The following is a 57,671-nucleotide window of genomic DNA, read 5'->3' on the forward strand; positions in this document are numbered from 1 at the left end:
GAAATATGCATCCTTACCATAATTCGCAAGTGATACCGCCACATTTGCTTCTCCTCCACCATAAACAGCTCCAAACTCTTTTGATTGTATAAATCTATCGTACCCTACTGGCGCAAGTCTAAGCATTATCTCACCAAAAGTTATAAATTTTCCCATATTATTTCCTCCTATAGTGTTAGTGACAACCAAGGTGCCACCACATTTATTTATTTTTGTTTATATCTAAGTCTAATACTACTATTCTCTTGCTTTCTTAACCGCTTCTACAAATTTTGCAGCAGTTTCTGTCACTAATTCATAATCTCCAGTTTTTGCACCCTTTGTTAAATCTCCACCAGTTCCCACAGCTACGGCACCAGCCTTAATCCAATCTTTAACATTATCAAGGGATACTCCACCTGTTGGCATAAAGTTAGCTTGTGGTAGAGGTCCTTTAAAGGAACTAATAATTGATGGTCCAAAAGCATTTCCTGGGAAAACCTTTATGATCTCAACGCCGAGTTCTAGGGCTTCTACTGCTTCTTTTACTGTCATTACACCTGGCATTACCGCTATTCTGTATCTATTACATAATTTTACTGTTTCTGCGTTTAAACTAGGGCTTACTATGTATTTTGCTCCAGCTAATATACAAGCTCTTGCTGTTTCTGGATCAAGTACAGTTCCAGCCCCAATGAGCATATCTTCATCGTCTTTATATATTTCAGTTAATTCTTTGATTATATCTACCGCACCTGGTACTGTCATTGTTATTTCTAAAGCTTTTATTCCACCTTTTTTAACTGCTTCTACAATTTTAATGCCTTCTTCTTTTGAAGTTGCCCTTATAACTGCTACTAGGCCTGCGTCACTTATTTTTTTAATCATTTCTAATCTTTTCATTATTTACACCTCTTATATTATATTTTAATGTTTTTTCACGCTTTAAAAATGCTTGCTATAGATTTCATATCACTAAGAAACATCCCACTGAGCTTTAATTAAATCTATTGTATGCATAACTTCAATAGATTCATTCCAGGTCATTTTATCACTTTCTAATTTACCACCCTTAATGCAATTCATAACTTCTTGAATTTCAAATTCATAGCCATTGCATTTATGGGGTATACTCACTTCTTCTTCTTTTTCATCACAATATAACACAGCACTTTCACATTTCCAGTATTGCAGAAGTTCAATCCTTCCCTTAGTTCCCATGATATGTGCAACTCCTGATGTTGCAGCATTTAGTGAACAGCAAAAGGCAGCAACTTTACCATCTGAAAATCCAAGATTAACAGTAGTTTGGACATCTACACCAGTTTCACCAATATGTGCAATACTTTTAACCTTGCTTGGAACTGTATCAAATAAGAAATGGCACAGTGATAATGGGTATACTCCTATATCTAAAAGGGCACCTCCACCTAATTTGGGGTTTAGTTTGATTCCATCAGGGCTTAAATATCTGCTAATTCCAAAATCTCCTTGGAACATTCGTACTTCCCCAATTAATCCATCATTAATCCATGCATTAACACTTTCATAAATAGGTAGAAACCTAGTCCACATAGCTTCCATAAAAAACATCTTATTATCTCTTGCAGCTTTTATAACTTCTCTTGTTTGCTCTTCATTCATAGCTACAGGTTTTTCGCAAAGCACTGCCTTGCCATTCTTTAAAAACAATATGCATATTTCCTTATGAAATACATTTGGCACTGCCACATATACTGCATCTATATTCTTATCCTTTGAGAGTTCTTCATAACTACCGTAACATTTATCTTTTGAAACACCATATTCTTCTCCAAAACCTTCTGATTTTTCCTTTGAACGTGATGCTATTGCTACAAGTTCTCCATCTTGAAGTATTTTTAAAGCATCTGCAAATTTATGGGCCATGTTACCTGCTCCTATAATACCCCATTTAATTTTACGCATTTTTACACCTCATAAACTTTTATATTTTAACGACGAAGAACTGCCAAAACGTATTTCAGCAGTTCTCATCGCTGACTTTCGTCAAGTATACAACTGGAATTTTACTCTTTTCTAGGGATTAAGAGTTACAGTATTTTTTTAAAGTTAAACGAATGGCACCTTTTCCAGCAGTTAATTCTTTAAAGTGTGCTTCAACTTTTTCGCCTAGACCAACTTCATATAAATCAACACCAAAAATAGATTTATTTGATAAAATTTTAATTAAAGTCTCATGAACATCAAAATCTTTATCAAGCTTAACATCAGCTAATATAGGAGTTAATGATGAAAGCATAGGATCTGGACTTAGCTCAAATGAATTTCCTTCATCATCTATACCCATTAAATAACGACACCATCCTGCTAAAGCAAGAGGTATAAATGTTAAGTCCTTAACGTTCAAGTCATCACTTTCAGCGTAAGCTTTTATTGTCTCACCGAAACGTATAGCTAGTTTTTGTGAAGTATCACAAGCAATTCTTTGTGGTGTATCAGGCATAAATGGATTTGGTAGACGAACCTTCATTACCTCATCTATAAACTCCTTAGGTGATATAATCCCTGGGTTTACAACCACCGGTAATCCTTCAATATACCCTATTTTTTCTATTAATGTTACAAGCTCTTTATCCTTCATTTCATCTGATATTTTAGTGTAAGACAATAAACATCCATAAATAGCTAATGCTGTATGAAGAGGGTTTAAACAAGTACAAACTTTCATTTTTTCTACTTTATCTACGGTTTCCTTGTCTGTATAAAGGATACCACCACGATCTAGTGGAAGACGGCCATTTTTAAAATTATCTTCAATAACTAAATATTGAGGTTCCTCGGCATTAACAAAAGCTGCAATAAATGTGTTTTTTGAAGTCATAATTAATTCTGTATCTTCAAATCCAACTTCCTTTAACATATTTATAACAGACTCCGCAGGTCTTGGTGTAATTTTATCTATCATAGACCAAGGATAAGATATCTCCTCTGTTACATAAGTTAGAAATTCAGCTTCTACTAATTTATTCTCTGTCCATTGTTTTGCAAACGTAGTAATAGCATTTTCCAGTTTTGTACCGTTATGAGAACAGTTATCCATACTCACCAATGTTAACGGTAATCTGCCATGTTTAAATCTTTTATAACATAATGCTACTAATTTACCAATATAGCTTGTTACTGCAGAGGGTCCGTTATTAAAATCATTGGCTACATCTTTTAAAACTTCATTATTTCCATTAACTAAACTATATCCTTTTTCTGTAATTGTAAAAGAAACCATCTTCAGTGACTTGCTTTCAAAGATTTCTTTTAATCTATTCCAGTCACCTAAATTAGTTGTATCTACACATAGTGACTCTGCAATACTGCCTATTACTTTTTTTTCTAAGCTTCCATCAGCTTTTAAAGTTACTAAAACATTTAGGTCGTCAAATTTTTTATACCCTTTTTCAATTATCTCGTAATCGTATCCTTCAGCAACTATTATCCCTGTATTTAATATCCCTTTATTTAAAAGGTCCTGGCAAACAGCTGCTGGGAAAGCACGAAATATGTTTCCTGCTCCGAAATGTACCCACTGCGGATTTTCTTTAGTATCTTTAATCATTTTGTTTCGGTCAAATTTAGGTAATTCAAAACCCTGTTCTTCCCAAAGCTTTCTATTATTTAATTCTTCTTGTCTTAGTTTCAAGTCATTTGCCTCCTTTACTTTAATTTCTCCTACTATTTTGTTTTGCTCCCTTTTTCGATTGCTTCAATTAACCCATTTAGGTAAGTAGCTCCTAGTGCACGATCGTATAATCCGTATCCTGGCATTGCAACCTCATCCCAAATAGCACGACCATGATCAGGACGTACTGGTCCATCAAAGGAAACTTCATGGAGTGCTTTCATTATTTCATACATATCTAATGAACCATCCGTTGATAAATGAGCTGCTTCGTCAAATTTACCTGGTGCATGATGAATTAAATTACGTACATGTGCAAAATGGATTCTTCCCTTTGCGCTACGGATTATATCACAAATATCGTTACTCGGATTTGAACCTAATGAGCCTGTACATAGTGTAATTCCATTAAATTCTGCATCTACTGCTTTTAGGAGTTTTAATATATTTTTTTTATTATTTATAATTCTTGGAAGATCAAATACAGGCCATGCAGGATCATCTGGATGAATTGCCATCATAATATTGTGTTTTTCACAAACTGGACGGATTTTATTTAAAAAGTATACAAGATTGTCGAATAATTTTTCTTCATTAACATCTTCGTATTTCTCAAATAATTCTTTTACGTATTCTAATCTTTCTGGCTCCCAACCTGGCATTACAAATCCATTACTATTTTTATCAATTTCTTCAAACATTGTTTGAGGATCAATTTTATCTATTAAATCTTGATCATAGGATAGAACAGTAGATCCATCTGTTCGCATTTTTGCTAGGTCTGAACGAGTCCAGTCAAATACAGGCATAAAGTTATAACAAACCATATTAATACCGGCTTTACCTAAATTTTCTAAGGTTTCTATATAATTCTCAATATACTGTTCTCTTTCAGGCAATCCTATTTTAATAGAATCGTGAATGTTTACACTTTCTATTCCTTCTATTTTGAGTCCACTAGCTTCAACCTCTTCTTTTAATTTTAAAATATTCTCTAAAGGCCATGCTTTTCCTGCAGGAATATCATAGAGTGTTGTAATAACACCTGTAACCCCTGGAATTTGTCTTATTTGCTTTAGTGTAACTGAGTCGTGCTTGCTACCGAACCATCTTAATGTCATGTTCATAAACTTGTCCTCCTATATTTTTATTTTTGTTTTTATTTATAACCCATTAATGTAGGTAACCACATGGAAACCTTTGGTACGTAAGTTGTAAGCAATAATACAATAAAAATGCCTACATAATATGGTATTAACTTTAGCATTACATTTTCAATTGTGGTTTTCGCAACCTTAACACCAACAAAGAGTATGTTTCCTACTGGTGGTGTAATTGTGCCTATACATAAGTTAAATGTAATCATTATACCAAACTGAATTGCTGACATTCCAAAGCCTAAACAAATTGGTAAAAAAATAGGTGTAAAAATAAGTATTGCAGGAGTAATATCCATGAAAGTTCCTACAAACAATAACACCAAGTTAATAATTAATAAGATTATTATTTTATTGCTACTAAGGGATAATAATGCGGCTGAAATTGCACCAGGAATTCCAGTGAATGCCATAACCCATGCCATAACACTTGATATACCAATCAAAAATACTATGATACCTGTCATTTCGGCACTTTCTTTATAAATAACATATAAATCTTTAATTTTTATTGTTTTATAAAAGAATAAAGATAATATTAAACTATAAGCAACGGCTACCACTGAGCCTTCCGTAGCTGTAAATACGCCTGTGATAATTCCACCGATAACAATTAAAATTAATAATAAGCTTGGGATGGCTTCAACAGATGTTTTTAATGCTTGCTTTAGAGTAACGCGTTCTTGGCTACGGTATCCTTTTTTCTTTGCTATAAAGTAAGCAACTACCATGCAGCTAAGACCCCATAGAATTCCTGGAATATAACCTGCCATGAATAGTGCTGCCACAGAAGTTCCACCACTTACAAGCGAAAATGTTATTAATACATTGCTTGGAGGTATTAGGAGTCCTGTTGGTGCAGTTGCTATATTTACAGTTGCCATATAATCACGGTCATAACCATCTTTTTCTGCAATAGGTCCTATAATAGAACCCATAGCTGATGCTGCTGCAACACCTGAGCCTGAAATGGCTCCGAACATCATATTTGCAACTGCATTTGTATGTGCCATTGCACCGGGTATTCTACCTGATAAGATTTTTGCAAAGTTTATTAAACGGATAGCTATTCCACCTTTATTCATAATATTACCTGCTAGAATAAAGAATGGTATTGCTATTAATGTAAATACAGATATTCCTGAAAAGGTTCTTTGTGCCGCTGTCAAAACCGCAGCGTCAAAATTTAGTACTGGTAATATAGCTAGTAATGAAGATATGCCTAATGCAATTGAAATTGGAATGCCTCCAAGCAATAAAACTATTAAAACTATTGCTATTATTAGTCCTGATGTTAATGCTATGCCCATTTATTTGCCTCCTCTTTTATTTAGATTTCTCTGTTTTAAATTGTGAAATCAACTCATTTATATTAAGGACATTAAAAATAATTATTAAAACTCCGCTTATAGGTACTATAACGTAGATATAGGACATAGGTACTCCTAGTGAAGCAGTAACCTGTAGAGATGTAAGTTTTGTAATTTGCATTCCGCCATAAACAAGTACTAAAGCAGAAAATATTAAAATCAATCCTTCGGAAATAATTGTTAAAAATACACTTGCTTTTCCCTTGAATAAATTCGCAACAAATTCCATTCTCATGTGTTCACGTTTTCCAAAAACTAGTGCAGCCGATAATAATGCCATCCATGTAAATGAAAATGTTAACAGTTCTTCTGAAATTGTACTAGGAGAATTAAACACATATCTTGTTATAATCTGATATAATCCTATAATTGTTATAAAAATAAAGAGTGAAATACATATTACTTCCAGTGCTTTAGTTAACTTTATTTTAAGACTTCCCATGTTATTTCTTCTCCTTTACTTGTATATTTATTTCTTGAATTTTATCATATATAGGTTTTAATTTCTCATTCTTTGCTAATAACTCTTTTTGTAATGGAAGTACCTTTTGTTTAAATAATTCTACATCAGGGTGTATAAACTCTACTCCCATGGACTTTGCCTGTTCAACTGCAACTGCTGTTTTAGCACCCCATTCTGAACGTTCAACCCTATTACACTCCTCTGCTGCTTCATCAAATATCACTCTATCTTCGGGTGATAAGCTATTTAAAAATTTAAGATTCCCTATCAATAAGTCAGGGACCATCTGATGTTGATTGTATGTATAAAACTTAGCAATTTCTCCGTGTTTGTTGTTAGTCAATGCTAATTCATTATTTTCAGCGCCATTGATTACTCCTGATTGTATAGCTGTATATACTTCACCAAAGCTCATAGGTGCTGCTGCTGCTCCAAATAATTGCATCATTCTTACATTTGCAGGACTTTGCTGAACACGGATTTTTTTACCTTTCAAATCATCAGGGGTTCTGATAGGTGTTGTAGCATAGAAATTTCTTGTACCCGCATCAAACCATGTAACTGCCTCAAAACCAGCTGCTTCTGTAGACTTAAATATACTACTCATTAATTCTTTATTTTCCATTACCTTATAATAACCGTTTACACTGTCAAATAAATAAGGCATACTAAATATTTGATAAACCTTATCAAAGGTTTCTAGATTACCAGTACTTGCAACTGCGAAATCAATTGCTCCTGTTTGAACCAGTTCTATTGCTTTTACAGAAGGACCTAGTAATTCATTAGGAAAAATCTGGACATCATATTTATTACCTAATTTAGACTCTATATGTTTTTCAAATGCTAGAAGTCCTATATGGTCGGGATGATCTTGTGATTGTGAATGAGATATACGAATAATTCGTTTTCCATCAGTAACACTGCTGCACCCAATTAAACCAAAAGCTAAAGTTGAAGATAACAGTAATGCAATAGTTTTTTTCATTGATTTTAACATGTTTTTTCCTCCTTTGTTGCCTCATATAATTTTATTAAGTAATTAGAAAGTGATTATTTTCTAATTACTTTCCACTGATAATCCCTGTTAACGTTGTCATTTAATTATATTCTCCACCCAAGTTATTTTATTTAACACACATAATTATATAAATTTTAGGTAGGCAGTTACTGTTAACGTGAACAATTACTCGCAAACTTAGTGGAAATTATGTTATCCTTGCCACTGAGTCTCTCTCAACAAGTTCCGTATTAATATATATTTTTTCTCCACAAATTTTATCATTTTTTCCTTCAACACAATTATTATCTATAATATGCAAAAGTTTTTCTGCACCTTTTCTACTTACTTCAATAATAGGTCTTCTTACAGTAGTTAAAGCAGGCGTTAGGTACGCACCTATCTGGTTACCATCAAACCCCATAATGGAAATGTCCACAGGAACATTGAGTCCTGCCTCGAATGTAGCTTTCATTGCCCCTACAGCCATTTCATCATTTGAACAAAACACCGCTGTTGGAACCTTCTTCAAACTCAATAACTTTTTCATGGCAATGTATCCACTTCCAATAGTATAATCACCTTCAACCATATATTCACTTTCCACTTGTAGTTTGTTTTCAATTAATGCATGTAAAAATCCATTTTTTCTCTCAACAGTAGAATTAAATCCCGTTTTACCTTCTATTATGGCTATATGTTTATGTCGATTTTGAATCAGATATGATACAGCTTCATAAGCTCCTTTTTTATCTGATGATAATATATTAACTAGTGAACTCTCATCTATATCTCTGTTTAATACAACTAATGGTATCTTCTTCTCCAGTAAATAGTATATAAAGGAATTATCACTATCACTTTGGCTCATCAATATAATACCATCAAAACTTCTCTTATTAATGAATGTAAAATTTTTGTAATCATCAATTCCCCTAACTACCAGATTATAACTTTCATTTATGACACTATTTACACCACTTACAGTTTCAAAAAAGAACCTTGATGATGTTACTTCACTTATAGTAGTAAAAAACAATCCTATGTTATAAGATCTATTTAATACCAAGCTTTTTGCATTATAATTTGGTACATAATTAAGGTCCTTTGCTATTGCCATTATTTTAGCTTTTGTCTCTACATTTATAAAAGGACTGTCATTAAGTGCTCTTGAAACCGTAGTATGTGAAACCTTTGCAATTTTAGCTATATCTTTTATTGTTACTTCCATTTTTAACACCCCTATGTCACTAGTAAATACTTATATAATACCATAACTGAAACCACTTAACTAACACATTTAGCATTTTGCACTTAATGATCAGTAATCTTACTTAGTGATTTTCTATTATTTAAAACATTCCTAGTGAACAATTGTGTAAAATACTATTGTTTACGTTAACAATCAATTCCAAAATATGTTTTCGCATTATTATAACATATGCCTTGAACAATACTTCCTAGAAGTTCCATATCCTCAGGTACTTCGCCATTATCAACCCATTTTCCTATTAAATTACATAATATTCTTCTAAAGTATTCATGCCTTGTATACGATAAGAAACTTCTTGAATCCGTTAGCATTCCTACGAAACGACTTAAAAGTCCAGTACTAGCTAAGGTTTTCATTTGTTCTATCATACCTTCCTTACTATCTAAGAACCACCAAGCTGCCCCAAATTGTATCTTTCCTGGAACTTCAGTGCCTTGAAAGTTTCCAAGCATAGTACTAAGTATATAATTATCTTTAGGATTTAAAGTATATAGTATAGTTTTTGGAAGAAAATTATCCACTTCTAATGAATCTAATAGTCTTGAAACAGAATTAGCCATGCACTCATCGTTAATCGAATCAAATCCAGTATCTGGCCCTAATTGTTTTAACATTTTTGTGTTATTATTTCTTAGTGCTGCAAGATGTAGTTGCATTGTCCATTTAAGCTCTGAGTATAATCTGCCTAAGAATTGTAATGTATATGTCATATATTTGCTTTCTTCGTCCTGGCTTACAGTTTGTCCTTTTAATGCCTTTGAAAATATATCAGCTACTTCTTCTTTAGAAGCTTCCATATGTATTAGGCTATCTAAGCCATGATCTGAAATTCTACAACCCACTTCGTTAAAGAATCTCACTCTTGATTCTAGAGCATTTAGGAATTCATCGTAATTTTTTATATCCTTTTTATAGACTTGTTCAAGCTTTTCAACCCAGGGAATAAAAGTATCTTTATTTATTTGAAGTCCTTTATCAGGTCTCAAAGCTGGTAAAACCTTTACACCGAATTCTGTGTCTGCCTTAAGCTTAATATGATATTCAAGTGAATCTATGGGATCGTCTGTTGTACACAATGCTTTAACATGCGACTTAGTAATTAAATCTCTTGCTCCAAAGCCGTCTCCCTTAAGTAATTCATTTACCTTTTCCCAAATAGCTGGAGCAGTCTTTTCATTCAAAACTTCATATATTCCGAAAAATCTTTGAAGTTCTAAGTGTGTCCAATGATAAAGAGGATTACCTATAGTCATAGGCATTGTTCTTGCCCATGCCATAAATTTTTCATAATCACTAGCGTTCCCAGTAATGTATTTTTCGTCTATACCATTACTTCTCATAGCTCTCCATTTATAATGATCTCCATATAACCATGCTTCAGTTATATTCTTAAATCTTTTGTTTTCAAAGATTTCTTTTGGATTTAGATGACAATGGTAATCAATAATAGGCATATCTTTTGCATAATTGTTATATAGATTTATAGCTGTGTCGTTAGATAATAAAAAATTATCATCCATGAATTTTCTCATGCTCTCACCCTTCTTTTATTGAATTATGGATTATTGTTCACGTTAACAATTACATCAACTTGTTTTATATTATAGACTAAAATATTATATAATGCAATAGTGAAATCGTTAACTTTTATACGTATATTACTTCCTAAATTAATATTAAAGAATTATGCTAAACCTTCTATACCTTTTCTATTTTGCTAAACACACTTAAAACTACACAAACTATCATCAAAATAATAGCAAATACAATAGCAGTCATTCCAGCCAGAATCCCAAAAGCATCTGATAGTGCGCCGGTTATAATTGGCATCATGATAGCTCCAAGTCCACTTACCATAAGTAATACGCCCATTGACATCGGATAAGTTTTAATAGTGTTACCAATAGTTGAAATTGTTGTAGGATAAATACCTGCCATAGAAAGTCCCAGGCCCATTATAGCTATTGTAATAACAGTTAAATTTTGTGACGATAGTAATAACAAGTAAAAACCTGCGGTTCCAATACTTGTTGTAAGTAGCAATGCTTTTTTCGATACTTTATCTCCTAAAAAGGCACAGGTTAATCTACCAACAAGAATGACTGCCCATAATAGTGACGCAAGCTTCTGCGCATATTCTATGGTCATGATCCTTGAATCTATAAAATATTTAACCATCCATCCGTTAATAGTTGCTTCTGCGCACAAATAGAAAAATAAAATTCCGGCGCTAATCAAGAAATTCCTATTTTTCAAGAATTCATAGGATATTTTTACTTTTTCTTTCTTTTTTGTAGCATCATCTATTTTCATTTTCGAAAAAAGAAAAATAGAAATAATTGCTAGAACAATAATAACACCAGCAGCTATTTTCCAGCCCTTGTCCCCACCTATATTTGTAGATAGTATCACTAAAAATGGAGCAATTAAAGCACCAATAGCAAAAATACTATGTAAAAAATTAAGAGCTGCGGGACTGCTGTTTGACACCTCATTTACAATAGTGTTGTTAAAATTAGAGATGCTTCCCCTACTTAATCCTGTAAATAAAAATCCTAAAATAAGTAATACTGGGTTACCGGTTAAAACCATAATTGAAAATCCCATAACAACAAAGCTACATAAAAACATTATGGCTTTTTTTCTTCCTAAATAAAGCGGCAACACACCTGCAATAAACCCTGCTATCAAGTTACCTGCTTGATGCGCAGAGAGCAATGCCCCACTCATTGTATTGTTTAGCCCATATTCATTACTGATTATCGGTAAAAGTGAACCTAAAATCATAGCATATAGACCATTGACTGCAAAAACAAAAAAACAACAAATCAAAATGTACTTCTTGTCTTTACCTAGCTCCGAATAAAATACTGGTTGTTTCATATAAATAAAGCCCTCCCAATTTTTAATAAATACTGTTATCGTCTAACATTCTACATAAAATGCAAAATACCTCCTTTTTAAAATACTTTGTCTATTTTTAAGATGTTATTTCGTCACAATATTCGTCATTTCTACAAAAACCTCCTTATCTAAGATAAGGAGGTAGATGAATTTTTCCTTTCATGTTCTAAAAGCCACTGCTTTCTATTAAGCCCACCGGCATATCCTGTTAAGCTCTTATCAGTTCCAATCACTCTATGACAAGGTATAATTATACTAATAATGTTTTTACTATTAGCCTTACCAACAGCCCTTGAAGCCTTTTCGTTTCCAATTGCAATCGCTAGCTCCTTATAAGATAAAGTCACTCCATAAGGTATCTCCACTAAAGACTTCCAAACCTTTTCTTGAAATTCAGTGCCATGTACTTCACATTTTATTTCAAATTCAATTCTTGTTCCTTTAAAGTATTCATCAAATTGTTTAATAACGCTCTTCAAAATCTGCGGTTCTCCTGTACTTTCCTTAATTTCATCTACAAACATAGCTGAAATTACTGCATCGCCCGAAGTTATTATTTCCAATATTCCAATAGGCGAATTATAATATCCATAATATTTTTTAGTCATTTAGGCACCTCCATAAGTAGAATGTAGCATAGGCTTCCCATCCACGCCACTTCACCGATATTTTTTTTTCTCTATTGTAGACTTTTTATATAACCTAAAATACCTTTTAATGTATATGTTCCCTATAGCTGATGTGGGTATTCATTTTAGTTTAGAGTATTTGTTCAATACTCTAAACTAAAACTCCCCCAATCGTAGTCATTTTATCCTACGATTGGGGGGCATTTTGCAATGTCCATTCTTACTTATTAAGATGCTTAATAACTTTAATAATGGTTTTCATTTATAATTAATTAATAGAATTTTACAAATTCAGCAGTAGGCTTTCTATACCCTCTTATTTTGCTACTACTTTTGTCTATTTTACCCATGGTAATCATAATAACTGGCACTTCATTTTCTGGAATATTTAATAACTTGCTGATTTTATCTTTATCAAAATATATCATTGGACATGTATCCCAGTCTTTATTCTTAGCTAAAAGCATAAATAACATTGCTGATATAGATGCATTCCTAATAGCTTCATCATGTAGAAAGCCTTTTCCACCATCTTCATATACATGATTAATGCTATCAATTAGAATTTGGTATTCAGTTTTATCTATCATCCCCAGCATCATTGACCCTTCATATATGGTTTCCGCTGATAAATAAGCATTTTTATCTCCAGTAACTATTATTGTTGCTGAAGCAGTTTTTATTTTATACTGTTTAAAAGCCGCATCATAAATTTTATCCGTTAATGATTTATCTTCTACAACATAATAATTAGCATGTTGTAAATTAAATGCAGAAGGCGCCAATGAGAGTTCTGTAAATATTTCATTAAAATCTTCTCTTGGTATTACAACATTTTCAATGAATTTGTTAGCCGATCTTCTTTCTCTAACAATTTTTAAAAATTCATTCATTATATAATCTCCTCTTTCAAAATAATTTTGTTTTATCTAGATGCATGTCCAACCCTATTATGTTAAATAACTGTTTCATTGTCAATTATTATTTATATCTGCAAAGAGATAAAACAAAACATAACCTAATACAAAAAATCCAGGACTAAATCGCATCTCTGCAACCTAGTTCTCAATTTTTGCTGAAACTAAACACAATTATTGAATCTTTTCTATTATAATTTGCTGCCCTTTAGCATCTACCCCTATGATAGAGCCCTCACTAATATCTCCCCTGATAATTTTCTTAGCAATAGATGTTTCTAAGACATTTTCAATATATCTCTTTAGTGGACGTGCACCATAAATTGGATCATAACCTTCTTCTGCCATAAGCTCTTTAGCAGCATCCGTCACCTTCATTGATATATTTTTGTCTTTAAGCCTATTTTTGATATCTTCAAGGAATATATCAACTATACCTTCTATTTCTTTTGTATCTAGTGGTTTAAAGAGTATAATATCATCCAATCTATTTAGAAATTCTGGTTTAAACTTTGATTTCAGCTCGCTCATAACTCTATCACGAATATATTGCTCTATACTTCCACTTTCTTTGTTCTCCAAAAGATAACTACTTCCAATATTTGAAGTCATAATTATTATACAGTTTTTGAAATTCACAATCTTACCTTGATTATCTGTCAGCCTTCCATCGTCTAATATCTGAAGAAATATATTAAATACATCTTCATGAGCCTTTTCTATTTCATCAAATAACAATACACTATAGGGCTTTCTCCGTACAGCTTCCGTAAGCTGACCACCCTCTTCATAACCTACATATCCTGGAGGAGCTCCAATAAGTCTAGAAACAGAATATTTCTCCATATACTCTGACATATCTATTCTTATTATACTTTCTTTACTCTCAAACAGCGTTTTAGCTAGTGTTTTAGCAAGTTCCGTTTTCCCAACGCCAGTAGGTCCAAGGAATAAGAATGAACCAATAGGTCTTCTCGGGTCCTTCATGCCAGCTCTTGCACGAATAACAGCATTGGAAACCGCTATTACCGCTTCCTTCTGACCAATTACCCTTTTTGATAACTCATCTTCAAGCCTTAGGAGTTTTTTTCTTTCTCCTTCTACTAGATTTGCTACAGGTATTCCAGTCCACTTTGATACTATCTGTGAAATTTCACTTTCTGTTACCTCTTCTTTAAGCATAGCTGTTTCATTATTTTCATGTATGCCTTCTTCTTTTTCTTTTATCTGAGCTTCCAGTTTTGGAATTACTCCATATTTAAGCTCCGCCACTTTACTTAAGTCATATTCTCTTTCTGATTTTTCTATCTCTCCCCTTGAGGCATCGAGCTCTGCTTTTAAATTTCTGATTTCAACTATCTTAGATTTTTCTTTTTCATATTTTGCTGTCATTTCATTATCTTTATCTTTTAAATTACTTAATTCTTTCTCCAAGACCTCCAACCTTTTCTTTGAAGCCTCATCCTTTTCTTTTGATAGTGCATTCTTTTCAATTTCAAGTTGGAATATCTTACGTCTAGTCATGTCCATCTCGGTGGGCATACTATCTATTTCAGTCCTTATCATAGCACAAGCTTCATCTATAAGATCTATTGCCTTATCTGGGAGAAATCTCGCGGTTATATATCTATCCGAAAGTTTTGCTGCGGCTATTATGGCTGAATCATGAATTCGTATCCCATGATATATTTCAAACTTTTCTTTAAGACCTCTAAGTATTGACACAGCATCTTCAACCGTTGGCTCCTCAACGGTTACTGGTTGAAATCTTCGTTCTAAGGCCTTATCCTTCTCTAAGTATTTTCTATATTCATCAAAAGTAGTTGCACCGATACAATGAAGGCTTCCTCTGGCCAGAAGTGGCTTTATCATATTTCCTGCATCCATAGAACCCTCTGATTTTCCTGCTCCCACTATATTATGAATCTCATCTATAAATAAAATTATTTTACCTTCACTATTTTCTACTTCTTTAAGTACTGCTTTGAGCCTTTCTTCAAACTCACCTTTAAATTTAGCCCCTGCAATAAGAGCTCCCATATCTAAAGAAAATACTATTTTATTTTTAAGTCCTTCTGGTACGTCTCCCTTTACAATTCGTTGGGCAAGTCCCTCCACTATAGCAGTTTTACCTACTCCAGGCTCTCCTATAAGTACAGGATTATTTTTTGTCCTTCTAGAAAGTATCCTTATAACCCGCCTAATTTCATCATCACGTCCTATTACAGGATCTAATTTATGCTTTTTAGCTTGCTCCACAAGGTTTATTCCATATTTCACCAATGCCTCATAAGTACCTTCTGGATCAGGATTTTCGACTCTTTGATTTCCGCGAACCTTCGATAATGCATTCAAAAATTCTTCTTTAGTTATATTAAATTTCTTTAAAATATCTCCTATCTCTTTAGTCTTTACATCCATAAGACCGAGCATTACATGCTCCACACTTATAAAAGAATCTTTGAATTTTTTAGCTTCATCTTCTGCTCGCACAAAAACCTCTTCAAACCTTCTAGTAGCATGAACAGATCCTGTATCTGCACCGCTTCCTGTAACTCTCGGCATTCGGTTTACTTCTTTGTTAATATCCTCATTAAGTTGCCTTATATTCACTCCCATTTTGCTGAATATATTCGGAATGAGCCCATCCTCTTGAGCAATAAGTGCTGCAAATAAATGTATTGTATCTATTTGCTGATGATTATTTTTTACTGCTATTAATTGAGCTTCATTTAAGGATTGTTGAACCTTTACCGTTAGCTTTTCCACATCCATAAAATAACCCTCCCTTTAGTTTGAATATTTCTACTATTATTATATCACTAACTAATCTATTAATGCTAGATGCTAACTCCTTAGGTATCGCACCCAATATTCAGTGATTTCATATAAAAATAACAAAAGCACTTACTCAAGTAAGTGCCTTTTGTTGTTATTTTTTAGGTTTTCTTGCTTTGACTTTTGTGACGACTGGTGCAAGCTCAGTACCTTTTTCAATTATCTTTTTCTTTTTTTTCACCTTGTTCGGATTTTTATCTCCCATTTAGTTTCACCCCTTATCTCTTATCCATTTTTAGGGATATATATAAATTATGGATATATTTGTGTTGATTGCCTATCAAAAAAGCCACTTCCATAAAAAAAGCGACTTTTAATAGTTCTATTAACTCATTCTTTTTAGCACTCTCTAGTAACGAGTGCTAATTCATCCACTATATCACACAATTACTACTAAGTCTAGCTTAACTGCCAATTGTTCTTGACTCTAACTGAATTCATTGGAATAATCAAAAAATAATATACTTACAATAATAATAGCCAAATTATATTTGCGTGCATTTATAATTGTCTTTGTATATTATTTAAGCATTGCCTGTGCTATTTGTATAAGTTGCTCTTTACTTAATGCTTCCAGATACCTTTGACGTTCAATAAATGTGCACTCTTCTAAAAGTCTTCTTTCTTTACTAGTTTTTATATAAATACCAGAAAGCATTAAATCTTGACTACTACAATCCATGTAATGCCTTTTCCATATGTTATAATATTTAGTCGCAATAATTTCATTGTAACCTTTCTCCATTAACTTCCTAATACCTGTTTTTCTATCTTGCTTTTCACAGCATTCACAAAGCTTATATATTTCTTCCAGCTTTATCATTTTTCTTTCCCTTCTTCCTTACCCAACAGGAAACATAAAAATACGGCTTCCTGTTTATTTTATCCATCTATACAGAATTTTTACTCATATTATTAATTTGCCCCAAAAGTAAAAAGGCCCAGAACATAAATCTGAAACCTAATTTTTCCAATAAAGAATCCAAAAGAGCTTTATCTCTTAATGTTGTTATTGTTTATTTACACATGTCTACAGTTTACATTATAGCATATATTTCACTTAAATATATGTGAAATATATGTTAATGTCAAACATACAAACAACATTCTATTTATTTATCTTCCCAGCCCTTACCAACATCTATCCACTTTTTACTTTGCGAATATTTATGGAGTTCCTCGCAGGTAAGTTTAATAGCTGAATTGCTACTTCCACAAGCAGGATAAACGGTAACAAATCGCTTAAGAGATTTATCTAAAAATACAGGTATATCATTTTCTAAACCAAAGGGACATACTCCACCTACTGCATGTCCTGTATATTCGAGGGTTTCATCCGGTGTTAGCATCTTTGCTTTAAACCCAAATTCATCCTTAAATTTCCTATTATCTGTTTTTGCATCACCTGCTGTAACTATAAGCATAGCACCTTCTCCATTTTTAAAACAGATAGTCTTAGCAATCCTTGCAGGCTCTACACCCACTGCCTCCGCCGCGAGTTCCACAGTAGCACTGGATGTTACAAACTCTAAAATGTCTTTATCCTTATCCCATTTTTTAAAATACTCCTTAACAGTATCTATAGCCATAATTTATCATCCTTTCAATTTATTACGTAATTTTCACTTCTACCAATTTTAACTTTAAAATCATATCTCTAATCTTATTATAGTCTATATTCATTAATATTAGTGTACAATTTGATATAACCATTCTTTACACTTTCATTAAATTAAATATCACAACCATTTAAGCATTTATTTTATTAATCTTTCGATATATTTTGTAACCTATTGGCACCAAATTGCGCCATCATTGTTGCCTTAAGGTTCCAATTATGTTATACTGTATACATATATTATATAAATGGAGGTTTTATGGTGAGCGATATCGGAAAATTTATTCTTGAGCATCGAACTGCAAGAAATTTATCTACTCGTAAACTAGCTGCACTGGCAGACATTAGTCATACAGAAATCCATCGACTTGAAAATGGAGAAAGAAAGAATCCATCACCACTGTTATTAAAATGCATAGCTAACGCGCTAGCTTTACCCTATGAAGATATTATGAGAGCTGCAGGCTATATGGATATTATCGCTACTACTACACACCTTTCTGGCATTGATGATTTAACAGACCAAGAGATAGAAGAAGTAAATAATTTTATTGAGTTTTTGCGTAATAAACGAATTAAGCAAAACTCTAAATCCTAGTTTTTAAACTTTATGAACGGACGTGATGTATATTTGAATATCCTTATTAAAAAATTTAAAGAAGTTTTATTTTCTGTACTCCCAATTACTTTGATAGTATTACTATTGAATTTTACAATTATTCCTCTTGAAACGCATCTAATACTTAGATTTCTATTAGGTACAATTTTCATAATATTGGGACTATCTATATTTTTACTTGGTGTTGATACTGGAGTTACCCCTATTGGTACTTTAATGGGAAGTTCTCTTGCTAAAAACGGTAAAGTAATGGTCTTAAGTATTTCCGGATTAATACTTGGTTTTTTTATTACAATCGCTGAACCTGATTTGCATATTCTTGCTAGCCAAGTTAGTAACGTAACATCAGGATTAATAACTAAAGTTTCGATTTTAGTCATTGTATCCATTGGTATTGCAATTATGCTATCTATAGGTTTATTAAGAATAGTTTATAATAAATCACTGCATAAAATATTAACTGTAATATATTTGGTTATTTTCGCGCTATCTTTATTCACATCTTCCGAATTTTTAGCAATATCATTTGATGCTTCGGGTGCTACTACGGGGGCAATGACTGTCCCATTTATATTGGCTCTTGCCTTAGGAGTTTCTTCACTAAAAAAAGATGGAATAGCTTCTGAGGAAGATAGTTTTGGACTAGTAGCCATAGCCTCTACAGGCGCTATTTTATCCGTTATTATTATGAGCATTATATCAACATCTGATAAAGTTACTGGTTCCCTAACAAATAGTACTGTCGGCTCAACCTCAATTATAAATCCATTTATTGAAAAATTGCCAACTATGATAACTGAAGTTTTTTTCACTTTGCTTCCATTATTATTATTGTTTCTTATATTCAATAAAATATCATTTAAGCTTTCGAAGAAGTCATTTTTAAAGATATTAAAAGGTCTTTTATATTCTTACATTGGATTAGTCTTATTTTTAACCGGAGTAAATGCTGGTTTTATAGAAATTGGAAGGGTAGTAGGCTACAGCGTTGCTTCCTTAAATAATGATTGGATTCTTATCCTTGTTGGTTTTGTACTTGGATTAGTAGTAATATTAGCCGAGCCAGCTGTTCATGTACTCACTAATCAGATAGAAGCTGTAACCCATGGACATATAAAAAAGAATGTAGTAATTTTCACTCTTTCTATAGGAGTTGCCTTTGCCGTAGCACTATCAATGTTAAGAATAATTATACCCGAAATTCAGTTGTGGCATTTTCTTTTGCCAGGATACACAATTTCAGTTATTATGTCATATTTTGTGCCGAAGCTATTCGTAGGAATAGCATTTGACTCTGGCGGCGTTGCTTCCGGACCAATGACAGCCACTTTTATTTTAGCCTTTGCACAAGGTGCCGCTGACTCCATGGAAGGGGCCAACGTATTAATCGATGGGTTTGGTATAATTGCCATGGTGGCTTTAACCCCCTTAATTGCTTTGCAAATTTTAGGTTTAATTTTTAAAAGTAAAGCTAAAAAAGTAGAGCTAAAGGCCAACACAAAAACATAAATATTTTTGTGTTGGCTTTACTCCTATATTGCAAAAAAAATGCACAGATGATAACTGTGCATTTTTTAAATTATTCTTATTGAGCTTCAAGTAAGGTTCTACACTCCAAGCTTCTCTGAAATTTTCAACATCGCATTTAAAGAAAGCTCTGCAAATTCCTCAAAAGTAATTCCTAAATTTACAATGGAATACATGGCTTCTCTATTAGCACTAGCAGCGAATCTTGTGTCTTTCATTCTTTTTACTATAGATTTTACTTTTACATTTGAAAGTTTTTTATCTGGATAGGCAAGAGCAATAGCCGTAATAAATCCGGTTATAGGGTCACCAGCATAAGCCGCCGCATCCATTTTACTGATTATTTTTGTTCCATTTAACGGGTTATGTGCACATATTGAATGGTATATTCGTTCATTACCAAAACCTTCTGTTTTTAATATCTCTACTGCAGTGGGGCCGTGAAGTTCTGGATTTTTAAGCCAATCTATAGTTGTTTCATCTAAGTCATGCAATAGACCTGTTATTCCCCACTCTTTTTTATTTTCAGGCTCTAATTTTTCAGCTAAAGCGCTCATTACAGCCTCAACAGCATAACAATGAAGGACTAATTTATCATTCTTCAAATGTTTAAGTAAAAGTTCTTCTGCCTTATCTCTATCACTCATATTTATCATCCTTTCTTCTATTGTTTTTTAGTCAATTATATCACTAAAATTACCTTTTTTCATTGTTAACTCTCTATATATTTTCTTAATGTTTAATCTTAAAAGCAAATAACGCCCCAAAGCCTCCACCAATAATATGTGCAAGTTGAGATATATTATCCTGAGCAAAAGCACCTCCAAAAATTTCCTTACCAACAAATACAAAAAACACAATTATTAAAGTAAGTGGAATTTTACCCTTCTCAGCATTTGTAAAGGAGCTTAGAATAATAAACATATAAACAATGCCACTAGCACCCATAAGAGCATTGCCAGAGAAAATTACGTGGATTATTCCAGTAACCAAAGCTGTTACTAATATTAACTTCACTAAAACTTTTGAACCATATTTTTCTTCTAGCATAGGTCCAGTTATTAAAATTATTATGAAATTTCCTGAAAAATGAGCCCAATTAGCATGACCTAATATATAAGAAAAAAGCCTTATATATTGAAGCGGATCTAAAAAAGAGGTTCTATAATTTGAAAAAAGAAAGGAAGTCAAAGAACCATTTGTTAAGTAACCTAGTAAATAGCTAATAAGAGCTAAAAAAGTAAAAGTCAATATCACTGGTGAATTGTATTGTATTTTCTTTAATTTTGTAATCATTATATTTCCCCCCATTTGAATTCATAATAAAAGAGTAACTTAATTTAAATACTCTTTTATTATGAATATACTATTTGAATAAGTCAATAAGTAAGCTCAGTCATTCTACATTAGCATTTCCAATTTTTCATGTATCCGTAAGACAATTAACACCCTAGGAGCTGAAAATCTCCTAGGGTGTTTTATAAAGCGAATTTATATTATTATATCGATAAAATAAAAATTAACCACTAATCATTTATATAATCTGAAATATTTAAATTATATTCCTTTGCCAATTTAAGAAGGTCCGTCTCACTTGTACTTTCTACAGTCACAATTGGTGACTTAATTCCTAATATGCCTACTTTATCCAATAAATCTTTTTTTAATTTTTTATAATCTATTTTATTCACCATCCTTCCTATTTATTCTTTTCATTGTTTTATTTCTCTTTATTATTAATACTATTCAATTACCTTAAATAATATATTCTATAAAAAATCTTCAATCCCTTTATTTTTCGACAAATATTTTACTTTAAAATTCTTCTAGCCTCTATCAACCTCTGAAGTGCAGTTATTGCAATTAACATTGAGAATATGCCCGTTATTAATTGAAGATGTGTAGGTATCAAAATCATTAGAGTAAAAAATATAAACCCTTCTGTTCGCTCTGCTACTCCCGCTTGGTAATAGAAAGATTTACCTCCCTTATTTTGAGAAAGTGCACCTACTGTTAAAAAAATAGTCATGGATATTATTATTGCAGCTGTTAAAAATAATAAGTGCATCCTAGACTGCGGCTCTTTCAAGGCCATTGCTAAAATAACTCCCAATTCAACTAACCGATCAAAAGTTATATCCATAAGTGTCCCCCAAGGGGTTGAAGTGTTACTAACTCTCGCCATTTCACCATCTACCGCATCAAGAAAACCTGAAACCCATAAAAGTGTAACTGCGATTAAAGGCTTACCCGCGTATATAAATACAAAGGGTAATAAGCCAATTATAAATGCAATAATAGTTATGTTGTTAGGTGTCATATTTAGGTTTAAAAATATATTAGCTACACCCTTAAAAAGTGGACTTATGTATTTTCTACCATGGGTGTCTAACATTTTTATCAACCCTTTCTACTCTATAAATACTATTAAAATTTTTCAATTCTTCTTTTACCAATGTACCTATTAATCCACTTTTCAGCAGTATTGCTTTTCTTCTGCTGAAAAATAAAGCTTGAAAACATCTCTTCATTAAACATCAAATCCAATAAATGCACAGCATTTTTTTCTCCCATTGACAAAGATTCAACGCAAGTTTGGCAGTAAGTTAGTATATGGTCTGAAGGAGCCTGCGCTGCTCTTTTGCTCATATGTTCTGTTGCAAGTTTGCTATTAGTTACCCCTACCATAGCACCTGACCCACAACATAATGTTTGCCTTCTAGAAAATTTAAATTCTTCCATTTTGATTCCCATTTTTTTTATAATTTCTCGAACCGCGTCCTGCGTGTTCTCTTCATATCTTGTTGGGCAGGGATCATGAAGACTAAATTTAATATCTACATTGTCATATTTATTTAACAAACCACCTGAGATAACACTTTCATTGATTTTCTCCCAGACCGTAGTAATTTTCAAATTAGGGCTATTTTTTTTTATACTTGTAAAACAATTAGGACAAGTTGTAATTATTTCAGTTATCTTTAATTTTTGAATCTCGTGGTCAAGCTGGGAATAATACTGTTTAAACCCCTGCTCATCTCCCATAGTATGAGTTGGATTTCCACAGCATTTCAAAATAATTTTTATCCCTGGTATAATATTTTGAAGATATTTATAAGTTTTCATAACAATTTCAGGACTATAAGACATAAGACTACATCCTGGAATAAATGCAGTTGAACTAACATCTTCTACCGCTTTTGAACTGGCTGAAAATAATCTTGAAAAACTATTTTTCTGATGAAATTTTACTACCTTATAACCCAATGGCCTTATAACCTTTTTATGAGTTGTAAAAGCATATCTTCGTAATTCTAAATAAAGCTCCTTTTGATTGATATCCCTGGGACATACCTCAATGCACAAATTGCATAAATTGCAAGAATAGGGTATCTCTACATCTACTTCACCCTTTCTTATTATTTCACCAAAAAGTTCTTTAGGCGATGAGCAGTAGTTACCTAACATTATACAGTTTTTCATGCACTTCTTGCAACCAATACATTCACTTGACATTGTTTCTACCCGCTTTAAGATATCATCACTTAAACTAATTTTTCTCATAGATAATCACCCTTTGTTTTGTTTTTTTCCTTATATATATTTTTAATTAGCAACATTAATATGCTTACAGCAAATAAAGTTAGAGGTCCAAAAAACATCATTCTTGTTCCACTACCATTGCACTGCTCCAAGATAATAGTGCTCCATTCACCCAGCCAAATAACCCTATATTAGCTACTGATAGTTTATAAAATACTATGTAATTCCCCCAATAATTATATAACAAATGTATACTTTTTAAAAATAGATGCTATCTATATATAATTAATTATCTATAGATAGCATCTATTCCTCTTTTTATATCCCTATTAGTTGCTGAATTTTTTCCAATAAAAAATTGTTGACATAATGGTAATTTTTGTATTAATATTTAAATTGTGCTATATTTTTCTCCATATTTTCCGCTAATTCGGCTAAAACTTCACTGGCTTTTGCCATTTCATCCATAGAAGCCGTTTGTTCTTCAACTGACGCTGAAGTTTCCTGCGTGCTTGCAGCATTTCCCTCTGATATAGAAGATAGATTTGCTATCATTCCAATAATATCTTCTTTCCTACTGTTCATCTCTTGTCCAGATTCATTTAAGGTTTCTATAATCAGTTTCATTTTTTTTATGGTATTTGAAATACCCTCAAACTTTTCATTTGTGTTATATACACCTTGAGTCTGGGTTGCTGCAATTCCACCTACCTCTTCCATTGTTTTAACAGCTTTTTCAGTCTTTTCCGAAAGCTCTTGAATCACTTTTGCAATTTCAGACGTAAAGTCATTAGACTGTTCTGCAAGCTTTCTAATTTCATCCGCTACTACTGCAAATCCACGTCCTGCCTCTCCAGCTCTTGCTGCTTCAATAGCGGCATTTAGAGCTAATAGATTTGTTTGATCTGCAATATCTTTAATCATTTCACTAGCCTTTTCTATCTTTACTGCACTATCATTGGTTTGAATAATAGTAAGATGTATATTGCTAGTGGCATTGCTACTTTCTGCGGTTTTTTCAACTAAATGTTTTAATGTTTCAACTCCTTCGTTCGTTTGCTTATTAACTTCCTCTAAAGCCTTATTTAAGCTATCCATCATATTTAGGTCCTCTGCTATACAATCACCTAGCGCATTAACATTTATAACGCCTTTTTCTGTTTCTCTTGCTTGATCACTAGCGCCCATTGCAATTTCTTCTACCGCCCTTGATATTTCCCCTGATACTGCAGATAATTGATGGCTGCTTAATGTTAATTCTTTTGATGATGCAGCTACCTGCTCTGATGTATTTCCTACATTTTGGATTATTCCTTTGATGTCATTTTTCATTTTATCTAAGGCCTTGGCCATTTCTCCAAATTCATCAGTTTTATCTAATAGCTCTTTAGGCATTGCTTTTGTAAAATCACCTATGGCCATAATTCCTAAAATTCCCTTTAGCTTATCAATTGCTTTTATGGCATAATTTGCTGTACTAAATAAAAATAAAGCAAGAATAGCAAAAGCAACAATTCCCAATATAGCAATAATAACAATATTCTTATTTATAGCTAAAGTAACTTCTGCCATGGAAATCCCAAGGTCAATTGCTCCAATTTGTTCTCCATCTACAACAACAGGAACTAAAACATCCTGTACCTTAATTGCTTTAGAACTACCTTCGGTTTTATAATCAAATTGTGAAGAAAACATTTTACCTTCTAAAACAGCTTTTTTTGCTACCTTCGTCCGTAAGTTGTGTTCCTATTCTTTTCTTATCTCCATGGGCAACAGCTTTCAAATTTTTATCAATGAAAAGTGCGTAAACAACACTCTTGTCTTTTACTAAATCTTCAACCAAGGTTTGATAGCTAAATTTTTTAGTCAGCGTTTCAACTTCATTTGCTCTTATACCTACTTGAATAAATGTATTGTCCATATTTTTCAAGTATCCATACTTATTATAATTATCCGACTCTGAATCCTTTCTTATCTCTTCCATAAGCTCATCTTTTCCGCTTACTCTAAAGTTATCTATTGAATCACCTTTTTTAGACTTCCATCCAACATAAGAATCAACAGTCGAATAAATAATCTTTCCCTCTGGAGAATACCAATATATTTCATCCACACCTGAACTTTTTGCAATTTTTTTCAATATATCACTACTTAAAATCTTTTGACTTGATATTGCGATTTTTGCTGCTGTTTTAATTTTTTCTTCTAACATTGTATTAATGGTTTTTAAAGATTGCTTGTTATTAATTACTTGAGACACTATTTTATTTGCAAGGAGCATACCATCTCCCTTTGTCTGTTCAAGTAGGCTTGCTCTAACCGACCATGAAGATACAACCCCTATTACTGTAATACCAATAAACATAACAACTAACGGAATCGTAATTAGTTTTACCTTAATTGAACTCTTTCTTGCTCTTTTTTTAAATTTCATCATAATTCGCCCTTTATTAACCTTATTCTACATATTATTGTAAATTCCTTTTTTATATTGCCTACTATGAGCGTATATTATAATTATGTGATAACCCTTTGATTTTTTTTAAATAAATACTACTTATAAATATATATAATAAAACATAGGCAAGCTAAAAAAGAAGAATAGCCTCTATTCTTCTTTTCTATAACGTCTATCCCTTAAATATATTTCCTTAACCATTCCTTTGTTTCTAAATCGGTAAATGCTGCATCAACACTATTAAGATATATTTGTTTATACGCTTCAAAAGTAATGTTAAATTCCTTTAATAATATATTACATTCCTTTGTCATGTCTGTGTCCGATACAGTTCTGTTATCAGTATTAACTGTCACTTTTACCCCATCATTATAAAAATCGTAAAAGGGGTGATCTTCAAATGAACCAACTGCTTTAGTCTGAATATTACTTGTTGGACACATTTCAAGAGTAATTCCTTTATCTTTTACAACGTTATAGGCTTCAATGCAGTCTTTAATAAATACCCCATGCCCAATTCTTTCTGCCCCTAAAAGTTCCACTGCTTCCAAGACATTTTTACCTATTCCTGTTTCACCTGCATGAATGGTTACTCTATATCCATATTCTCTAGCAAGTTTTATAGGTTCTATGAATTTTTCACAAAAGCCTTCGCTTTCAGATCCGCATAAGTCTATTGCGACTACGCCTTTTGAAAGATATTTCCTGCCCGCTTCTACAACCTCAAAAGCTTTATCAATAGACATAAATCTCATACATGAAAGTATTACATTCCCTTTTATATCATATTTCTCTTCCGCATCTTTAATACCAGATATTACACTCTCTATTATCTCGCATACCCTTAACCCATTTGTTATATGAAGTAGTGGTGCAAATCTAACTTCAATATATTTTACATTCTCTTTTGCAGCGTCTTCAAGAAGCTCATATGTAATTCTTCTTAAACTCTCCTTTGATTGCATTACTAAATTAGGAATTTCAAACCTTTTTAAATACTCATCAAGGGACTTACATTCAGCTGGGGCAATAACTTCTTTTTTAATATTTTCAATATCATAGTAGGGAATACTTATACCCTCTTCCTTAGCTATATCAATTATCGCTTCCGGTCTTACACTACCATCCAAATGGCAATGCAATTCAATTTTAGGTAAACTTTTAAAATCCATATTGTCCTCCTTTATAATCGCCTTCTCAAGTTGTTAATTTTACAGCATCGCAGGTAATAATTTAATCTTCATTAATCAAAAAAAATCCTGATCACAAAAAAGACACAAAAAGATGTATCTTCTTCGTAATCAGGATTTTTAGGTTCCTGGTAGAAACCCCCAAACCATATTATTGGGGTTATACGAATTTAAAGTAACATTTATAATTATTCACAAGTAATTATTTATATACCACTCTAAATTTTAATTTATATTTTTCTATTTTATCACAAATGAAAAAATAGTCAAGCTGTGAATTTCCATTAAATCTTAATACCTTAAAACAACTAATATAGTCATAGAAACAAAATAAATAACTAATGGAATATATTGTTTTATATCTTTATTAGTACTTTTCTCATCTCTTAGAATGTTTTTTTCTCCTTCACTATATTCTAAGCTTTTATTGTACTCTAGGCTTTCGGAGTTTTCTTCTTCAATGTATTCTAATCCTTCTTTTTCTTCTTTATATTCTTTCAATTTTCTTAGGTTTATAAATAATATTGCACCACCAATCAGAAAAAATATTGAAGCTCTAAGTAGTGCTACCGTGAAGCTAACATTCATTGCATCCGCTGTGGTGGCTGCTTTTGCTGGATCAATGACGCCACTTTCTATTCCAGTATTCATAAGCTTCATGTAACTCAATGCAACTTTACTTAAAATAAAGGATATTGCATTATTGGCTGCATGAAGTATCATACTTCCTAATAGTGAACCTGTATATTCCCTTACCTTTAATAGTATATACCCCAAAAATAGTACATAAATGATTTGCATTACATTGCCATGAAAGGTAGCGAAAATTGCAATTAAAATAAAATATTTTACTTTTTTATTTATACCTTCGTAAGCATCTAAAAAAATTCCTCTGAAGAATACTTCCTCAAAAAATGCTGGCACCAAAATTACCACAAATAACCCTAATATTGTTGAGCTACTATTTAGTAAGTTAGATATTGCCATACTATCCTTTACTGCAACGGGAAATAACTTCATGCTTAGTGAATTAACTCCTACTGCAAAAATATAGGTACCAACAGAAACAAGCATTGTTAAAATAACTTGTTTTATAGAAATTTTCTTTATTACCATTACTTTCGCAAATTTTCTTTTAGTAATTCTGCAATATAATAGTGCAATGCCACCAAGTGCTATAACACTAGTTCCTCCCGAAAGTATAAGTGAAATATCCCCACTTATGGGCTCATTTAATTTGAATAACATAATTGCGAGTAATGGAATTGAAACAAATAACAATAATGCTAGCAGTAATAAACTATTAGCTAATAATATTTTTTTATTTTTCATAATTTTCTCCTTTAAATATAAAATTCACAAAATAAATACCAAATCAAAGACAGCTATATTTTTGAAGCTATCTTATCTTCTAAGTAGCACACTCTCCACAAATACAACTTTAACTGCAATAAATGCAAGTGCTACAATATATATAATAAGCCAAGCACCTACAATAATCAAATGCTTCATGTTTAATATTCCTAAAAGAATTTCATTTATAATAGCTATGGAGTTTACAATGGGTATGTTTAAGAATACATAGCTTAAATTCTTAATATCAATAAAAAAGAATAAATAATTTAGTATTATAACCAAGAACAATACTGCAGTCATATAAGCCTGTGCCTCTTTGAAATTCTTAGCATATAGCCCAATCATAAATTGTATAAGAGATATTCCTATATAAGTTAATAGAATCATAAGTAGCATTATACTTATATTCACCGCGTTTAACGTACTAATATTTATAAGTTCTGTCTTTACTGCCTTTGAAGTTATTATAAAGGCCCCTAGTGAAACTAAAATTTCTGCAAAAACAATTACGAGCAGCGCAGCATATTTAGCCCCTATAACTATACTTCGCTTCGCCTTTGTTAACATCAGTGCTTCTAGTGTACCCCTCTCCTTCTCTGTTACACAAATTTCTATAACTACTTGCATTCCAATGCTCAAGGGGAACAATAAAATACACATAGGTAATACATAAAAAAAGCCTGCTTGCTCCTCTGTTACCTTAGATACATTTACTTTTTTTGCGGAATAACTATCTAATATATTTATGTCTATTCCCTTTGAATTTAAGGTACTTGCTACTAATTGTTTTTCATAATCTTGTATAATACTTTCTATTTTAGTATAATTCTCATCCATTATATCCGTAGTTTTTCTGTAGGTAATTAGTTCTATAGGTTGACCAGCTTCTAAGGCTTTTGAAAATCCATCGGGGAATTCTAGCACCAAATCAAAATCTTCTTTTGCTACTTTAGTATCTTCTATTACTATCTTCATATTTTTATCCATTGTCTTTATCTTCTGTATTAAGGGCTGTGCTTCTTCGTCCTTTTGTACTACTATTTTAAACTTAAATTTAGAACTATCCTTTGAGGACCCCTCTATCATTTTGTTAATAGCACCTTGCACATTAAACATATATATATACATTATAATTGGTATTAGAAAAAATGAGATCAAACTTTTTTTATCTCTAATAAAATTTATTAACTCTTTTTTCAAAACTGCATAAAACATCTTATCACCTATACCCTAAAAATAAATTTTTCACTGTTTATAGCCTTAATACTTAATAATACACTTATGATTATATATATAACTAACCATCCAACAACTATAAAAACATTCACAAAATTAATTATTCCTGCTGTAAGTTGCTTTAATATGAGCACCACATTAAATATTGGCAAGTGGTAGAATATGAATTTATCTGGAAGAAACATAGACATAACTATTGGTATCATTATTATTATCAAAAGAGGCGAAACTAGCATTTGGCTTTCCTTATAATTTTTAGCAAAAAAACTTAAAGTTAATTGTAATGCACTTAAAAATATAACCGTAAGCATTAGTATAATTAAGCTTATCATAAATCCGAAAGCATTAATATTCATTAATGGCACTTTAAATTTAAATGCAGACATTGCTGCAAATATCGCTAGTCCCAAAACCAATATAGATATTATGGAAATAATTACGCTTATTATTGATGTAAAAAGCAGTTTGCCTAGTAGAATTTTATATCTAGAACTTTTAGTACATAACAAGGGTTCCAAAGTGTTCTTTTCCTTTTCACCTGCAGCTATATCTGTAGTTAAATAGGAAGTTGAAATCATTGGAAATAAAAGAAATAACATAGGCAATACTAAGCTAATTACTACTGAAAAACCGTCCATTGTCTTCCCCTTTTCATTGAGGGTTTTTAAAGATATGGGATTTATGTTTTCATATTTTAGTCCCTTGCCCTTAAGTACAGATGTAATATAATCCACTTTTAAATTCTGGATACTATCTGTAATCTTATCAAATAAAAAGCTCTTTTTAGTAGCATCATATTTAATCTCTATTACCTGATTTTTATCCTCAGAAAGTACCATAATAGCGTCAATGGTTCTATCTAATATGTCACTATCACTATAGACTCTATCCTCAAATATCTTTACTCCCTTAGTTTTCTTCATAGCTTCCATAACCTGTAGATTTTTTCCTTGAAAACTAACCTTTATTCCTTGGACATCACTTTTCATAGAAATAAATGCACCTAGTGCTACTATTGCAATAATTAGGGGATAAATCAATATTGGCAATAACAGCGTATTTACTAATAACTTTTTATCTCGCCAGTACATTTTAAATTCATGCTTAAATACTTTTAATATTGTGTTCACTCTCTACACCACCTGTTATTAAATCATCATCTGCGATGCTGTAACATTAATAACTTCAGAAGGAGATTTAGACTTTCACTGAAGCTTTATCTTTGTATAGCATGCGCCTCACTTATAAATCTAGGAGACTTTCCTTCTGAAATGTTATTAAATGAATAAAGACATCCTCCAAGTTATCCAATGCATATTTTTCTTTTAGGTAACTGTCAGTTCCTTCCTCAACTAATTGTCCTTTATTTATTATAATTACCCTTTGACAAAGCCTTTCTATCTCACTTATAGAATGGCTGGAAAATAAGATAGTCTTTCCTTCCTTTGACCACTGTGAAATTAAATCATACAATAATCTTCTTGCAACAACATCTAATCCTGTAGTGGGCTCATCTAGCAGCATTATTTTAGGGTCATGAACTATGGCTCTTGCAATAGCTATTTTCTGTCTCATTCCTCTAGACAATTCTGATGCCTTTTTATCAAGATAATCTTCAAACTGAAAATATTCTGCTAAATTTACTATTCGATTATTAAGCTCTTGCGGTTTCATATCGTAAAGTTGTCCAAAATATTCAATATTTTCTCTTGCAGTTAACCTATCATAAAGAGCTACATCCCCACCAAAAAGAGCTCCAATTGACCCTCTAACCTTTTCGCCATCTTTCTTAATATCATAACCATCAATAACAACTGTTCCTTTTGTGGGACTTAAAATCGTAGCTAGTATTCTAAGGGTAGTAGTTTTCCCTGCTCCATTTTCTCCAAGGAGTCCAACAACTTCCCCCGCCTTTACACTAAAACTCAAATCCTTTACTGCTAGTACCTTTTTACTATATTTCTTGTATAAGCCATTTACTTCAATCACTATTTCACACCCTTTTCCTTCTTTGTAAACTATATGATTATTATACTATATATACCTAAATGGTGCCACCCACGTGGCAAGTGGCAAGTTTGAGGACTTAATTGTGCCATCCCCCTGTCAAATGCTAAGTCAAAGTATAAATATAAGTATAAGAATTTCATACTATATATACCTATATATTAATCCAGTTTAAAAGATACAACTAAAATGTATATTTTTTATTATTTATTATCTGGGGATATGTTAAGTATTGTAAATATACCTGAAAATAGCTTGCGTGCAGCGGGCACTGCTGTCTGAGCTGCATAATATTTACTGGAGTTTGGTTCTTCTATAGTAACTATCAAGGTTACCTTTGGATTATCAGCAGGAGCCATACCTGCAAAGGATGCTATGTACTTACCTGGCTCGTAGCCTCCCGTGGTACTGTTTACCACATTTGCAGTTCCTGTTTTTCCAGCAATGTGGTACCCTTTCATATAGGTATCTGTTGCAGTTCCATCCTTAACAACATTTTCTAAGTATGTTCTTAATTGTGCTGCTTTTTCACTACTGGTTATAGTCTTTTTACCAAAATTAACATACTTTTTATCCAGAACTTTTTTACCATTTACCATATGGGATATTTCCTTCATAATATGTGGTCTTATCCAAGTACCCCCATTTGCTACTGCATTGAAGGCAGCAATATACTGCACTTGGCTAACTGCAACACCTTGCCCATAGGACATGGTTGCAAGATCAACAGGTTCAATATTTTTTAAATCCTTTATTAAACCAATACTTTCACCCGGCAAGTCTATGCCGGTTTTCTGTCCAAAGTTAGCCTCCTTTATAAATTTATAAAGATTTTCCTTTCCGATTTTTTGTCCTAGCTTAACAAATGCAACATTATCAGAATTTTTAATTATATCTGAAAAAGTCTCAACACCATAAGACTCTTTATTATCATTATACAATGTTGTATTACCAACCTTAATGCTTCCATCACTTACAAAACTCTCTTCGCCTTTAACCACATTGTTTTGAAGTGCAGCCGCAGCTGTTATAACCTTGAAAATTGACCCTGGCTCAAACACATTACTGATTGCTCTATTTTTCCAAGTCTCCTGTATTTCATCATCTGTTCTCCCTTCTGCAAATGGCTTATTTAGATTATACCCCGGTGCATTCGCCATAGCCAAAATTTCACCATTTTGTGGATTCATAATTGTTATACTAACGGACCTCGCACTATTTATAGTCAATGTTTCTTTAGCTACTTTTTCGGCTAACTCTTGAATTCGTTCATCTATAGTCAATGTTAAATTCTTTCCATCAATAGGCTGAACAACGGTTGCTTCTCTGTAGGGCAATTCATTATTATCCCTATCCACTTCGGTCACTTTTATCCCAGGCACACCTGCTAATTCCTTGTTATAACTCTGTTCCACTCCACTTACTCCATCTCCAAGCGAATTGGTATGTCCAATAACATGGGATAAAAAGCTATTATTTGGATACACCCTCTCTACATCTCTTGAAATTATTATCCCCTTATATTTCAAGGCTTTGATGGTATCTACCATTTCCTCTTCAACTTTTCTTTTCAACAATACAAATTGAAGTAGCTTCCCCTTACTATCTTTACTATTTAATATTTTTTCTACTTCACTGGTTTTAATATTCAGTTTCTGTGACAATTGCTGCGAGGCTTGTTCTTCAGGTATTTTTTTATCCCCTAAATATTTTTCAAATACATTTAAATCAACATCGACCCTATAAACATCTGCACTTGATGCCAATTCCGAACCGTTTTTACTCAGAATAACTCCCCTTTTGGGAGCCGTTTTTATAGTTTTTGTCCACTGTTTTAATGCTAACTGTTTATAATTTTCACCATTAATTACCATTAAATAAATCAATCTACTTACAAGAGCCATAAATACTATACAAAATACTGTACCTATAACCAAAATTCTTTTTCTTCTAACCATTTTTCTTTTCAATCATAACACCAACCTTTTATAATTAACTTCATCTGTTGTTCCCCATGTCCTCTCCTATCTGTAAGTTACCTAAATACTAAAGTTTATTATAGCATTTATTTGTGAAAATTTTATGTATAAATGTTAACATTCACGTGTTTAAAATACCTATAGTTAATTTTATTTTTCTGAAATAATTTTAAATATATATTGGAACTACTTTAAAATTTAGTGTAAATTGTAATTATCACAAAACAAATAATAAAAATATTGACGAAATTTTAGTGTTATTGTATAATAAATGACTTATCAACTAGCTCCAAAGACTTATTAAATTTTGTATCGGAAGACGTACAAAATGATTATAATACAATGCTAAATGTGGCAAGTGAATATAGTCAAGATGCAGATTTTGTAAATAATCTTGTACTAGAATTCAGTTCCACTTCTGAGGAACTTTTAGCTTCACTTCAAGAGGTAATAAAGACAATAGAGCAGGTATCCATGGCTTCTAATGAAGGAGCAGAAGGAACAATAAATATCGTCCAAAAAATAGGAGATGTAACAGATAAATCCAATAAAATCATTAGAGAAGTAACAAAATCCCAAGAAAGTGTCGAACAATTAAATGAGGAAGTGTCTAAGTTTAAAATTTAACGAAAAATCACCTAAGCCTTCAGTTGTGTTTTATAAACCACAACTGAAGGCTTAGGTGATTCTATTTTGTTGTAATATCTTTAACCGTCCCAAACGTAAAGTATTATTTTTTTACAGATATCTTCTTATCCTCGCATACAAAGGTAATTTCCTTTCCAAGCTGTGTTGTTTTTAAAGTCACAGTATGCCCCCATAATTCATATATATACTTTAATGTAGCTTCTGCATAATTAATATTCAGTTCTCTTCCATCAAAAACATGCTCTAAAATTAGTGTCTTATCCTTTTGCGACATTTCTGCTACTCGAATAAGTGGCACAGTCCCTACGCCACAAGACCTACTTAAGGTATTTCTAATATTTTTAAACCCACTATCATCAGCCACCTCACTAATTATAAAATCCCCATTTTTTGCTGCATATTCAAATAAATTAAGCTCTACGCACAGTTCCTGCGTTAAATACTTTCTTAAAAAGGATTCATCACGTTCTATGGCTCTAACTTCAAATATTTTTTCCTTGCCATATCTTTTTAAAATATCTTCAAATATCTTAAACCCTATAAAATATGGGTTTATTGACCCATACCCAGGAGCTATAACATCATTATGCCTTTTAATAAATTCCAAATAAAGTCCCTTTGGTAAATCTAGCTCCTTTAGTATATTATAATGCCAAAAGCTAGCCCAGCCTTCATTCATTATTTTTGTTTCAATTTGAGGCAAGAAGTATGCAGTTTCTTTCCTTACAAATTCTAATAAACTTTTTTCCCATTCCTCCATATCACCATATTTTATTATAAAATAAAGGATATCATCCTCTGGCTGGATAGGTATTTTATTTAAATTAGGAAATGCTAGCTTAACATAAGCATCTAAGCTGCTATGAACTTCATTACTATTTTTATAATCATCTAAAAGTCTTTGCTTTAGGACTTCCCCTTGAATTCTCTTTTCCCCAATAACCCTAGAAGTTTGAAGCTTTATGGCATGGGCTGCATCTAATATCCTTTCTACCTTTTCGTAGCCTATACTTGGATCATTTATATAACTTCTTACCATATCTGCATGAAATTTAAACATCTCCACAGTAGATGCTGCTCTAGTTCCTTCCTTAAAGAGTCTATTGTTTTTAAAGAAATCATTATGACCATAAACATGAGCTATAGTAAGTATTTGTAATAAAAGTGTGTTTTCCTTCATTAGATATGCAATACATGGATCTGAATTTATAACCATCTCATAAGGTAGCCCAGTTAAATTATACTTATATACAGTGCTATTTTTTTCATAGGATTTTCCAAAGCTCCAGTGAGGATACCTTGAAGGCATTCCAATATAAGCTTCATAGGATAGCATATCCTTATATCCTATTATCTCAAATTCTTGAGGGTAATAATCAAGCCCTATATTTTTCACAATACCCTCAATTCTTTCATTCCAATTTTCTAAATCCTTTAAGATATACTCCAAGCTGCTATCACCTCTCTCCTTCTTTTTTTAGCATGCGTTTAATACTTTCCCATAAATCCTGTTTTTTCTTCACTTCCACTGAAATAAAATTTTTATGGAATACTCCCTTTTCAAAAACACTTTTCATAGAAGAAGTATAATATTTATTCATAAGCTCAACATACCCAAATAAATTGCACACATCGCAAATATTTTTTGCAGCCTTTATTGCTTTTTCATTATCTTCCTGCCAATTATCTCCATCACTAACGTAAAACACATATACATTCCAATATTCAGGATTATATCTTTTATCAATTATTTCTAGTGCTTTATTTAATCCACTAGAAATATAGGTACCCCCTGATTCTACTTTATGAAAAAAATCATCTTCATTTACTTCTTGAGCAACAGTTGTATGTGAAATAAACTCAACCTCTACATTTGTGTATTTCGATCTAATAAATTGAGATAGTATAAAGAAAAAGGAACGGGCCAAATACTTCTTTGTGGTATCCATTGACCCAGATACGTCCATTACACATAAAATTACTGCATTTGATTCTCTTTTTAAAACTTGCTTTACTCTATGATATCTTAAATCTTCATTTTTAAAGGGCAGTCTTTCAATTTTTTCTTCCTGCGATGATTCCATTAGTGCTTTACTTTTCCCCTGTTGCCTTTTGATTTTCTCCACTACTGTTCGTTTTTTAGCAAGACGTGGCTGAATACCATGTTTTTGATAGCCTGCTCTTTTTATACTATTTTCCGTTAAAATTTCAGAAAACTTTTTTTTATCTAATTCTGGAAGTTCTAAATCCTCTAAGAGGTAATTTAGTGCATCTTCTAAAGTTATTTCAGTTTCATAAAGGTCTTCACCCTCATCCTCACCTGCACCATTACTTCCTTTTCCGCTCCCCTTAACCTTTTCACTTCCTATGACTTGACCTCTTTTCTCGTTGCCATCTCCACTTCCCACACCAGACTTATTTTTACCAAAAATAAACTCATATTCCTTAAGACCTTTTATTGGTATTTTAATTTTTTTTTCCTTACCTTGACCTATAATGCTTTCCTCTGACAATATATCTCCTAAGTTTTCTTTTATGGATTTTTCTACAAGTTGACGATGACGCCTTCTATCCTCTACAGCTCTATCATGGTCTATTGGTGTTACGTTATAGTCTCTAAAAATTGCCATAGGATTAATCCTTCCATAAATTATTAGCTGCATACTTCAATATTACGTCACAACAATAATCACAGTATCCATTTGTCTTCATTTGTTCCACCATTACGTTATATTTTTCGTCTTGGTCCTTATCGCGGACTCTAGATCTAGTTACAATTCTTGAAAGCTCCTTTACTGAGCTTGTTAGCTTCTTTTCAATTGCTTCCTTTAAGGGCTCATAGGACTCATATTTGATTTTACCACCATTTCTAACCACATAAAACATATAGGAAGTTACGTCACTTCTAAATCCCTTTGAAGAACTTTCAGATATTCCAATCTGTTCTTCTATTGATCGCATAAAGGACTCATCTGCTTGTAACTCTTCACCGGTGGCTCTATCCTTTAGTTTTGCCTTATTTACAAAGGCTTCCGCATTATCAATATAGTTATTAAATAAGCTTTCCGCTTGTTCCTTATAACTGTGGATAAATGCCTTCGTTACTTCTTTCTCCAATATTTTATTGTACTCTTTTCTAATAGTATCCTGAATAAAGCCCATATATTTTTTCTTTTCATCCTCAGCAACGTCCATTTCCCTAACAGATTTAATTATACTTTCCATAATACCAAGTGGATTTATGCAATCAAATTCTGAATTTGAAATAGCATTATCAATAGCCTTTACTATAAACCTTGTGGAAATCCCATGCATCCCTTCATCAAGTCCTGCTTCTTCCCTAAGTTCACTAATATCCATTTTCTTAGTAGTTCCCTTTTCTACTATTTCTTCGCCATTATAAATCTTTAACTTAGTTATAGGATCTACCTTATTGGAAGGTTTAAACCTTGAAAGCAATGCGAACATTGCTGCAGTTTCAATGGTGTGTGGCGCTATATGAGGCTTAAAGTTACTCTTTTTAAGTATCTTTTCATAAATCTTAATTTCTTCATTTAACTCAAGACAGTAAGGTACTTCTATCTTTACAATTCTATCTAATATAGCTTCATTGGTATGATCTGACTTAAACCTATTCCATTCAGCTTCATTAGAATGGGCAATAATTATACCATCAAAGTAAATCATAGATCCCTTTCCTGGTGAAGGTATTGATTTTTCTTGCGTTGCAGTTATTATGGTATGAAGATACTCAACATCATTTTTAAATACTTCAATAAATTCTACTAGACCTCTATTACCAACATTAAATGCTCCATTAAGAGAGAAAACCCTAGGATCATCCTCTGAATACATATCCATTTTAGATATATCAACAGATCCTGTTAAAATTGAAGTATCTTGATTATTTGGATCTACAGGTGGGACAACCCCTATACCTTTTCTTGATCTTATTGAAAAAGAGGTAGTGGTAACAGGGAAATTTTCATATTCTCCCTTGTATTCATTAAGTAACCTATACTTACATGCCGGGCAAAGATCCCCTTCAATTTCTACATTAAGCATTCTCTCAAAATCACGCCTAAGATGTTTTGGTATTAAATGCAATGGCTCTTCATTCATAGGACATCCTTTTAAAACATATACTGGTTCCGTATTTTCAAAGGCTTTCTTCAGTGCTTCTACCAGGGATGACTTCCCAGCTCCTACAGGTCCTGCTAAATACAATACCTGTCTAGATTCCTCCCCCTTCATAGATGCAGAATAAAAGTAACTTACTATCTTCATAAGTACCTTATCAATTCCAAAAAAATCCTCTTTAAAAAACCCATACCTTTTAATTAGATCATTACCATATATTTTTCTTGTTCTTGGGTTTTCTTCAGGCCTTAGAATTTCAAAGCCCCCTTTTATTATTGTGTCATACATCCTCTTATGAGAAAGCTTAGCTTTATCAGGCTCTTTATTTATTATATCTAAATACTCCAGAAAGCTTCCTTCAAATTTACTCTTGATTTTAGCTTCTCTATCATTTTTTATTACTTTTTTAAATTCCATTTTATACCTCCTAGGATAGAATTATTTTTATTATTATCTATATGCAAGGACAAACCTCCAACATGATAGATAATAAAAATAAAATAGTGCCATCCACGTGGCAAGTGGCATGTTACAAAAAAATAAACTGCTCTCTTCTGCCTTTATGCTATTTGCATTTTTGCTTAAACCATCTTTTGTCTTACCTATCAACATTTTGTATGATATTTCTAATATTCGATATCTAAAAATATATATCAGAAAACTCAATATTGATTTTTTCAATATTACTATTGGCATTTAAATTATTATTAGCGTACACTGCTTGACTATCTGGTAATTGTTTTATAGGAAGTTCAAAGCTAAATTTGCTTCCTATATTAATCTGACTCTCTAAAAACATGTTCCCACCGTGCATTTCTACTAGAGCCTTAACTAAGGACAAACCTATGCCACTACCTTCTTTATTTCTAGTCAATGATTTGTTAACTTGAATAAATCTATCAAAGATTAATTGTTGCTTTTCTATGGGTATTCCTATGCCTGTATCCTTAACAACGATAACCACATTATCTTTTCCCTCAACTATATTTATTGAAATTTCCCCACCGGGGTTTGTAAATTTTATTGCATTTGAAATAAGATTTAGCATTATTCTTTCTATTTTATCCTTATCACAAGCTATAATTTTTTCTTCCATTTCTGTATCGAATAAAAGTGATATCCCATTATTCTCAACATACCCAGCTACTGACAATGTTATCTCCTCTATAACACTAACAATATTACAATTACTTAAATGAATTTCAAAATATCCTGCATCTATTTTTGTTACATCTATTAGGTTATTAATTAATCTTACTAATCTATAACAATTCTGTTTCATAGTTTTTAAATATCCTCTGCTTTTTTTCTCACTTTCTTTAAATAAGTCCTTAAATTTTAGATCCATAAGCTGTAGTGTCCCTAAAATAACATTTATTGGTGTTCTTAGTTCATGAGATATATTCGCAAAAAAATCTGTCCTAAATCTATCATATTCTATTGCTTGATTTAAAAATCTTGCCTTTTCCTCATTTTCTTTTATTAATTGTTCAGTTTCAAGTCGCTTAGTAATATCTCTTGCTAATAATATAATTGCTTTAACTTTACCAAAATCATCTAATAATTTATTAGCAGAAATCTCTAACCAAACAATACCTCCATTTGCATGCAAGCATCTACATTGAAATTTTTCATTTGTAGTTAAAGTAATTAGTTGCGTGATTCTCTTTAATACACTTTCCCTGTCATCCTGATGAATAAAATCAAAAACGCGCTTTTCAATAGCATCATCTGTCCCATGCCCAAGTATCTCCTTTTGAGCCGCTGTAATATATTTTATTCTACCATCGATATCTGTTTTTATAATCATATCAGAAGTATTTTCAGTTATCTCTCTTAATAGTGCTTCATTCGCACTTAAATCACACTCTACCTTTTTTCTTTTACTAATATTTCGTGCAACTACTAAAATTGAATCTTTATCCTTATACTTAAAAGCAGAGGTTACAATTTCTACATCTATAACTGTACCATCATCAGAAATGAATTTTTCTTCAATAAATGGCGCAACAGTTCCGCCTTCGTATACTGTATTTATTCTACTGGTAGCAATATCAATATAATCAGGATGAATAAAATCCATTACATTTCTACCAATTACATCCTTAGAATCTTTCATATTGAACAATCTTCCAGTTTCAGGATTGGCTAAGACTACTTTCCCATCACAATGAACAAATATAGGATCAGGAGATAATTGAAATAATTTTTTATATACTTCTTCACTTTCTCTAAATTCCCTCTCACTTTTCTGAATAACACTATCAATATTTATTTCTTCTAATATGTTAGTATTAATATGTTCACTCACGTTAATCCCCCTTAAAAATCCACTGAATCACTATAGAACTTATACTTAATTAAATTGTTTTGCATAATATTTTTAAATATTATATTCTACAAAATATAGTATTAACCTCTTTTTTTATATTTTTTATATTATTTGCAAGTCCAAAAGAAATTCATTACAGAATTATAAAAAAAATCCAACGAAATATTAATTTATTTCATTGGATTTCTAACTATTTCAACAATAGATTGATTGGCTTGTTCCAAAACTTCCTTGCTACTTTTATAAGATAATCGTTGTTTCGTTTGTTGAAAACTTAACCACTTATAATCCACTACTTCCTCTACTTCAATATGAACAATCTGATCTTGCACCTCAGCTAAAAAATATACAACTTCCTTATTTGTATCTTGTTTTATTAAATATTCTACGGATATTCTAAATCCGTCCATTAGCGTAACTGGAAGTCCAGTCTCTTCAAAAACTTCTCTTACTGCTGTTTCCTTTTCACTTTCATTTTTTTCAGCATGCCCCTTAGGAAACCCCCAGTGTCCATCATTTCTATGACTAATGATTAAAAATTCTAAATTTCCATCTATTTTTCTGTAAATTACCGCACCACATGATTTCTCAAAATCCATAATAATCCCCCATCCCTCAATTTTTAATTACCTTTACAGTTAATGATAGGTTAAATCCATTATTAACTTCTAAAAATATAAGATCTCGCACTAAAATTATACCATATATTTCAAATTAAACCATAGAAATATAATAACCCAGTATAAAGATTATCTTTATACTGGGTTATTATATTTTATAGTTTAGGAATTTTTATTTTACTCCTTATACAACTCCCATTGATGCAAATATGATAGACACTGCTGTAGCTATAAGTGGTATAACAACTGTACACATTCCAATATCTACATATGATTGCTTATGAGTCATGCCTGTTATACCTAATAAAGTTATAACTGCACCATTATGTGGAAGTGAATCAAGCCCGCCACAGGCCATGGCTGCTATTCTATGGAATACTTGTGGGCTCATTCCTAAAGCTTGAGCTTTTGCCATATAAATTTCACCTAAGGATCCAAGAGCAATACTTAAACCACCAGATGCTGAGCCTGTTATACCTGCAAGAATAGTAGTAGACGCTGCTAAGGATATAAGTGGTGTTCCTGGTATTGCAAGTATCCCTGCTTGAATTATAGCGAATGCTCCTAATGTTTTAATTACATTTCCATAACCAACTTCTGATGCGGTATTTGCAATTGCAAGTAGTGAACCTATAGCCCCTTTATTAACTGTAGTGGTAATGTTTTCAAAATTTTTCCAAAATATAATTACACTAGCCACTATAGCAATAACTAAGGATGAAATCAAGCTCCAAATTCCTTGTACTTTTGCCATAGTAATCCCACCAAAATCTTTTAAAAATGCTCCATCCATTGTAGCAAAAACATATTTTCCTAAAAGATAGTTACCAACTAATACTATAATTATTGGAGTTATTGCTAAGTAAAACTTAGGTAATTTAGATAAATCGAATTTATTAATTGCTTCATCTGGATGATTACCATATCCTTCACCTGCAGCCATAGCTTTTTTTGATCTTCTATCAAGCCATAACATACCTAGCCCAAACATTATTGATCCTCCAATGATCCCTATAACTGGTGCTGCATAAGCATTTGTTCCAAAGAAAGGCATTGGAATAGCATTTTGTATTTGTGGTGTTCCTGGCAAAGCTGTCATCGTAAATGTAAATGCACCAAGTGCTATAGAACCAGGTATAAATCTTTTCGGAATATCTGCTTCTTTAAATAATGCTGCTGCAATAGGAAATACTGCGAACGCAACTACGAATAGTGAAACTCCACCATATGTCAATATTGCACAAGATAAAACGACCGATAATATTGCTTTACCTTTTCCTAGTTTCTTACTAATTGCATGAGCTATAGCTTTAGCAGCTCCTGAATCATCCATTACCTTACCGAAGATTGCACCTAATATGAATATTGGAAAATATTGCTTAGCATATGCAGCAAAATTCACCATAAAAACTTCAGTATAGGTAGCTAAAAGATGGGTTTGTCCACCTTGAAACAAAAGAGCGAGCAGTGCTAAAACTGGCGCTAAAATAAGAACTGAAATTCCTCTGTAGGCCAAATACATAAGTAACCCTAACGAAATAATAATACCTATAACTCCTAACATAATATTCCCTCCCCTTAATTCAATTTATTATAGATTAATATAAAAAACACAATAATTATAGAAATTAAAATTTAAAATTTTAAATCCATTCTTTTTTCTTGGAAAATTCTTTCATCCATTAAAACTAAGTGTTCTGAAATTATTGGTATGAACCCCATATGCGCTAAAATGTCTTTTTCAAGGTCAACTCCCGGCGCAATTTCAGTAAGTACTACGCCACTCTCACTAAGTTCAAACACAGCTCTTTCTGTAATATATAATACTGGCTGAGACACATCTATAGCATAATCACCACTAAAGGTAATTTGCTCAACAGCTTTAATAAATTTATTGGATTTACCTTCTTGTATTATATTTAATATTCCATTCACTATTTCAACATTTAAACCGCCTGCTGTAAAAGTTCCACAGAAAACAACTTTTTTGGAGTTTTGAGTTATATTTATAAAACCACCACAACCAGCAATTTTAGGTCCGAATTTACTTACATTTATGTTCCCACGCTCGTCACATTGTGCAAGACCCAGGAATGCTACATCAAGACCACCTCCATCGTAGAAATCAAATTGATTACTTTGATCTATTATACTTTCAGGATTTATTGCAGCTCCAAAGCTTAAACCGCCCGCAGGAATTCCCCCTATTGGTCCTGATTCTAAAGTAAGCTTCATTTCGTTACCAATGCCTTCTTCATTTGCCACCATGGATATTCCTTCTGGCATTCCTATACCAAGGTTAGTTATGGCATTAGGAATAAGTTCCATTGCTGCTCTTCTAGATATTATTTTTCTTTCATCTAGTTTTAAACTCTCAATACTATTCACTGTCATTTTTATTTCCCCATTATAAGATGGGTTATATTGTTCAATAAAGGTTTGCATGTGGTTTTCTGGTTTTGATATTACAATAGCATCCACAAGTATTCCTGGAATTTTAACCTTTCTTGGATCAAGAGTACCATTTGCTACAATTTTTTCAACCTGAAGTATTACAATCCCTCCAGAATTCTTTGCTGCTTGTGCCATAGATAGCCCATCCAATGTTACAGCTTCTTTTTCCATAGTGGCATTTCCACTATCATCGGCATAGGTAGCTCTAATAAGTGCTACATTTATAGGGAACGCTTTATAAAACAAGTATTCCTTACCATCGATTTCAATAACTTTAACTATATCTTCCTTTGTGATATCGTTTAACTTACCTCCATCAATTCGTGGATCTACAAAAGTTTTTAAACCCACCTGAGTAAGAGTTCCCGGTTTCCCTGCTGCAATATCTCTATAAAGATGAGATATTACACCTTGTGGAAGATTATAAGCCTGAATTTTATTTTCAAGAGCTAGTTTCGCAAGTTTTGGGGCAAGTCCCCAATGACCACCAATTATTTTTGAAACTAACCCTTCATGTCCTAGATGGTTTAAACCTTTTGTTTTTCCATCTCCTTGACCAGCTGCATATACTAGCGTTAATTCTTCCGGTTTTTTTGTTTCAATATAATTCTCTTCTAAAGCCCTGGAAAGCTCTTCGGGGTGACCGCATCCTACAAATCCTCCGAAAGCTACTGTATCCTTATCTTTTATCATTGCTATAGCTTCTTTTAATGTTTTAAGCTTTGAAATCATGTTCTACCCTCCTAATAAAAATTTTGGTATTATACTAATATTTATTAGCAAGTTACGTGCCAACAACTTTTTTTTCAATAATTGCTATTTTCAAAGGCAAATTCATCATATTTATTTCATAATTCCTGGTAAATATTAAAATCTAATAATTCTGAATGTTCATTTTATTTACACATTTCATTATTTTTACATAAACTGCCTAGGATACAAATTTTATAACATGTACATCTTTTTTACATATGAATTTTATATACAAATGCTTACTATTTTTAAGTAAAAAAAGATACTTATAACTTCTAGCTTGCTATACATAGCTTTCTAAAAGTTATAAGTACCTTATTATTTATACATATGCTTTTCTAATTCTAAAAATTTTACATGAATAACATAATTACTTATCCAAATTATATTTTTCAATTTTTTTATATAATCCAACCCGACTAATGCCTAATTGCTTTGCTGTCTTATTTTTATTTCCACCATTGATTTTTAATTTTTCTTCAATAACTTCTTTTTCAAGTATCTCAATTAATTCTTTTAGGTCGCTAGTTCCTTTATCAAAGTATTTTTTCTTGTTTTTAGCTATTCTATCTGGCAATTGTTCTGCGGTTATAAATAATTCAGCATCCATTAGATTTAAAGCTCTTTCAATTACATTCTCAAGTTCTCTTATATTCCCAGGCCAATTATAATTGTACAAATAATTCATTGCCTCTTTTGAAATTCCTTCTGCATATATCCCAAGCTTATTGGCAACCTTTTTCATTAGGGAATTAGACAAGTCAATTATATCATCTCTTCTATCCCTTAGAGGCGGAATGGTTATTTTCATAACATCAAGTCGATAGTACAAATCCTCCCTAAATTCTACAAGCTTTATGCTTTCTTCTAAATTTTTATTGGTAGAAGCTATTATTCGAAAATCAATATTTTTAAGAATATTCCCTCCTACCCTTTCAATTTCTTTTTCTTGAATAACCCTCAAAAGCTTCACTTGCATGTCCATAGGCATATAGCCTATCTCGTCAAGTAATATAGTCCCATTATTTGCTAGTTCAAATTTACCTTTTTTGCCACCTTTTTTAGCTCCTGTAAAGGCACCCTCTTCATATCCAAACAATTCAGATTCTAATAATTGAGCAGGTATTGCTGCGCAATTTACTTTTATAAATGGTGCAGCTGCTCTTTTACTTGCACTATGAATAGAATGAGCAAAAAGTTCTTTTCCTGTGCCACTTTCTCCATATATAAGAACATTCGAATCTGTTTTAGCCACTTTTGCAGCCATTTTTTTTACTTTTTGAATTTCCTCTGAATTTCCTATAATATCTTCAAATGAATATTTTGCTCTTCTTTCTTTTCCAAGCTCATTTTTATAGTATTCAATTTCTCTTTCAAGATTCACAAGCTTTTTACTTATAGAATAAAAATTACTCATATCTTTAAATATAACCTTGCCTACTGCACCTACAACCCTTCCTTCTTTTATTATAGGAATCCTCATAGCTACCATTCTATTTCCACGAATTTCTTGTATTTCTCCAATCTCTTGAATACCAGTTTGTACAACAATATGCATCCTAGTATTTTCAATGACTTCTGTGACATGTTTACCTTCAACATCCTCCATATTTATAAATTCTTTATACGCTTTACTCATCATGGTTATTATTCCTTTTTCGTCCACAACCACGACCCATTCATTTACTGTATTTAACATTGTATTTAAAATGTCTAGATGTATTTTATCTAAATCAGCCTCTTTTGAGCGAGGGAATATAATTAGTGCGCCCCTTTCACTTACATCAATTTGTATTGGTGAAACTTTTAATTTTATTGTTTTCCCCTGAAGTTGTAAATCAATTTCTTTTGTAGTTTTAATACTTTTCATTACTTGGGGAAGTTCACTTTGAAGAATTATCTCTCTGATTTTTCTCTTATCTTGCTGCTTAAATGTTTTTTCAAAGAATTCTTCAGCACATTTATTAATAGAAAAAATATTGCAATCAATATCTAAAGCCATTATTGGTTGTTCAATGGCCTCTACAAAATTGTCTACATTACTTTTTATAAAATTCATACTACACCCCCTATCCTTTATTTTCTTAATTATCTCATTTATTAATAACCTATCTACATTAATGGTGATATTTACAATTCTACTTATATATACACATACTAATACTTATACAAGCTTTTGTAAACTTTATCATTTCAAATTTAAACAAACATACAAAAGGCCCCGCAGTGCTGCAAGGCCTTTTGTATGTTTGTTATATTTTTAATCTTATTTTGGTGGCATAACAGTTGCAACGCCTTTAAGTACAATAACTCCATCTTGATTCGTGCATATTGTATTTAATTTTATAATATTTTTTGCGTCGAACTTTTCTATAACTTCGACTTCAGCCTTTATTGTATCCCCAAATCTAACTGGTGCTGTAAATTTAAGCTCTTGTCCTAAATAAATAGTGCCAGGTCCCGGCAATTTCATACCTAACACTGCCGATATGAAGCCCGCTGTTAACATTCCATGAGCAATCCTCCCTTTAAACATAGAAGTTTCTGCTTCCCTTTGGTTTATATGAGCTGGATTTAAATCACCAGTTATTCCTGCATAAAGATATACATCCGATTCACTTATAGTTTTTTCAAAAGACCCTTTGTCACCTATATTTATTTCTTTCATAGTTAAACCTTTCATTATTAATTCCTCCTTATTATTTTGATAGCCATAAACCATTTCCCTTCATTACCTTACCTATTACTTTTTATAGCAATTTTTGTGCCATTTAGATCATCCCTTGCGGCAGTTCAACATTAACAGCAGTATTCACATTTAGTTATCTATTTTTTTTCAAATATAATCAAGAACTAAGCTATATTATGTTTAGAAAAGTAGTATCCCACCGTAATATCCTTTTGTACCATAATGTTTTTATGGTACAATATAGATTAAAACAATTATACATATTACATTAAATACTATTACAGACATGATTAATTATAGCGTTATAAAAATAGATTAAAAACAGCTCATGTATTTTATGACCACATAGTTTCTATGAATCATATTTAATAAAAGGAGATGATTAACTTTGGAAAAGTTATATTATGAAAACCCATATCAAACAGAATTTACAGCTGAGGTAATAAATGTAATAGAAAAGGAAAAAGAGTATCATATTGAACTGGATAAAACCTGTTTTTACCCTGAGGGTGGTGGTCAACCCTGTGACACTGGCCTTATAAATGGCGCCGCAGTAACCTATGTATATGAAAAAGACGAAAAAATATATCATGTAGTGGCAGTAAAACCACTGAAAATTCACAAGGTTAAATGTAGTATTGACTTTGATAATCGTTACTACTATATGCAGCAGCACCTAGGGCAACATATCCTTTCAGCTTGCATTTCTGATTTATTTAATGCATCTACCATTGGTTTTCACCTTGGCGTGCATTCTACAACGATTGATATTGATAAAATTATTCTAGGTGATGAAATTAAAGACTCCGAAAAAAAGGCTAATAAAATAGTTTTAGATAATACTTCGGTAGAGATACTATACCCAAGTAATTCTGAATTAAAGAAATTAACACTAAAAAAATTTCCAGTAAAAGCTGGTGAAAAAATTAGAATAGTTAAGATAGGCGATATTGATGTAAACCCTTGCTGTGGTATACATCCTAATTCAACTATCGAGGTGCAATTAATTAAGATTATAAAGTTTGAAAACTACAAGAATGGCATGAGAATTGAATTTATCTGTGGTTCAAGAGCAGTTTCTGATTATGTTTCAAAACATGAAGCCATAGATAAAATGTCTAAACTTTTATCTTGCAATAGTGCTACCCTTTTATCCGAAGTAGACCGGCTTTCCGGTGAACTTAATAAGGCAATTGCTGAAAAAAGAACATTAACTGCAGCAGTTGCGCAGTATGAAGTTCAAAATATGTTAACAGCAGCTCCAAAAATAGAAGACATTAGAGTACTTAAGGTGATTTATGATAATGGTGATTTAAAATACACTAATACCTTAGCAACAAAATTAGTATCTCAACCAAAGGTTATAGTTTTATTCGGAGTTAAATCTATTGATAAGGCAAATCTTTTATTCATGTGCTCAAAGGATTTAAATATGATTAGCATGAACGCCCTTCTTAAGGATGCCATAACACTTATAGATGGAAAGGGTGGTGGAAGCCAACTATCTGCGCAAGGTGGCGGAAAGAATAATAATAATTTAGATTCCTCACTAGATTATGCTTTTAACAAGGTTAAAGATCATATCATTGCTAGTACTAAAGTTTAATCATATAATTTCAGTGCCAAGCTATTATAGGAATATTAAACAAAATAACAAGTCAAAATGTTAATGAATTTTGACTTGTTATTTTATTTAATATTCCTAACCTTGCTCTTCCATAAAAATAAAGTCTCTTGCTCCATATAATCCTTCAATATAGGTTTTTCCCTCCTCTGAAAATTCAATATCCAATGGAGAAACCATTACCTCCCGGACTCTATAATATTTTGCAGTTCCATCCTTCTGTCGTTTATAAAAGCCAGAAAAATCATGGATAATATAATGTATCCCCTCTTCTTTTCCAAGGTATAGCATCGCATGTCCACTCATATAAACTGGTGTTCCAGGTTTCAATTTATCCAATAGCTTTTCCCTATCTTCAATAGTCATAGTTTCTGGCATTTCATAGAAAATACCAACTGCAAGTTCTCCCTGCTCTTCTGCATTTCTAGGAAGATTTATACCCATAGTTCTATAGACATCCATAATTAAGCTTGCACAATCTCTTGAATTAAACGTTCCACCCCAACCGTATCTTTCACCTGTGAATTTGAAGGTATGAATTAGGATGTTTTCTCTAGTATAGGGTAAATATCCTTGTGAAACCTCCTCATTTCTTGCAATTAAAGCAACTTTAAACTCTACATTGCCACTATTATTTCTCGTTGGAAGTTTAACCACATAATTACCTGTAGGATTTTGCCCATAAATATCTTCCTTTATTTCATCAATACCTACAAGTGGTATTTTAATACCCATATCAAATTTCACTTCTGATAGTTGTTCATCCAAGGGATTATAATTTGTAAATACCCTTTTCCCTGTAGTTACTATAAAGTCTTTTGTATTGTGATAATCAAAAAGCTCTTGTTTATTACAAATCGCCACATCTTTTTCAGGTATCCAAGCTAAATAGTTGTACATCTGTGCCAAATACCATTTATTATCCACACTTTTATGAAGAATTACAAGTGGTTCAACAGGAAAAACCGCAGTCTCTTGAAACCTATCAAACTCATAGTTATCTCCAATATTAAATACTGTATCATAGGTTGGGAATGTCCTCATGACAGTCTTTTTAATAGATATTCCATATTTAATATTATTTGTGTCCGTTAACCCATTAATATTACAATTCTCTATTAACTTATTATAATATTCTGGCCTAACTAATTTTCCATCCCCATGGTATCTCTCACATTTGGGAATACAACTAATAGAGTTTATCTTGTCTATTAAATCACTTTTACTAAGTGATGCACTATAATTTTCTAAGTCCACAATAGTTGCTACGTTTTTTTTGCTTTTCCTTTTATATGCCTCTATCTTCTGAATATTCATAATGACTTTATTCAAATCAAGAGATTTCATCCAATTTTTTGCATAGAGCATTTCTTCCTTTAAGTCTGGAATATTTGAAATAAAGAGCTTATCTGCTTTTAGGGTCCATAGCTTCTGCGGAGATAGATTTCCTTCAATACTCATTATAAATATAATCCCCCTTTTCATATCTATCTTATTTTTACTATTAATAAACGAAGTATTTTTTTAGTCCTATTTATTTAAAATCTTCGGTACTTTAGAAGCCCTAAGTCTGTGTGCATAATGCATGTCAGAACCTAATAGCGGCCTAGCGTAATTTAAGAAGGCTTCTGTTACATTATTGCATGCACTATTAATAAAATTATCGGGCATTACCTTTGTCTTGCCTGCTACGAGATCTAATTGAGTAAGTCTATAATCTACTGAATAATGGCCTGTTCTATGAATAGTAATTGAACCATCAACATTATCCCAAAGTGCAAACTGTGCAGCTTTTTCTCCTACTTCTCTAGCTTCATTTCTATCTACATCTGACACACAGCCCATAAAACATCTTTGAGAATATCCAAAGGTATCCGTTCTAACTCTTTTAATATTTAGATTGTTTCTAATGTAGTTCCCTAGAAGGTCACCTAATGCGCCTGATCCTGATAATTGTATATTTCCATGATCATCTTTTTCTACTTTTTCCATAAGGCTTGAAATAATTGGTTGACCTTTTTCATCTACAATACCTTCTGAAACAGCTATTACACATCTTCCATATTTATCATAAACATCTTTTACATCAAGCAAAAATTGATCTATTTTAAAAACTCTTTCTGGCAGATATATTAAATGTGGACCATCATCTTCGTACTTTTTAGCCAGTGCTGCTGCTGCTGCTAAAAAACCTGCATTACGTCCCATTACTACCCCTATATATACCCCTGGTAATGCCCTATTATCAAGATTGATTCCAATAAATGCATTTGTTATATATTTAGCTGCAGATCCATATCCAGGAGTATGGTCATTAACCATAAGATCGTTGTCTATAGTCTTTGGTATATGAATTGCGCGAAGCTCATAACTTGCAATTTTAGCTTGCTGATTTACTATCCTAACTGCATCTGATGAATCATTTCCTCCAATATAAAAGAAATATCTTATTTCATGAGCTTTAAGCACCCTAAATATCTCTTTACAATATTCTATATCTGGCTTGTCTCTTGTAGATAAAAGTGCTGAGGATGGAGTCATAGCCACCTGTTCTAGATTATGAGTCGTCTCACGACTTAAATCATGGAAATTTTCATTAACTATCCCATTTACTCCATTTATAGCACCATAGACCTTTGTTACCTGTGCAAACTTTCTTGCTTCTAGCACAGCACCAACTAGTGATTGATTAATAACGGCGGTTGGTCCTCCACCTTGTGCGATTAAAACTTTACCTTCAATAATCATATTTTACACTCCTTATAATTTTGTGATTACTTTAAGCTCGCTATATTTTTAAATAATAAAAACATTATAAAAAAAGCCCAATGTGATTATTCATCATACTGGGCTAACTTACGTTAATGTTTTTATACATCTTATAAATAAAGCAGTAATTATTAAATTCTAACTAGATTATAATTTATATCCCCAAGAATTACAAGTTTTATTGAGAATTTTCAAAATATTTTGTTTTTACTTTCTAAATAAATTCCCTAATTTTTCTGCTGCCATTTTTACAAACTTTTTAGAAAGTATAGCAGAAACAACTGCTATACCATCGATATTTGCTGGCTTTAATAGTGCTACATTTATTTCACTAATTCCACCAATAGCAACCACCGGAATAGAAATACCTTGTTTTATCTCTTTCAAACAGTCTATGGTCACGGCCCTTGCATCATCTTTAGTAGCTGTAGGGAACATAGCTCCCACTCCCACATAATCTGCACCTTGACTTTCTGCCTTTTTAGCTTCTTCAAGGGTTGAAGTAGATACACCTATTATTTTATTACTGCCTAGAATACCTCTTGCAATATCTGCTGGCATATCATCTTGACCCAGGTGGACCCCTGCAGCATCTATTGCCTGGGCAATATCCAGTCTATCATTAATTATTAGTGGAATTTTATATTTATCTGTAATGAACTTTATTTTTACTGCCAGGTTATAAAATTCTAAAGTACTTATGCTCTTTTCTCTAATCTGAACTAGTGTAACTCCACCCTTTATAGCCTGCTCAACCTCAGTATATATATCTGTATCCACGAGCACATCCCTATCTGTAACAAGATAGAGACTATAATCTAAATTATTCCTCATTTATTTTGCTCCTTTCTATTATCTCAGTTTGAGATAAATTGTAAATAGCATCTAGTATTTTTACTTTTAAGGTTCCTGTGCCACCATTATTTTTACCTAAGCCTTCATAAGCTATTTCTCCAGCAATCCCCATAGAAACAATTCCAGCAAGCGTAGCTAAAAGATTATTATCTCCTGCTCCTAAATAACAACCAATAAGTGAAGTGCACATACATCCTGTTCCTGTAACCTTAGCCATTATTTTATGTCCATTTTGTACAGAGTAAAGAGTTTTACCATCTGTTATTATGTCTTCCGCACCAGTTATTGCTACTACGGTGTTTAATTTACTTGCAAGCGTTCTGGCCATTTCTTTTCCTTCTGCCCGTGCATTAACATTTTCAGAAACACTTCCGGAAGCATCTACTCCTTTTGTTTTAGATTCAATACCATAAAGTGTTTTTATTTCAGATAAATTCCCTCTAATTACAGCGAGTTTTACTTCCCTAATAATCCTCTTCGCAGTATCCGTTCTATAGGTCGTTGCTCCTGCTCCAACAGGATCTAGAATAACAGGAATATTTAATTCATTTGCCATTTTTCCTGCCACAAGCATTGACTGTACACTTGAAGAGTTTAGGGTTCCTATGTTTATTACAAGTGAAGAGGAAATGGATACCATATCACGGACTTCATTAATATCCTCCGCCATAACTGGTGACCCACCAATAGCAAGGGTAATATTAGCACAATCATTTACTGTAACATAATTTGTTATATGATGTACCAAGGGATTTTTTTCTCTTACCTTGTTTAATAATTCTATGATTTTCTTATTAATTTCCATTTATATGTCCCCCTCCAACTTATTGCATATATAAAGCCTGTAATAATCATAACTGGTACTGTAGCACCTAGTATAAAATCAAGCTTAATAAAGCTATAGTAAATCACTATTCCCATAACCCATACAAGGATTGCTCCCCAATTTATAAGTACATTCGCTTCAACCTTTGTATTTTTCTTTATTATAAAGTAATCTGTAATCAAAATTGCAAATAATGGTGCAAATACCGATCCTATTGCATATAGAAAGCTCTGATAATTTTCTATAGGAAGTATTATAGCCATGAAGGTTCCAATAATGGTCATAACAATACCAACATTTTTTTCACTGAGCTTTGGCATAATATTCAGGAAAGAAACTCCTGCGGAATAAACATCTAAAAATGTAGTAGTTACTGTAGATAGGACTACTATGCCTAAAGCTGTAATTCCTAAATTTGCAGCAAGCATCATAGCTGAGGGGTCTGAGTTATTTGAAACTATAGCAGCCCCGAGACCTATAATAAACATCCATGAACTTCCTAAAAAATAACCTATAAAGCTTCCATAGGCTCCTCCCTTTTCACTTTTTGCAAATCTAGTATAATCTGCAATTAAAGGTAACCAAGAAAGAGGCATAATTATACTGAGTTCTAAGGCTCCTCCAAAGGATATACCTGAACTACTCGCCTTTGCAAGTAATGTTTTATCCTTAAAAATAATTGATCCTAGTACCAATGTAAGAATAAAAAGCAAAGCTACGGCAGTAATATTTAATTTTTTCATACCTGCATTGCCAAAAGAAAGCCATAATATCGTAAGTATTCCTATAAGTACTATACATACTAAAACATTATTGAAACCCCATAAACTTTGTGTTATTGTGTTTACCGAATTTGCTGCTGCCTTTATCATAACCGCCGTCCACCCAATAAGCTGAAGTATATTTAAAATTGAAAATAAATAGGTACCATATACTCCAAAAGAAATACTGGTAGAAGTTATAGCTGGAACCTTTTCTCTAGTACCGATGATGCCTCCAAGTGTCAATATCCCTGTGCCTATTAAGTGTCCTAGCAAAATTACTATTACCCCTATTTTAAAGCCTAAGGGCGCAATGAGTCCTCCAGTCAAAATTTCAGCAATAGAAACCGCAGCTCCAAACCATAAAAATGCAAAGGTCCAAAAACCTAATTTTTCGCTATCATTAATCATTTGCTATACCTGCTTTCTTATATAGTTCGTAGAAGTGATTGGTAGGTCCAACGCCATGTCCAATATCTAAGGAATACATTATTGCAATTGTAATATACTCTTTTGAATTTTTTATTGCCTCTAGCATACTAAAACCCAGCGCCAGATTTGCAGCTATAGCAGATGATAGAGTACATCCCGTTCCATGAGTATTTTTCGTATCTATTCTTTCGGATTTAAAATGTGTAATTTCCTTACCATCATAAAACACATCTATGGCATCGCCCTTCATATGTCCTCCCTTTAAAAGCACACTTTTGCAGCCTAGCTTATACATTTCTTTTGCTGCCCTTTCCATATCTTCTACCGTTTCAATGGTTATAATATCTGAATTAACTTCACGAAGAATCTCCTCAGCCTCTGGAACATTAGGCGTAATAAGAGATGCTAATGGAATTAATTTATTAATTAGTGCGGTTTTGGACTCTGGCTTTAACAGTGAAAAACCACTTTTTGAAATCATTACAGGGTCTAGTACTATGTTTTTAGGCTTGTATTGTTCTAATTTTTTACTTATGGCATCAATAGTTGAAACCACTGAAACCATACCAATTTTAACTGCATCTACAACTATATCTGTAAAAATCGCATCAATTTGTGCCTCAATAATTTCTTTATCCAGATCTTGCACTGCAAAAACTCCCATGGTATTCTGTGCCGTTATTGCTGTAATAACACTCATTCCGTAAACCCCATTTGCACTAAAACTCTTTAAATCCGCTTGTATTCCTGCTCCTCCACAACTGTCAGAACCCGCTATAGTCAAAACTTTTTTCATAAGTAAAACCTCCTACTTTTTATCTATTTTAAGCTTCTTTATTTAAATTAGTTAGTTTTTTAAAATCTAAAACTCTAAGAATGAAAAATGCTATTAGACTTCCTCCAATGGTACTTATTAAGAATGGAGTTATAAAGAACAATGCACCAATTTTTTTACCCATTATAAAGTTAGCTACTGGAAATGCTAATAGTCCCCCTAAAATTCCTGTCCCAAATATTTCTCCAGCTACAGCCGATAAATTATTTTTAGTCTTCTTATATAAAATTCCAGCTAAAAGTGCTCCAATCATACTTCCTGGAAAAGCCAAAAGAGAGCCTGTTCCTAATATATTTCTAAGTAGTGATATACAAAAGGCTATAGCCACCGCATATCCAGGACCTAAAATCACAGCTGCTAGTACATTAATTGTATGCTGCACAGGAAAGCATTTTGATACTCCTACTGGTATAAAAATAATATTTCCGACTATTACCCCCATAGCTATTAGCATTGATGCAATAGTTATTTTTTTTGTCTTCATTTATCGTTTCTCCTTTCATAATAAAACTAAAAAAGAATAAACTGATAATAACCACTCTGTAGTGTCATTTTATTTTTTTAGATGCTAAACAAAAAAACACAAATCTCTAGGATTTGTGTTTAAATTACCATGCTATATAAAATATATACATATATAATACACCATTAAACAACTTCCTACGCTGGCATTATCCAGTTCAGGTTATTAGGGTCAAAGAATTATAGTTCTTGTTCTCAGTTGGCTTATCCAACTCCCCTGTGCTCGGTTATTCACTTTTATAAACTGTGGCTTTGAAATACCGCAACTAATATATGATACTAGTAATTTTATTTCATGCACTAATAATACCATAACAAATTACTATACACAAATTATTACTATGCTTTTCTTATCTTAGGCATAAACTGAGATAATTTAATATGAAAATTTTAAAATTATATAAACAACCTAATTATTCCATCTATATTTTAATATATTATGGTTAAACTATAAAGGCACTGAATATATACAGTGTGAATTTTACATTCGAAGGGAGAAAATTATGAATAATAATTTAGAAGAAACAAAAAAATTAAATAACCAATCAGTAACTAATAAGGGCAATAGTGGTGCTTCAAACTCTGGTATGACTAGTAGCGTTAGTGATCCTGCTACTTTACAAGAAACAAAACAATTAAATCAACAATCAGTTGCAAATTCAGCTACTAGTGGTGCTTCAAACTCCGGTATGAATAGTACTGCTAATGCTAATATGTCTAATATGAGTATCAGCACTGATGCTACTGCTTTAGAAGAAACAAAACAATTAAATAATCAATCAGGTTCAAATTCAGGTACTAGTGGTGTTTCAAATGCTGCTATGTCTAATATGAGTAGTAGCACTAATAATTCTACTTTAGAAGAAACAAAAAAATTAAATCAACAATCAGTAGCAAATAAAGGTGCTATGAAATAAAAAAAACTAAGGCAGGATGATAATCCTGCCTTAATTTTTTAAAATTATTTTTGTTTTTCTAATCTTAAACCATATTGAGTAGGCGATACATCTATAGCTTCAATTACTTTAAATCCTGCGCTACTACATAACATCATCATCTCATCTACAGATATTCTATCCTGAATGGGAGGCCCTGACTCCATCTTTGTTTTAGCCCAATCTATTATTAAAAAGTAGCCATCATCTTTTAATACTCGATAAACTTCATCAAAGTATTTTGCTACATCCTCAACCTCGTGAATAACATTGCTAATAAGTACATATTTAACTGAATCACTTTGTACTGGAAAAACATATTCTTCACAGGTTTTAAATTCTATGTTATTTATTCCCTCTGCTTTTTCCTTGGCAAAATCTAAAATCTCCGGAACTATATCTATGCCAATAACTTTATTATTTTTAAGAAGCTTAGAAGCTGGCACTGTAAAATATCCTATACCACAGCCCACATCTAATAGCGTACCATTATCCTCCACTTTCAATTTTAAAAGTGTTTCTTCTGGTGGCATATTTCTTCTTCTTTCCGGATTATCTAATTTTTCTATATTTTTAATATTAAACTTATGCATTTTAACCCTTCCTTTGTGTAATAGATTTTTTATTTTTATTATTCACAGATGAACATATATTTTGAGGCTTGTTTTTTCAATAACTGTATCTGATATTGTATTTACAGGACATATTGTACACCAGATTCTAAGACTATACAATAACCAATGCTTTTATTGCTACAG

General features: G+C 32.1%; 51 protein-coding genes and 2 riboswitches (1 of these 53 only partly in view). Of the genes, 5 read left to right on the forward strand and 46 right to left on the reverse strand.

Annotated elements, in window-relative coordinates:
* The 16 genes from KPL50_RS06995 to KPL50_RS07070 all read right to left on the reverse strand — a co-directional run.
* Positions 1-156 carry the start of a sugar kinase gene (locus tag KPL50_RS06995; protein WP_216297744.1) on the reverse strand. It extends 867 nt beyond the left edge of the window, so 156 of the gene's 1,023 nt are visible here — the first part of the coding sequence; its start codon is at positions 154-156; its stop codon lies beyond the left edge, outside the window.
* Between the two features lie 81 nt (positions 157-237).
* Positions 238-882, reverse strand: coding sequence for a bifunctional 4-hydroxy-2-oxoglutarate aldolase/2-dehydro-3-deoxy-phosphogluconate aldolase (locus tag KPL50_RS07000; protein ID WP_216297745.1), 645 nt, complete (start codon positions 880-882; stop codon positions 238-240).
* Positions 883-954: 72 nt separating this feature from the next.
* Positions 955-1,926, reverse strand: coding sequence for a Gfo/Idh/MocA family protein (locus tag KPL50_RS07005; protein WP_216297746.1), 972 nt, complete (start codon positions 1,924-1,926; stop codon positions 955-957).
* 118 nt (positions 1,927-2,044) lie between these two features.
* Entirely contained in the window at positions 2,045-3,655 is a 1,611-nt protein-coding gene (locus tag KPL50_RS07010) for a mannitol dehydrogenase family protein (protein ID WP_216297747.1), read from the reverse strand.
* Positions 3,656-3,687: 32 nt separating this feature from the next.
* Positions 3,688-4,761: a mannonate dehydratase gene (gene uxuA, locus KPL50_RS07015; RefSeq protein ID WP_216297748.1), complete on the reverse strand. Its 1,074-nt coding sequence runs from the start codon at positions 4,759-4,761 to the stop codon at positions 3,688-3,690.
* Positions 4,762-4,793: 32 nt separating this feature from the next.
* Positions 4,794-6,101: a TRAP transporter large permease gene (locus KPL50_RS07020; RefSeq protein ID WP_216297749.1), complete on the reverse strand. Its 1,308-nt coding sequence runs from the start codon at positions 6,099-6,101 to the stop codon at positions 4,794-4,796.
* 16 nt (positions 6,102-6,117) lie between these two features.
* On the reverse strand, positions 6,118-6,603 hold the full coding sequence (locus KPL50_RS07025; protein ID WP_216297750.1) for a TRAP transporter small permease: 486 nt from the start codon (positions 6,601-6,603) through the stop codon (positions 6,118-6,120).
* A 1-nt stretch (position 6,604) separates the two neighbouring features.
* Complete coding sequence (locus tag KPL50_RS07030) at positions 6,605-7,624, reverse strand: TRAP transporter substrate-binding protein (protein WP_216297751.1); 1,020 nt, start codon at positions 7,622-7,624, stop codon at positions 6,605-6,607.
* 208 nt (positions 7,625-7,832) lie between these two features.
* Positions 7,833-8,855, reverse strand: a complete 1,023-nt coding sequence (locus KPL50_RS07035) for a LacI family DNA-binding transcriptional regulator (protein ID WP_216297752.1) — start codon at positions 8,853-8,855, stop codon at positions 7,833-7,835.
* 167 nt (positions 8,856-9,022) lie between these two features.
* Positions 9,023-10,429, reverse strand: a complete 1,407-nt coding sequence (uxaC, locus tag KPL50_RS07040) for a glucuronate isomerase (RefSeq protein ID WP_216297753.1) — start codon at positions 10,427-10,429, stop codon at positions 9,023-9,025.
* Between the two features lie 166 nt (positions 10,430-10,595).
* A complete protein-coding gene (locus tag KPL50_RS07045; protein WP_216297754.1) occupies positions 10,596-11,780 on the reverse strand; it encodes a sugar MFS transporter in 1,185 nt (394 codons plus the stop codon).
* 149 nt (positions 11,781-11,929) lie between these two features.
* The gene (locus KPL50_RS07050; protein WP_216297755.1) at positions 11,930-12,409 is read right to left on the reverse strand and encodes a methylated-DNA--[protein]-cysteine S-methyltransferase; all 480 of its coding nucleotides are present in this window, start codon (positions 12,407-12,409) and stop codon (positions 11,930-11,932) included.
* 293 nt (positions 12,410-12,702) lie between these two features.
* Positions 12,703-13,323 (reverse strand): nitroreductase family protein, encoded by a 621-nt coding sequence (locus tag KPL50_RS07055; RefSeq protein WP_216297756.1) that lies wholly within the window; start codon positions 13,321-13,323, stop codon positions 12,703-12,705.
* Positions 13,324-13,521: 198 nt separating this feature from the next.
* A complete protein-coding gene (gene clpB / locus KPL50_RS07060) occupies positions 13,522-16,122 on the reverse strand; it encodes an ATP-dependent chaperone ClpB (RefSeq protein ID WP_216297757.1) in 2,601 nt (866 codons plus the stop codon).
* A gap of 583 nt (positions 16,123-16,705) precedes the next feature.
* On the reverse strand, positions 16,706-17,008 hold the full coding sequence (locus tag KPL50_RS07065; protein ID WP_216297758.1) for a hypothetical protein: 303 nt from the start codon (positions 17,006-17,008) through the stop codon (positions 16,706-16,708).
* A gap of 289 nt (positions 17,009-17,297) precedes the next feature.
* Entirely contained in the window at positions 17,298-17,774 is a 477-nt protein-coding gene (locus tag KPL50_RS07070) for a YbaK/EbsC family protein (protein WP_216297759.1), read from the reverse strand.
* Between the two features lie 291 nt (positions 17,775-18,065).
* Between KPL50_RS07070 and KPL50_RS07075 the strand changes: the two genes are divergently transcribed.
* A complete protein-coding gene (locus tag KPL50_RS07075) occupies positions 18,066-18,401 on the forward strand; it encodes a helix-turn-helix transcriptional regulator (RefSeq protein WP_216297760.1) in 336 nt (111 codons plus the stop codon).
* A gap of 33 nt (positions 18,402-18,434) precedes the next feature.
* Positions 18,435-19,931: a DUF1538 domain-containing protein gene (locus tag KPL50_RS07080; RefSeq protein ID WP_216297868.1), complete on the forward strand. Its 1,497-nt coding sequence runs from the start codon at positions 18,435-18,437 to the stop codon at positions 19,929-19,931.
* Positions 19,932-20,029: 98 nt separating this feature from the next.
* On the opposite strand, the gene KPL50_RS07085 is transcribed toward KPL50_RS07080, so the two are convergent.
* The 13 genes from KPL50_RS07085 to KPL50_RS07145 form a co-directional block, all read right to left on the reverse strand.
* Positions 20,030-20,596, reverse strand: a complete 567-nt coding sequence (locus KPL50_RS07085; protein WP_216297761.1) for an HD domain-containing protein — start codon at positions 20,594-20,596, stop codon at positions 20,030-20,032.
* Between the two features lie 85 nt (positions 20,597-20,681).
* The gene (locus KPL50_RS07090; RefSeq protein WP_216297762.1) at positions 20,682-21,245 is read right to left on the reverse strand and encodes a rhomboid family intramembrane serine protease; all 564 of its coding nucleotides are present in this window, start codon (positions 21,243-21,245) and stop codon (positions 20,682-20,684) included.
* Positions 21,246-21,475: 230 nt separating this feature from the next.
* A complete protein-coding gene (locus tag KPL50_RS07095; protein ID WP_216297763.1) occupies positions 21,476-21,643 on the reverse strand; it encodes a hypothetical protein in 168 nt (55 codons plus the stop codon).
* 116 nt (positions 21,644-21,759) lie between these two features.
* A complete protein-coding gene (locus KPL50_RS07100) occupies positions 21,760-22,344 on the reverse strand; it encodes a CDP-alcohol phosphatidyltransferase family protein (protein WP_216297764.1) in 585 nt (194 codons plus the stop codon).
* 32 nt (positions 22,345-22,376) lie between these two features.
* Entirely contained in the window at positions 22,377-23,513 is a 1,137-nt protein-coding gene (locus KPL50_RS07105) for a (Fe-S)-binding protein (protein ID WP_216297765.1), read from the reverse strand.
* A gap of 363 nt (positions 23,514-23,876) precedes the next feature.
* Complete coding sequence (locus tag KPL50_RS07110) at positions 23,877-25,187, reverse strand: methyl-accepting chemotaxis protein (RefSeq protein WP_216297766.1); 1,311 nt, start codon at positions 25,185-25,187, stop codon at positions 23,877-23,879.
* Position 25,188: 1 nt separating this feature from the next.
* Positions 25,189-25,926, reverse strand: coding sequence for a hypothetical protein (locus tag KPL50_RS07115; RefSeq protein WP_216297767.1), 738 nt, complete (start codon positions 25,924-25,926; stop codon positions 25,189-25,191).
* A gap of 203 nt (positions 25,927-26,129) precedes the next feature.
* Positions 26,130-27,122: an adenosine deaminase gene (gene add / locus KPL50_RS07120; RefSeq protein ID WP_216297768.1), complete on the reverse strand. Its 993-nt coding sequence runs from the start codon at positions 27,120-27,122 to the stop codon at positions 26,130-26,132.
* A gap of 106 nt (positions 27,123-27,228) precedes the next feature.
* A riboswitch (purine riboswitch) is annotated at positions 27,229-27,328 on the reverse strand.
* 103 nt (positions 27,329-27,431) lie between these two features.
* Complete coding sequence (locus KPL50_RS07125; RefSeq protein ID WP_216297769.1) at positions 27,432-28,472, reverse strand: CPBP family intramembrane glutamic endopeptidase; 1,041 nt, start codon at positions 28,470-28,472, stop codon at positions 27,432-27,434.
* A gap of 72 nt (positions 28,473-28,544) precedes the next feature.
* Complete coding sequence (locus KPL50_RS07130) at positions 28,545-29,711, reverse strand: ABC transporter permease (RefSeq protein WP_253200493.1); 1,167 nt, start codon at positions 29,709-29,711, stop codon at positions 28,545-28,547.
* 8 nt (positions 29,712-29,719) lie between these two features.
* The gene (locus KPL50_RS07135) at positions 29,720-30,862 is read right to left on the reverse strand and encodes an ABC transporter permease (RefSeq protein WP_216297771.1); all 1,143 of its coding nucleotides are present in this window, start codon (positions 30,860-30,862) and stop codon (positions 29,720-29,722) included.
* Between the two features lie 112 nt (positions 30,863-30,974).
* On the reverse strand, positions 30,975-31,721 hold the full coding sequence (locus tag KPL50_RS07140) for an ATP-binding cassette domain-containing protein (RefSeq protein ID WP_216297772.1): 747 nt from the start codon (positions 31,719-31,721) through the stop codon (positions 30,975-30,977).
* A 221-nt stretch (positions 31,722-31,942) separates the two neighbouring features.
* Positions 31,943-33,709 carry a penicillin-binding protein 2 gene (locus KPL50_RS07145; RefSeq protein WP_253200494.1) on the reverse strand — a complete coding sequence of 589 codons (1,767 nt, stop codon included), beginning with the start codon at positions 33,707-33,709 and terminating at the stop codon, positions 31,943-31,945.
* A 351-nt stretch (positions 33,710-34,060) separates the two neighbouring features.
* On the opposite strand from KPL50_RS07145, the gene KPL50_RS07150 reads away from it, so the two are divergent.
* Positions 34,061-34,345, forward strand: a complete 285-nt coding sequence (locus KPL50_RS07150; RefSeq protein ID WP_216297773.1) for a hypothetical protein — start codon at positions 34,061-34,063, stop codon at positions 34,343-34,345.
* 103 nt (positions 34,346-34,448) lie between these two features.
* Here the strand turns inward: KPL50_RS07150 and KPL50_RS07155 are convergent, their stop codons facing one another.
* From KPL50_RS07155 to KPL50_RS07195, 9 genes are all read right to left on the reverse strand, one after another.
* The gene (locus tag KPL50_RS07155) at positions 34,449-35,816 is read right to left on the reverse strand and encodes a SpoVR family protein (protein WP_216297774.1); all 1,368 of its coding nucleotides are present in this window, start codon (positions 35,814-35,816) and stop codon (positions 34,449-34,451) included.
* Between the two features lie 7 nt (positions 35,817-35,823).
* On the reverse strand, positions 35,824-36,996 hold the full coding sequence (gene yhbH, locus KPL50_RS07160; RefSeq protein ID WP_216297775.1) for a sporulation protein YhbH: 1,173 nt from the start codon (positions 36,994-36,996) through the stop codon (positions 35,824-35,826).
* A 4-nt stretch (positions 36,997-37,000) separates the two neighbouring features.
* Positions 37,001-38,923, reverse strand: a complete 1,923-nt coding sequence (locus KPL50_RS07165) for a PrkA family serine protein kinase (protein WP_216297776.1) — start codon at positions 38,921-38,923, stop codon at positions 37,001-37,003.
* Between the two features lie 223 nt (positions 38,924-39,146).
* Complete coding sequence (locus tag KPL50_RS27700; RefSeq protein ID WP_216297777.1) at positions 39,147-40,817, reverse strand: PAS domain-containing sensor histidine kinase; 1,671 nt, start codon at positions 40,815-40,817, stop codon at positions 39,147-39,149.
* Between the two features lie 191 nt (positions 40,818-41,008).
* On the reverse strand, positions 41,009-41,437 hold the full coding sequence (locus tag KPL50_RS07175; RefSeq protein WP_216297778.1) for a bis(5'-nucleosyl)-tetraphosphatase: 429 nt from the start codon (positions 41,435-41,437) through the stop codon (positions 41,009-41,011).
* 205 nt (positions 41,438-41,642) lie between these two features.
* Positions 41,643-43,022, reverse strand: coding sequence for a GntP family permease (locus KPL50_RS07180; protein ID WP_216297779.1), 1,380 nt, complete (start codon positions 43,020-43,022; stop codon positions 41,643-41,645).
* Between the two features lie 71 nt (positions 43,023-43,093).
* The gene (locus tag KPL50_RS07185) at positions 43,094-44,644 is read right to left on the reverse strand and encodes an acyl CoA:acetate/3-ketoacid CoA transferase (RefSeq protein WP_253200495.1); all 1,551 of its coding nucleotides are present in this window, start codon (positions 44,642-44,644) and stop codon (positions 43,094-43,096) included.
* Positions 44,645-45,035: 391 nt separating this feature from the next.
* On the reverse strand, positions 45,036-46,667 hold the full coding sequence (locus KPL50_RS07190) for a sigma 54-interacting transcriptional regulator (protein ID WP_216297871.1): 1,632 nt from the start codon (positions 46,665-46,667) through the stop codon (positions 45,036-45,038).
* Positions 46,668-46,931: 264 nt separating this feature from the next.
* The gene (locus KPL50_RS07195; protein ID WP_216297780.1) at positions 46,932-47,348 is read right to left on the reverse strand and encodes a MaoC family dehydratase; all 417 of its coding nucleotides are present in this window, start codon (positions 47,346-47,348) and stop codon (positions 46,932-46,934) included.
* Between the two features lie 394 nt (positions 47,349-47,742).
* Between KPL50_RS07195 and KPL50_RS07200 the strand changes: the two genes are divergently transcribed.
* Positions 47,743-48,960: a DHHA1 domain-containing protein gene (locus KPL50_RS07200; protein WP_216297781.1), complete on the forward strand. Its 1,218-nt coding sequence runs from the start codon at positions 47,743-47,745 to the stop codon at positions 48,958-48,960.
* A 96-nt stretch (positions 48,961-49,056) separates the two neighbouring features.
* Here the strand turns inward: KPL50_RS07200 and KPL50_RS07205 are convergent, their stop codons facing one another.
* From KPL50_RS07205 to thiW, 7 genes are all read right to left on the reverse strand, one after another.
* Positions 49,057-50,439, reverse strand: coding sequence for an SH3 domain-containing protein (locus tag KPL50_RS07205; protein WP_216297782.1), 1,383 nt, complete (start codon positions 50,437-50,439; stop codon positions 49,057-49,059).
* A gap of 69 nt (positions 50,440-50,508) precedes the next feature.
* Positions 50,509-51,726: a 6-phosphofructokinase gene (locus tag KPL50_RS07210; protein ID WP_216297783.1), complete on the reverse strand. Its 1,218-nt coding sequence runs from the start codon at positions 51,724-51,726 to the stop codon at positions 50,509-50,511.
* Positions 51,727-51,954: 228 nt separating this feature from the next.
* The gene (thiE, locus tag KPL50_RS07215; protein ID WP_216297784.1) at positions 51,955-52,581 is read right to left on the reverse strand and encodes a thiamine phosphate synthase; all 627 of its coding nucleotides are present in this window, start codon (positions 52,579-52,581) and stop codon (positions 51,955-51,957) included.
* Positions 52,571-53,407, reverse strand: a complete 837-nt coding sequence (thiM, locus tag KPL50_RS07220; protein ID WP_216297785.1) for a hydroxyethylthiazole kinase — start codon at positions 53,405-53,407, stop codon at positions 52,571-52,573. Before thiM ends, thiE begins: the two co-directional genes overlap by 11 nt.
* On the reverse strand, positions 53,383-54,600 hold the full coding sequence (gene cytX, locus KPL50_RS07225; protein WP_216297786.1) for a putative hydroxymethylpyrimidine transporter CytX: 1,218 nt from the start codon (positions 54,598-54,600) through the stop codon (positions 53,383-53,385). The genes thiM and cytX overlap by 25 nt, the downstream gene beginning before the upstream one ends.
* A complete protein-coding gene (gene thiD / locus KPL50_RS07230; protein ID WP_216297787.1) occupies positions 54,593-55,417 on the reverse strand; it encodes a bifunctional hydroxymethylpyrimidine kinase/phosphomethylpyrimidine kinase in 825 nt (274 codons plus the stop codon). The genes cytX and thiD overlap by 8 nt, the downstream gene beginning before the upstream one ends.
* Before the next feature lie 28 nt (positions 55,418-55,445).
* On the reverse strand, positions 55,446-55,940 hold the full coding sequence (gene thiW, locus KPL50_RS07235) for an energy coupling factor transporter S component ThiW (RefSeq protein WP_216297788.1): 495 nt from the start codon (positions 55,938-55,940) through the stop codon (positions 55,446-55,448).
* Between the two features lie 155 nt (positions 55,941-56,095).
* Positions 56,096-56,207: riboswitch (TPP riboswitch) on the reverse strand.
* A gap of 274 nt (positions 56,208-56,481) precedes the next feature.
* Here thiW and KPL50_RS07240 point away from each other — a divergent pair.
* Positions 56,482-56,895: a hypothetical protein gene (locus KPL50_RS07240; protein ID WP_253200497.1), complete on the forward strand. Its 414-nt coding sequence runs from the start codon at positions 56,482-56,484 to the stop codon at positions 56,893-56,895.
* 44 nt (positions 56,896-56,939) lie between these two features.
* Here KPL50_RS07240 and KPL50_RS07245 read toward each other — a convergent pair whose 3' ends face one another.
* Positions 56,940-57,506, reverse strand: a complete 567-nt coding sequence (locus KPL50_RS07245; protein WP_216297789.1) for a class I SAM-dependent methyltransferase — start codon at positions 57,504-57,506, stop codon at positions 56,940-56,942.
* Between the last annotated feature and the right edge of the window lie 165 nt (positions 57,507-57,671).

The sequence above is a fragment of the Clostridium sp. CF012 genome (assembly GCF_018861755.1).
Taxonomy (GTDB): Bacteria; Bacillota; Clostridia; order Clostridiales; family Clostridiaceae; genus Clostridium_AD.

Excerpts from the sequence above, each read along its gene's own strand:
- KPL50_RS07055 (WP_216297756.1), bottom strand. The coding sequence starts at position 13,323 with ATGAATGAATTTTTAAAAATTGTTAGAGAAAGAAGATCGGCTAACAAA.
- KPL50_RS07240 (WP_253200497.1), top strand. The coding sequence starts at position 56,482 with ATGAATAATAATTTAGAAGAAACAAAAAAATTAAATAACCAATCAGTA.
- KPL50_RS07180 (WP_216297779.1), bottom strand. The coding sequence starts at position 43,022 with ATGTTAGGAGTTATAGGTATTATTATTTCGTTAGGGTTACTTATGTAT.
- uxuA (WP_216297748.1), bottom strand. The coding sequence starts at position 4,761 with ATGAACATGACATTAAGATGGTTCGGTAGCAAGCACGACTCAGTTACA.
- thiW (WP_216297788.1), bottom strand. The coding sequence starts at position 55,940 with ATGAAGACAAAAAAAATAACTATTGCATCAATGCTAATAGCTATGGGG.
- KPL50_RS07110 (WP_216297766.1), bottom strand. The coding sequence starts at position 25,187 with ATGTTTTCTTCACAATTTGATTATAAAACCGAAGGTAGTTCTAAAGCA.
- KPL50_RS07100 (WP_216297764.1), bottom strand. The coding sequence starts at position 22,344 with ATGTTAGACACCCATGGTAGAAAATACATAAGTCCACTTTTTAAGGGT.
- KPL50_RS07030 (WP_216297751.1), bottom strand. The coding sequence starts at position 7,624 with ATGTTAAAATCAATGAAAAAAACTATTGCATTACTGTTATCTTCAACT.
- KPL50_RS07190 (WP_216297871.1), bottom strand. The coding sequence starts at position 46,667 with ATGGCTTTAGATATTGATTGCAATATTTTTTCTATTAATAAATGTGCT.
- KPL50_RS07050 (WP_216297755.1), bottom strand. The coding sequence starts at position 12,409 with ATGACTAAAAAATATTATGGATATTATAATTCGCCTATTGGAATATTG.
- KPL50_RS07245 (WP_216297789.1), bottom strand. The coding sequence starts at position 57,506 with ATGCATAAGTTTAATATTAAAAATATAGAAAAATTAGATAATCCGGAA.
- KPL50_RS07035 (WP_216297752.1), bottom strand. The coding sequence starts at position 8,855 with ATGGAAGTAACAATAAAAGATATAGCTAAAATTGCAAAGGTTTCACAT.
- yhbH (WP_216297775.1), bottom strand. The coding sequence starts at position 36,996 with ATGGCAATTTTTAGAGACTATAACGTAACACCAATAGACCATGATAGA.
- cytX (WP_216297786.1), bottom strand. The coding sequence starts at position 54,600 with ATGATTAATGATAGCGAAAAATTAGGTTTTTGGACCTTTGCATTTTTA.
- KPL50_RS07125 (WP_216297769.1), bottom strand. The coding sequence starts at position 28,472 with ATGAAAAATAAAAAAATATTATTAGCTAATAGTTTATTACTGCTAGCA.
- KPL50_RS07185 (WP_253200495.1), bottom strand. The coding sequence starts at position 44,644 with ATGATTTCAAAGCTTAAAACATTAAAAGAAGCTATAGCAATGATAAAA.
- KPL50_RS07005 (WP_216297746.1), bottom strand. The coding sequence starts at position 1,926 with ATGCGTAAAATTAAATGGGGTATTATAGGAGCAGGTAACATGGCCCAT.
- uxaC (WP_216297753.1), bottom strand. The coding sequence starts at position 10,429 with ATGAGAAAATTCATGGATGATAATTTTTTATTATCTAACGACACAGCT.
- thiM (WP_216297785.1), bottom strand. The coding sequence starts at position 53,407 with ATGGAAATTAATAAGAAAATCATAGAATTATTAAACAAGGTAAGAGAA.
- KPL50_RS07195 (WP_216297780.1), bottom strand. The coding sequence starts at position 47,348 with ATGAAAGGTTTAACTATGAAAGAAATAAATATAGGTGACAAAGGGTCT.
- KPL50_RS07105 (WP_216297765.1), bottom strand. The coding sequence starts at position 23,513 with ATGAGAAAAATTAGTTTAAGTGATGATATCTTAAAGCGGGTAGAAACA.
- KPL50_RS07130 (WP_253200493.1), bottom strand. The coding sequence starts at position 29,711 with ATGTTTTATGCAGTTTTGAAAAAAGAGTTAATAAATTTTATTAGAGAT.
- KPL50_RS07175 (WP_216297778.1), bottom strand. The coding sequence starts at position 41,437 with ATGGATTTTGAGAAATCATGTGGTGCGGTAATTTACAGAAAAATAGAT.
- KPL50_RS07205 (WP_216297782.1), bottom strand. The coding sequence starts at position 50,439 with ATGAGTATTGAAGGAAATCTATCTCCGCAGAAGCTATGGACCCTAAAA.
- KPL50_RS07095 (WP_216297763.1), bottom strand. The coding sequence starts at position 21,643 with ATGGTGAATAAAATAGATTATAAAAAATTAAAAAAAGATTTATTGGAT.
- thiD (WP_216297787.1), bottom strand. The coding sequence starts at position 55,417 with ATGAAAAAAGTTTTGACTATAGCGGGTTCTGACAGTTGTGGAGGAGCA.
- KPL50_RS07065 (WP_216297758.1), bottom strand. The coding sequence starts at position 17,008 with ATGATAAAGCTGGAAGAAATATATAAGCTTTGTGAATGCTGTGAAAAG.
- KPL50_RS07020 (WP_216297749.1), bottom strand. The coding sequence starts at position 6,101 with ATGGGCATAGCATTAACATCAGGACTAATAATAGCAATAGTTTTAATA.
- KPL50_RS07045 (WP_216297754.1), bottom strand. The coding sequence starts at position 11,780 with ATGAAACAACCAGTATTTTATTCGGAGCTAGGTAAAGACAAGAAGTAC.
- KPL50_RS07165 (WP_216297776.1), bottom strand. The coding sequence starts at position 38,923 with ATGGAATTTAAAAAAGTAATAAAAAATGATAGAGAAGCTAAAATCAAG.
- clpB (WP_216297757.1), bottom strand. The coding sequence starts at position 16,122 with ATGGATGTGGAAAAGCTAACGGTAAAGGTTCAACAATCCTTAAATGAA.
- KPL50_RS07085 (WP_216297761.1), bottom strand. The coding sequence starts at position 20,596 with ATGAGTGATAGAGATAAGGCAGAAGAACTTTTACTTAAACATTTGAAG.
- KPL50_RS07090 (WP_216297762.1), bottom strand. The coding sequence starts at position 21,245 with ATGATTACAAAATTAAAGAAAATACAATACAATTCACCAGTGATATTG.
- thiE (WP_216297784.1), bottom strand. The coding sequence starts at position 52,581 with ATGAGGAATAATTTAGATTATAGTCTCTATCTTGTTACAGATAGGGAT.
- KPL50_RS07150 (WP_216297773.1), top strand. The coding sequence starts at position 34,061 with ATGCTAAATGTGGCAAGTGAATATAGTCAAGATGCAGATTTTGTAAAT.
- add (WP_216297768.1), bottom strand. The coding sequence starts at position 27,122 with ATGGATTTTAAAAGTTTACCTAAAATTGAATTGCATTGCCATTTGGAT.
- KPL50_RS07070 (WP_216297759.1), bottom strand. The coding sequence starts at position 17,774 with ATGGCTATAGATACTGTTAAGGAGTATTTTAAAAAATGGGATAAGGAT.
- KPL50_RS07210 (WP_216297783.1), bottom strand. The coding sequence starts at position 51,726 with ATGATTATTGAAGGTAAAGTTTTAATCGCACAAGGTGGAGGACCAACC.
- KPL50_RS07115 (WP_216297767.1), bottom strand. The coding sequence starts at position 25,926 with ATGAAATTTAAAAAAAGAGCAAGAAAGAGTTCAATTAAGGTAAAACTA.
- KPL50_RS07000 (WP_216297745.1), bottom strand. The coding sequence starts at position 882 with ATGAAAAGATTAGAAATGATTAAAAAAATAAGTGACGCAGGCCTAGTA.
- KPL50_RS07025 (WP_216297750.1), bottom strand. The coding sequence starts at position 6,603 with ATGGGAAGTCTTAAAATAAAGTTAACTAAAGCACTGGAAGTAATATGT.